Origin of the sequence: Clostridium sardiniense, from assembly GCF_019753795.1 — a bacterium.
GTDB classification, from domain to species: Bacteria; Bacillota; Clostridia; order Clostridiales; family Clostridiaceae; genus Clostridium; species Clostridium sardiniense.
The window spans coordinates 115,343-173,013 of sequence record NZ_JAIKTU010000005.1; the positions used below are offsets into that span (position 1 = coordinate 115,343).

Here is a 57,671-nt window from a genome sequence, read left to right on the forward strand (position 1 = left end):
ATCCTCTGGTCTCATTGCTATAGTAGGCATTACTAATATTTCATGAGAGTTTGTCATACCAGTTTGGTGAGCTTTTGCTCCTCTAACAACAACACCATCAGGTCTTCTTTCAACAACTCTTAAATATAGATCTGGATCAGATTGCTTACTTGGTGATAAACCTCTATCTCCTTTAGGATCTGTCATTGCTCCATCTACTGTTAAATCATTTTCTTGAACATATTTAGCAAATTTCTTAAATCTTTCAAAATAATCTGTTTTATAAGCCTTATCTATTTCGAATGTTGTGCTATATTCTGCATTAAAAGCATCCATACCAACACATCTTTGGAAACATGCAGCTGTCTTTTGACCAAGAAGTCTTTGCATCTTTACTTTTTTGATTAAATCCTCTGTATTTTGATGCATATGTGTGAAACGATTTACTTTTTCACCAGTTAAATTTGAAGTAGCTGTCATTAAATCCTCGTATTCAGACATTTGAGCTAAATCATATGTCATTTTAACTGAGTTAAGAGATGGTCGAAGGATTGGATGATCCACAACATTCTCTATTTTTTCTCCAAACATATAGACATTTAAATTAAGTTTTCTTAGACTCTCTACATACTGTTCTCCTGTCATTAAAGCCATTACTAATCATTCCTCCCGTATTTTTTGAATTATCTAAATATTTTTAATTTTTTGTTATGCCTATATATAGAGCAATCTTTATGCCAATATATATAATTTCTTATAAAAATTTCTTAAAACCCACTATATATGTAGAATAGATTGTTTATTTTTTAACTAATTTGAATTTATAAATTTATATGAAAATTTATTTTTTGTTGCAATATATCAACAATTTTAATATTTTCTCAATATTATTCCTCTATAAGTAAGTGTATTAGCCTATCAGCATACTCTTGTTGCATTATTGCAACAAATTGCAATAATGCAACAGAAATGAAATTGTTTAATAATTAACACTACACCACCTAACAAGCTCATTTAATACAAGTGAACCATCCCATGGAAAATCATAAATATTCATTGTACCTACTCTATTTATTCTATCAACACCTTTCTCAGTGCTCATATTAGAAAATTCCATTAGTTTTTCAATATTTTCAAAAGCAACTCCAACACATTGAATTCTAGGTGTTATGAGAGGTACTATGTCCTTTACATTATTTACTTCTTTTAAAAATATAGTTCTGCATCCTATAGGCTCTTCTAATTTTATATCTCTATCAATTAAAATTGTATAGTCTAAGCCTTTACTACACACTAATGTCTTATCTATACTTAATCCGTATTCACCACGTTTATTTATTATCTTTACAGCTACCCCCTCTAAAATATCAGTTAGAGGAGCTCTTTTATTAATTCTTTCAAAGGCTTCTGCTAATCTTCCCCCTACTTCTTCCAAAGAACACAAGCTCTTTTCAAGGAATACTACCTGTGGTGAAGAGCATGCTCTTTGATCAAAAGCTATTATATCTTTTACAAGTCCTTCAAAATACTCATTATTCTTTGATGATTCAATAGCATCTTTATCAAATACGGCAAATGAGTATTTAGGACCAAATACTAAATCCTTGCAAGTAGTTTTCCTCTGTAGCTTCAGTATTTCTTTAACTGCTCTCTCACCACCCCAAATAACTCTAGCATCTGATATTAAAGACATTTTATTATTTAAATCCATCCTATCACTATCAAAATATACTAGACATATATTTTTTAAAAGGCTCACGCCAGTATATATTCTCCCATCATACTCAACTTCTATATCATCTAATAAACTGAATAATCTGATTGCATCCTTAATAACTTCTTTAGGTATCCTCAAAATATTACTGTTTCTGCACAATAATGAATGAAATGACGAATATATAGATAGTGTAGGAACATTCCCTGCTATCCAATGTGAAGTTATCCCTCTCCCTTGAGCCTTCAGGAGCTTTCCACCTTCAACTTGTAAAAACTTATCTAGATATTCTAAATTTCCTAAACTTGTCTTAATTAATCTAATTAAATTATTCTTTTTTAAATATAATGATAGATATGCAACTCCTTCTATATCTGCTAATTCCCTAGAAATTAATAGCCTTTTACTGTACTTATCTAATAATGAAATCATTACTTGAATAGGCATTCCTTGAAGCTCGGATATATTGTGCTTCATTATTTTCTCAATACATGAAAAGTCCTCATATTCTAATCCATTACAATAAAACTTACCGTCAATTCCATAGCATCTTATCATATGTCACCAGTCCTCTCAGCAAAAGTATCTCCGCACCCTCTGGTTTCAGTTTTTTCAGCTCTCGCTTTAAATTTAAAGTACTTTCCGCCTCTTCCACATTTACAATTGTCTACTCCAACCAATTCTCCTATATCTTCAGTTAGAATACCTTGTGATGGATAGCTAGATCCTAAAATACTTATAACTTCTATTAATCCAGATTTACCTATCTCAACCTCGTCTAAGGTAAGGATATCCCTTATGATAACATCTGCAAAATCAGGAACATGCTTATAACCACATTCACAGTCTATAAACACAACTCCAACCTGCTCTACCATTCCATAGAAATCAATTATATTATTTTCTTTAGTATTTAAGTGCTTTGCTAGGACTTTAGAGAATTCCTCTTTATCAATCTTCTTTTTAATTAGCTTTTTCCACCCACCACTATGTAACAATTTAGACTTTGGTAGATTTAGTGATAATCCTATTTTCTCTAGTTCCTGTATAAACTTTGACCATATTATATATGTAAACCCATAAATTAATACTTCCTCTTCACCATAATTATCTGCGAAGTCTTGGACCCTTTTTAAATTTAGCTTTAAGTCATCATCTGACTTATCCATAGCATATACAATTTTACTAGCAAAACTACTAACTCCTCTTATGGCTGCACCTCTAGCTGTAATTGAGTCTCCTCTTTTGTTAGAGGCCTCACTATCTATAACTAGCATAGGTCTTCTTTTTCCACCAAGAAAATCATTTAGAGTAGAAATTAGACCCTGTGTTTGTCTTATTGAAGTTTTTTTATCTATATATATTTTGCTAGGTATACCGGTAGTAGTGGCACTTGAATTTAGGATTCTGACTACATCATTAAAAGTACAAGTATTAAGATCAAAGGACTTAAACATATTAACAGGTATAAAAGGCACTTCTTCTAAAGAATTTACTTTCTCTATATTTAAGTTTAATTTGTTATATAAACTATTTATATTTTCATTGTTTCTATTATGCTTAAGTTGAGGTTTGATAATTTCTAAAAGTTCTTTTTCCTTATCATTTTGATTTCTACAAAATTGATCCCTAAATATAATATCATCAATACTCTTGTCATTACCCATTGCTCTCACTCTTTTCTTTTAGCTTTTTAAAAAGAATCTTCCCTGAAGAATTCTTTGGTAGTGAATCCATAAATTCTATATATTTAGGCACCTTAAAACTAGAGAGGTTCTCCTTACAAAAGTTAATTACATACTTATGGTCTATGGTCTTGTCATTTACAGCTATAAAAGCTTTAATGCCTTCTCCTAGAAAATCATCCTCTACCCCCACCACAGCACATTCTATAACCTGAGGAATTCTAACTATTACATCCTCTATTTCTCTTGGACTTATTCTATTTCCACCACTTTTTATTATATTTTTTTCTCTAGCTACTATATAAATATATCCATCCTCATCAATTTGAGCTAAATCCCCAGTGTAAAGCCATCCATCTCTTATAACCAGTTTAGTTTCTTCAGGATTATTAAAATATCCCTTCATAACGTTTTCACCCTTTGCAATAAGGTGTCCAACTTCATTAACCTTTACACAATCTCCATTCTCATTAACAATCTTAAGTGCTACTCCAGGTATACCTTTACCTATAGACCCAAGCTTTTCCTTTATCTTTTCAGGCGGAAGATATGAAAGTCTTGCAGTCCCTTCTGTTTGACCATACATTATATATAAGTCTGTGTTTGGCAATGTATCTATAAGCTCTTTGATGAAGGAATTTGCAAGCATTCCTCCTGCTTGAGTTATATATCTAAGGCTGTTAAACTTCATATTTTTCATATCAGTCATCCTTAATAAAATCTGATATGTACTTGGTACTCCTGCAATGCTTGTACAACTATACTTATTTATATCTTCTAGAACATCTTGTGGAAACATAAATTTATTATTTATGACTAAGCTTCCACAAACTCTAAAATGTGTGTGAAGAAGAGATGTTCCATAACAATAATAAAATGGTAACACAACCTCTACCCTATCATTTTTAGTAAGCTTTAAATATTCTATTATAGAGTTTGTATTATGAATTAAGTTCTTATGAGTTAACATTACACCTTTAGGTTTTGATGTAGACCCTGAAGTAAATATCATAACTGCTACATCCTCATCTGAAACTTTTTCTTTTTTTTTATTGCAGTTATCTGATGTATTTATTTGTACATTATCAGAAAAATCTTCAGTTATAATTAATGGACCTTTATCTTCTATGTAATTTATTTTTTTAATATATTTATTTTGTATAAATATAGCCTTAGGCTTTACAGTATCAATAATATAACCTATTTCACTTTCCTTTAAAGTAGGATTTATTGGAACACATACATTTCCATTTTTTATTATTCCAAAATAGGATTCAATAAAAAATCTAGAGTTATCTGAAATTAAAATAACAGTATCACCTTTAACTATATCTATATTTTTTAATAAGGATTGTATCTTTATTACACCATCATATATATCTCTATACCTGATTTTTTCATTGTGAATAACTGCTACCTCATCTAGATTATGTGAATACTCAAAAATATAATCAGTAAAAATCATAGTTCTACTTCATACTTTCCTAATATTTTCTTTATGTCTCCAATAGTATACATTCTTGATACGTCTATTACTTCAAGGGAAATATCAAATCCCTCTTCTAACTTTAATACTAGCTCAATATGTGCCATAGAATCCCATCCCTCTATTTCATCAGGACCTAACTCATCCTTTAAATCTTCTACATCCTTAATTTCAAAAAGCTCACAAAGTATCTTATTTAATTTGTCTAAATTTTTCATATATAATTTCCTCCATTTTGTTTATTAAATTTATACTTATTTTTAAAGCAAGTTTTGTGCCATTATTCTTTTTCTTTCTTATATTTTTTTTCGTATCTTTTTCTTTTTCTTACAAATGTAGATGCATCTATTCCTAAAACTGAAGCTGCACTTCTAACATTTCCGTATTTTTCAAAAGATTTTTTTATAAGCTTGTACTCTAACTGCTCTACCCCTAGCTTTAATGGAATTATCTCTTCATCCTGCGAAATATATTTATCCTTTAAATGTAGCCTATAGTTCTCAGATAAATCATTAATAGATATTTTTTGTTTATCACTCATAATAACTAATCTTTCTACCACATTTTTTAGTTCTCTAACATTCCCAGGCCAACTATATTCATAAAAGCACTTAAGTACCTCTGAGGTAAAATAGCTTTCAAGTCCATATTTTCCATTAAAATGTGATAAAAAATGATTTAATAATGGCATTATATCTTGTTTTCTCTCTCTTAAAGGTGGTATTACTATAGGAACAACATTAAGTCTATAGTATAAGTCTTCTCTAAAAGTCTTATTTGCTACCATTTCTTCTAAGTTTCTATTAGTTGCTGCAACTATCCTAACATCAACTTTTATAGGCTTTATAGCCCCAATTCTTGTAATTTCATTCTTTTGCAATACCCTAAGAAGCTTAACTTGCATATCTAATGGCAATTCACCAATTTCATCTAAAAATAAAGTTCCACCATCTGCCGCTTCAAATAGTCCTATCTTTCCAACTTTATTTGCTCCAGTAAATGAACCTTTTTCATAACCAAATAATTCTGCTTCAATAAGGGATTGAGGTATTGCTCCACAATTTATTTCTAAAAACTGTTCATTTCTTCTATTACTATTTTTATGTACATACTTAGATATCTCTTCTTTTCCAACTCCAGTCTCGCCTAAAACAAGAACAGTGGTATCCACTTTTGCTACTCTATTAGCTAGCTTTAGTGTTTGTAGCATCTTATGGTCTTCAGCAATTATCTCATCAGTATTTAAAACACTTGCCTTCATATGCTCTAGCTTTTGATAATACTTTTCTGTAATCTTCTCACTTCTCTCTAACTTTTCTTTAAGTTCTGCCAGAGCAGTAACATCTCTAACATTAGTAACTACTAATGAAATTCCATCTTCTTTATTGAATATAGGTGTGCTAGATATCATAACCTTTCTTCCGCTTTTATACTCTTGTTCCATTGTCACGCTTTTCTTGCTTTCTAAGACTAATAAAGTAGCTGATTTTGATATAAAACCCTCAATTTCTAAATCTCTCATATTCTTTCCTATCATATCAGCTCTTTTTAATCCTGTAATATCTTGATATGATTTATTTATTCTTAGGGTATTTGCCTCGCCGTCAGTTATGTATATCCCATCATAGGATGACTCTATTATTGAATCTAGTTCATCCCATGTGAACTCATATCTCTTACGATTCATGTTTTCGTTTACATGATTATTCATAATTCCTCGCCCCCGTTAAGTGTATATCTCTCTTTATAATACTCAAAATTTAGGTAATTTAAAAGATATTTCTAATTTTTATAAATATAATTAAATTTATACAAAAAATTTTTTCTTATAGAAATCAACTAATCTAATTAATTTATCCATTTAAATCCACCAAAAATAAAAAAATCATAACAATTATAATAAAATGTATAATTATTATGATTTTTTATTAAAACAACAAAAGGAGCTTTGCTCCTGATTATTTTTAACCAGGAACAATAGCCCCTTTCTTTATTATATTTCATTCTCTTTATTCTTTATTTATAATCCAGACTCTTTAAATTTATGTTCCATAAACATTGTTACTTTGTAGATATTTTTCTTTACAACTCCAAGAATAAAGAATATTACTCCAAATAAACAAAGCATCTTTATATCATGAATTGTATTACTCCATATTGGACCTGCTATGGCTTCTCTAAATCCATCAATTGCATAAGTAAATGGCCATAATGGTTCTAGAACTTCAAATATCTTTGGATTTGTTTGTATTGGATATATTCCTCCTGCCCCTGCTATTTGGAATACCATAATTACTACTGCTATTGCCTTACCTATATTACCAAATAATGAAACAAGGGTGAATATTATCATAGTAAATACTATACATGATAAAAGTCCCATTCCAAAGAATAATAAAGTATTTTCAGGTCTTACACCTAAAATCCCAATATCACCAGCTAATACTATAACAGTTTGAATTATACCTACTGTTAAAAATAATAGTAGCTTCCCAAAATGCTTTTGCATTACTGATATTTTTTCTCCATCTTCAAAATCTTCACATTCAGTTGTTAGAAGAGCTAACATTAGAAGTATTCCAACCCATATACCAAGTACGGTATAAAATGGTGTAAGTGCAACACCAAATATTCCTGTATCATAAACCTCTACAGTTTTAACTTCTATAGGTGATGACATAAATGATGCCATCTCATCTGGGCTTTTTTCCATCATTTTAATTGCTTCATCTAAACTGCTACTTGTAATATCTTTTGTTTCATTTTGAACTGAATTTAATTTACTCCTGAATTCAGTTAATTTAGAACTTACATTAGATATTTGTGATGATGCTACATCCCCACTTGCTATTCCAAAGTTTGCTAAAGCATTTAATTGTGGAATTACAACCTTGCTTCCCTCTAATACATTGTTAGCATTTGTAGCTCCTTGTGATATGTTACTTCCTATTGCATTTAATGCTGGTAATGTACTATTGTAAAAAGTATTACTTGAAGAAGTTAAATTGTTTGAAAAGCTTGTGCTTAAGTTATCTAATGTTTTAAGAAGCTTATCTGCACCGTCTGTAATTTTTCCTGAATCAATAAGTCCCTTTAAACTAGTTAATGTACTCTTATCTTGGGCTATTATTCCTTGAAGAGCACTTAAAATATCTATCTGCTTTTGTATTTTATCATCTTTAGAAGTTTTATTTACATCTTCTAAAGTCTGTTTATTGGATTCTATAGTTTTATTTAATGTATCAAGAGTTGACTGCATTTGATCTATTGTTTTATCTAATGCTATAACATCTACAGGATTATTATTTATATCACCAAGCTTATTTAAAAGCTCATTATATTTATCATTTATCATTTGTATTTGAAGCAGATCATTTTTCATTCCATTACTTAAATTCTGAGTACTTAACTGTGTATTTGTTATTAAATCCTTACTTCCTTGTACCATACCTTGAAGAGAATTTATTGAGTTAGTAACAGTTGGTAATTGATTCTTTGCTTCACCTAAATATTTTTGAATATCACTTATATCTCCTGTTGAAGTATTTAATTGATTTGATATTTTATTTAAGTTATTTTGTGCCTGATCTAAAGAGGTTTTAAGCTCTAATATTTGTGGCTTATTCTTTTTAATTTCGTCTCCAAATTTATTTAAATACTTAAACGCTTCTTTATTTACAGTATCTATAAAATTACTTTTTATCTCTTGTGTTAAGTGGCTTTTAGCTACAGATGTTATCTTAGTTGCTATAGCATTTACTTTTTCATTTGCTTTATATATTATATCTGGTTTTTTAGGGTCTTTAGTTGATAGACTAACTAAATCACTAGAAAAATTTTGAGGTATCTCTATTAACGCATAATAGTTTCCTTCATTTAATCCATAATTTCCTTGCCAATCCCCAACAAACTGCCATCCTATATCTTTATTTTTCTTTAATTGATCAACAATTTTATTCCCTACATTGACACTTTCACCATTTATGGTTGCTCCTGTATCTTCATTTACTACTGCAACAGGTATTGATCCTGTATTTACGTAGGGGTTCCAGCATGCCTTTATATTTACCCATGCATAAAGTGAAGGAATAAAGGATAGACCAGTTATAATAATTATAGCTGCTGGATTTTTAATGATATTTTTTATATCTCTCTTAAAAACCTTGAATATTTTTTTCATGTTTTCCTCCTAAAGAATAATCCTTCTATTCCGCTATTCCTGATTCTTCAAATTTATCTTCAAATTTCTTTACTTGTTTACATACCTTTTCCTTAAATAATATACCTATAATTAATGCTATTGCTGCAAATACAATTAACATTACAATATCAAGTACTACGCTACTTATAAGAGGTCCAGCTATAGCTTCTCTAAAACCTCCAAGTCCATAAGTAAATGGGAAAAATGGTTGTAATACTCTAAAGAATTTTGGATCAACTTCAATTGGATAAGTTCCTCCTGAACCTGCAATTTGAATTACCATAAGTATTATTGCAATTGCTTTACCTATATTTCCAAATAGTGATACTAATGTATAGATAATCGTACAAAATGATAAGGAACAAAGGATACCAAATAATATAAATAACGGTGTATTTACAGTTTGAACTCCTAATAAATACTTATCACCTAATGCAATAATAAATCCTTGTATTGATCCAAGTAATGCAAATGTAATAAATTTCCCTAAATATTTTTGTCTTATAGTAAGATTTTCGCTTCCTTCAAATTCAGTTACAGCTGTTGAAAGAAGTGATGTTAATACAAGTCCTCCAACCCATGTTGCAAGTACAGAGTATATCGGCGCCATACCTGAGCCATAGTTTGCAACCTTATATATTGATTCGTCTTTAATATTAAATGGGTTTGATATATACTCGCCCATAACTTCTGGCTTACTTTGAAGTATTGATACAATAGCAGCTAGATTATCATTGCTAACTTCTCCAAGCTTTTTGCTTAGTTCACCTATTCCACCTTTAAAATACTCTAGTTTTTCTTTTAAATCATTTGCTGTATCTGCTGTCAAGCTTGTACCTTGTAATGCTGATCCTATAAGTTTATCTATATTTGTTACCATTCCCTTTGAGCTACCAAGTAGCTTATTTGCTTCTTCTGTTGCTTTAATATAATTATCACAAATTCCTGTAAGTGCCTTTTTAGTATTTGTATTGTACTCATTTATAACTGAATTTGTTTTGTTATTCATTGAAGAATTTAAAGAATCTAACTGACTTAATATATTACTATTTAACTTTCCTGTTGATTGAAGAGATTTATCTAAATCATTTAGCTTATCATTTTCATTATTTAATGATGCCTTCAAATTGTTCAATGAAGAAATAATATCAGAAATCTTACTATTACTTGCTTTCTTATTTAATTCATTCAAGAATTTTACGATATTATCAATACTGCCATTCATGTAGCTGATTTCTTGCTTCATTATTGATATTGTTGTACTTACTCCTTCAGAAGTTCCAGATGATAATGCTTTATTTAAACTTTCTAATAAAACACTCATTTTATTTCCTGAGGAATGTATTTGATTCAAATTAATATCTAAGCTATTAAAAGAATTATTCATTGTATTTTTTGTATAAGTAGTTAATTCCTTTGACTCTTTAGTGCTATCTTGAATTGTATTAATTCCACTTGTTATTTGTGGAAGAGTATCTTTTATACTGCTTAGATAAGTATTTAAGTTTTTAGCATTATTACTTGTATCTCCTAATGCACCTAATATAAGATCAATATTCTTATTTATATTAATTACAGCATTTTTAAGCTGAATTATTTCATCCTTATTCTTTTCAAGCTTATCTCCAACTTGATTAAGTGAAGAAAATACAGTCTTATTTACAGTTGATACAAAATTAGATTTAATCTCATTAACTAGCTGTCCTTCTGCAACTTCTGTAATCTTACCTGCAACTGGATTTGCCTTTGTATCAACCTTATATGTAATTTCTGGCTTCTTAGGGCTATCTGTTGTAAGACTTGTAAGATCCTTTGAGAAATTCTCTGGAATTTCTATAATAGCATAGTATGTACCATCTATAATACCTATATTAGCTTGCTTAGAATTAACAAATTTCCATCCTATTGATTTATTATTTTTAAGTTCAGAAACTACTTCATCCCCCATGTTCATTTCCTTAGAACCTATGGTTGTCCCTTTATCGTTATTGACCACAGCTATTGGAACTGTACTTGTATTTTCGTAAGGATTCCAACAAGCTTCTATGTTTACCCATGCATAAAGTGAAGGGATAACACATACACCAGCTATTATTAGCATTGCAACTGGATTTTTAATAATTGCTCTCATATCTCTCTTAAATACAGAAAGAATATTTTTCATAATTCACCTCCAAATATTTTCACAATATTAATTTTATCAACTTTAAATGTATTAATATAAAATTTTCTGTTAAGTTTTTATGTCTTATTTTCTATCACATATAGTTATGTCGTATAAAATCTCAATATATATATATAACTATTAATGAAATGTTTATATTTATTTAACTAATTTATAGCTTTAATGTGATAAAGTTAAATATTATATATAAAACAACATTGACATTTAGGAGGAACATAATGAGCGAAAATCATCATAAAAAACTGACACTTATATCACTAATACTAATGATATTTACCTCTGTATTTGGATTTACAAATATAGCTAGAGCCTACTTACTTATGGGTTATGGTGCAATCCCATGGTACATATTATCAGCAATTACATTCTTTATTCCATATTCATTCATGATGGCTGAATACGGTGCTGCTTTTAAAAATGAAAAAGGTGGAATTTATTCATGGATGGACAAATCCGTAGGATCTAAGTATGCCTTTGTTGTAACATTTATGTGGTATACTTCATATATAATTTGGATGGTATCTACATCATCATCAATATGGGTTCCACTTTCTAATATGATATTTGGAGAAGATAAAACTTCTACTTGGTCTTTATTTGGATTAAGTGCCCCACATACTATGGCAGTTCTTGCAATAATATTATTTATTATAATTACAATCACTGCTTCAAAAGGATTAAATGGAATTAAAAAAGTTACATCTATTGGTGGTACATTTATAGCACTTTCAAATATAGTTTTACTAGTTGGTGCAATTATAGTACTTGTAGCAAATGATTTTAAATTAGCACAACCAATTACAGCCTCATCATTTGTTTCTTCACCAAATCCAGCCTATCAATCACCTATTGGTATTTTAGGATTTATGGTTTTTGCAATCTTTGCATATGGTGGACTTGAAGCTATTGGTGGATTAGTTGACCAAACTGAACATCCAGAAAAAACTTTCCCTAAAGGAGTTAAAATAGCTGCTATAGTTATTGCAATTGGATATTCTCTTGGAATACTATGTGTTGGCTTCTTTACAAATTGGACTATTACACTTGATAAAACTACAGTTAATATGGCCAATGCAGGTTACGTTGTTATGCATAACTTAGGTTATACTTTAGGTCTTGCATTAAATCTTGGTTCATCTGGTGCAGCAGCTTTAGGCGCATTCTTCTCAAGATTTATTGGACTATCAATGTTCTTAGCACTAATGGGAGCATTCTTCACATTAACATACTCTCCAATAAAACAACTTATTGAGGGTACACCTAAAGCAATATGGCCAAAATCATGGGTTAAGCTTGATAAAAATAATATGCCAAAGAATGCAATGTGGGTTCAATGCATTGTAGTTGTAGCTATTATTTTAATCTCATCATTTGGTGGAGATACAGCTTCAACATTCTTAAATTATTTAATACTAATGAGTAATGTTGCTATGACAATTCCTTATGCATTTATTGCTTTTGCATTTATTTCATTTAAGAAAAAGGAAAATATACATAAGCCATTTGTTATGTATAAGAGTCATACATCAACAACAATTTGGACAATTATAGTAATAATAACTATTGCCTTTGCAAATATATTTACTATAATAAAACCAATATTAGACTCTGGCGACTATGTTGCAACAATATTCCAAATTGCAGGCCCAGTAGTATTTGGTGCTATTGCATTAATACTTTATGATAGATATGAAAAGAAACTAAAATTTAATAAGTAAGTTTTTAATCTCTTACTAAAATCAAACAAAAGAAGGCATATAATTGCTTAAAATTATATGCCTTCTTTTATATTAACTATATTTCTTCTTATTATTTATATTAACTATATTTCATATTAGTTCTGCTTTATCATTAACTTTAATAGTTCCACCTTTTAGAACTTTACTAAAGACGCCATGTATAGGCATTATACACTTTCCTACTCTATGGAATATTTCACATTCATTATGGCACTTCTTCCCTATTTGAGTTATTTCTAGGATAGCCTCTCCTATTTGAATCTTTTGACCCACTGGAAGTTTATCAACTTCTATTCCATCTATTACGATGTTTTCTCCAAAATCTCCAAACTTAACATTACCACCTTGTGCGTTGAAGTCTTCGATCTTTTTAAGCTCTAATAAGCTTACTTGTCTATGCCACTTTCCTGCATGAGCATCATCTTTTACTCCAAAATCTTCAATTAAAAGCGCCTCTTCTACTTTATATTTCGCAGTTCCTTTTTTAGGACTTGTGCAAATTGCTGCTATCTTTGCCATAGCTATCCTCCTATTTCATTCATAAACTTTTCTTCTTTATTGTTATCCTGAACCTTAAATAAATACTTTTCTGGCTTATTATATATGCCATCTTTAATTGTAGCTTTTAACTCATCATCACTAACTCCATTTTCTAAAAGAGCTTTAAGATTGATTCCACTTTTCCAATTTAGGCATTGCTTAAGCATTCCATCTGTTGTAATTCTTATTCTATTACAATCACTGCAAAAACAATTACTCATAGCACTTATGAACCCAACTCTACCTATTGCATTTTCGAGCTTTATATACTCAGCCGGTCCATCGTGCATATTTCTCTTTTCTTCTTTGAATTTAAGCTCTTTATCCTTTAAAAATTTAATTAATTCTTCGTTTGATAATCCAGTATACTTTTTGCCTTCACCTATTGGCATAAGTTCTATAAATCTAACATCTATATTCTTATTTAATGTTAAGTTTACTAAATCAATTATTTCATCATCATTAATGCCCTTAATTATAACTACATTTAGCTTAACCTTAATTCCTCTCTCTAAACATTTATCAATAGCTGATAAAACCTTATCTAAGCTTCCGCCTCTTGTTATTTTAGAGTATTTAACTTTATCTAATGTATCTAAACTTATATTTACCTTCTTTAGTCCATTATCAATTAGCTCATTTGCTTTATCATCTAATAATATTCCGTTTGTTGTAATTGCAATTTCTTCTATTCCATCTATAGAATTTATCCTTTTTATTAAGTCAACTATCCCAGGACATACAAGAGGTTCTCCCCCTGTAAGTCTTATCTTTCTAATACCAAGCTTTGATGCTTCCCTTGCAATTCTATAAATTTCTTCATTAGAAAGTCTCTTCTCTTCTTTGCAGAATACACTTCCTTTCTCTGGCATGCAATATACACATCTTAAATTACATTTATCAGTAATAGAAATTCTAAGATAGTCTACATTTCTTCCATATCTATCTTGTATTGTCCTCACCTCAAAACACTAATAATTAAATTCTCCACTCTTTCCACCAGTCTTTTTAACTAAGTGTATTCCGTCTATTTCCATTCTCTTATCTACAGCTTTACACATATCATAAATAGTTAATGCTGCAACAGAAACTCCTGTTAAAGCTTCCATTTCAACACCTGTCTTTTCAAAGATTTTCACTTTAGAATTAATTATAATCTCTGAATTATCTTCATCTATTTCAAAATCTATACTACATCCATTTATCATAAGTGGGTGACACATTGGAATTAAATCTGATGCTTTTTTAATAGCCATAATACCAGCTACTCTTGCTACTCCAAGAACATCACCTTTTCCTATCTCTCCATTTTTTATAAGTGCAATAGTCTCTTTACTAGTTTTAACTTTTCCTGTTGCAATTGCAACTCTCTCAGTTTTATTCTTTTCAGTTACATCTACCATAACTGCATTTCCTTCATTATCAAAATGCGTAAATCTATCTTTCATAAAATTATTCTCCTTTTCCGAAGGAACAGTGTGGAAAGGTGCAAACTTCACAGCTTAAGCATAATCCTCCATGTCCATATAACGCAATATCTCTAAAACTTAATCTTTCATCACTTAATATTCTAGGTAACACTAAATCAAAGACAGTTCTCTTAGAATACATTACACATCCTGGTAGACCTAATATCGGAATATCTCCACTATATGCTAATAATAGCATTGCTCCTGGAAGTACTGGTGCACCATATGTTATAACTTCTGCTCCGCAATCTTTTATTGCAGTTGGAGTTACATCATCAGGGTCTACAGACATACCACCTGTACATACTATCATTTCTGCACCTGAATCTATAGCCTTCTTAATTTCTAAAGCTATTCCTTCTTTATCATCTGGAAGTATAACCTGATTTTCTAAAGTACATCCGAAATACTCTATCTTTTTCTTTACAGCAGGTCCAAATGCGTCCTTTATTCTTCCATGATATACTTCACTTCCTGTAGTTATCATGTGTACCTTTTTAGGTTTAATATCTATAACTTTAATTATCTTTTCTTTTATTAATTTCTCTGCTTCTATTATCTTTTCTTCATCAATTACTAAAGGAATTACTCTTGTTGCACCAACAAGCTCACCTTTCTTTACAGGAGTATTATTTTGTATAGTTGAAACTATTATATCTCCTAGCATATTTATTTCTAGTAACTTTTCTTTATCTATTTTTAAAAGACCATCTTTTGAAGCTATAAAGTTAATCTTACCTTCTTTTATTTCTCCAAACTCTAATCCTTCTCCACAAACTAAATCTTTTAATCTTATAGCTGCATCATTTTCATGAAGAACACCCTCTTTATTTTCCCAGACATAAATATGTTCTTTTCCTATTGATAATAATTCATTTATATCTTCTTCTTTTATTATATGACCTTTTTTAAAGGCTCTTCCTTTAAACTCTCCCGGTACTATCTTTGTAATATCATGACATAATACCATTCCTACAGCATCTTGTACTCTAACACTCTTCATATTTGTTCTCTCCTTAAGATATTCTTTTAAGTATTCTGTTGTATGACATTGTTAAAATCACAGAAATAATAACAATTATAATAAGTATTGTCTTTGCAGTTGTTTCATCATTATTTTCTATAGCATAATACATAGCCATCGGAACTGTCTGAGTTTCTCCTGGAATATTTCCTGCAACTAATATAGTAGCACCAAATTCTCCAAAAACTCTTGCAATACTTAATATTAGCCCTGTAAGAATACCCTTTTTACATAATGGTAAACTAATCTTTTTAAATACTTGAATATTACTTGCTCCCATTTCTCTTGCTGCATTTTTTATATCCTCATTCACTCCTAAAAGTGGTGCTTTAATACTCTGATACATTACAGGAAGAGAAACAATAACACCTGCAACTACTGCTGCAAACCATGTAAATATTATTGTTAAATCAAAATTGTTAGAAAGAAATTCTCCAATAAATCCTCTTTTTCCTAAAATTATTAATATTAAATATCCTACAGCTGAAGGTGGAAGAAACATTGGGAAAATCATTATAGTCTCTATAAAACTCTTCCCCTTGATTCCTCTTTCAACTAAGAAATATGATCCAATTATTGATAATACTAAGGTTATAACTACTGAAACTATTACTACCTTAAATGATATGACAAATGCACTTAACATCATTTTTATTCTACTCCGAATCCGTATTCCTTAAATATCTCCTTGCTCTTATCACCCTTTAAAAAGTCAATAAACTTTTTACTTTCATTCATATTCTTACCATCTTTTAAGAGACATAAAGAATATTCTATCATCTTATGATAATCATTTGGTACTTCATAAACTATCTTACTATCCTTTAGATTCATAGCATCTGTTTTATAAACAAATCCATAATCTACATCTCCACTTTCAACATAGTTTACTACATTTGTAACGCTCTTTGCATAAATAAATTTATCTTTTAAAGAATCCCAAATCTTTAGGTTATCTAAAGTTTGTTTAGTATATTGTCCTGCTGGAACTGTTGATACTTCTCCAACTCCAATTTTACCTTTTACCTTCTTTAATTCATCTAAATTATCTATTTCCTTCTCATTATCTTTATTTCCTATAAGCACTAAAGAATTTCTTAGGAAATTATAAGTCTCATCTTTTTTTACTAATCCTTCATCTACTAATTCATTAGCATACTTAGTGTTTGCTGAAAAGAATATGTCAACATTTGCACCTTCAGCAATTTGCTTTTTAAGTGTTCCAGATCCACCGCTATTATAATTAACCTTTATTCCAGATTCCTTTTGGAATTCATCTTTAATTTTATCCATTGGTTTTTGTAGACTTGCTGCTATACTTACAGTGATCTCTTTATTTCCACTTTCTTTTTTACTTCCACATCCAGCTAATATTAACGAAAACGTCATAGCTCCAACTAACAGCCCTGCTATTACTTTCTTGCGCATTCTGAAGCACTTCCTTTCATTATATCTAATCCATGTTTTAAATCATTTAATATGTAATCTAATATTTCTTCACATGCCTTTGGGCTTCCTGGCATATTTACAATTAGTGTTTTGTTTCTAATACCAGCAGTCCCTCTAGATAACATTGCTCTTTTTGTTATTGTAAAGCTATAATTTCTAATAGCTTCTGCTATTCCAAGAGCTTCCTTATGTATTATATCTTTAGTTGCCTCTGGAGTTATGTCTCTATCACTAAAACCTGTCCCTCCTGTTGTAAGCACTAAATCCACACCTATCTCATCACTCATATATTTCATTTCATTTGCAAGTTCTTCTCTTTCATCTGGAAGAACTACATACCTTTTTGTTATAAACCCACACTTTTCAGTTATATTTTTTATAACTTCTCCACTCTTATCTTCACGTTCTCCTTTTGACCCTTTGTCACTACTGGTTATTATCCCTAGAGTATACATATTTAACATCTCCTCTCTTTTCCATTATATTTCAAACTTTCTAAACAGTCTATCAACATTTCGTAATCATTAATATAGACTTCTTTTACTCCTTGTATATTTAATTTTGTATCTGTTGCTAAACATATTAATTTATTCCTTGGAGTAATTATCTTCTTACTAACTTCTCCCCTAAATATTTCAATCTTTTGAAGAGAACTTTTTTTATATCCTTCTACTATTACAAAATCTTTATCAGATACCATATTAATTAATTCTTCAAGAGGCACTTCATTTTCTACTTCTTTTATCATTGCCATTCTATTTTTAGATGATATTATTACAGTTTCAGAACCTGCCTCTCTATGTCTATAAGTATCTTTTCCTTTTTTATCTATATCAAATCCATGAGCATCGTGTTTTATTGTTCCTACTGAATATCCTCTACTTTTAAGCTCTTTTATCATACCTTCAATAACTGTTGTTTTTCCAACATTCGATACTTCACTAACAACATTTACTACAAATGCCATGTTACTCACTCTCTTTTCTAATTAGTTTATTATACTCTTCTACAGTATTAATGTTTGAAAAGTTATCTTCTTCATTTATATCTATATATCTAGTATTTATATTTTCTAATAAGCTTTTAAGTCTGTAGTTATCTTTTTCAATCATTTCCTCTATAACACCTAAAATACTTTTCTTATAAATGCCACAAAGAGGTTGTATACGCCCATTAACTACTGGAATTAAAGCATCTTCTACAAAGTCATATTCCCCTAAATACTTTAAAATATCTCTACTTAAAAAAGGCATATCTCCTGCAACTATTAATATAGAAGAGAAGCTAGCCTTCTTTAATGAAGAATAGATACCACCAATCGGTCCTATGCCTTTAAAATCATCTAAAACTAATATAGCTCTATCTTTAAACTCTCTATATTTTTCTATATCATTGCAAGATATTATCTTTTCTTCATAATCTGAAATTGCATTTAATGCTCTTTCTATAAATCTACTTCCCTCAAACTCTAAAAAAGCTTTTATTTTATAGTTCATTCTTGTATTTTTTCCACCTGACAGTATTACTGCACTTTTTCTAATCATAATTATATTAATACCTTAACTTTGTCACCTTTCTTTAAAGATGTATTGGGTCTTACTTCAAGTATTGCATTGCTATTTATCATAGTGTGTACTTGACCTGGTGTTTGATATACATTATTTATATGAACTTCATTTTTAGAATTTATATTAACTCTTAAAAATCTTCTCTTGTTTGATACCTTATTAAAATCATCCATTAATATAGCTTCTCTCTCTTTAAGTGCTATTTCATCTGAAGATAGCATCTTACCTATGACTTCTCTACAAGTAAGTTCAAAGCTTGTAGCCGCTGCAACTGGCGTTCCTGATAACCCTATATATAATCTTCCATCTTTATGAGCTCCAAACATCGGAGAACCAGGCTTCATGTCTATCTTCCAAAATAAAATTTCATAACCTGCTTTCTCAGCACTTATTCTAACTCTATCTTTTTCTCCAACAGAAACTCCTCCTGTAGAAATTATAATATCGCAATTTTCCTCAAGCTCCTCTATAGCCTTAATTATTTCTAAGTCATCATCACATATAAGACTATAAACTATACTCTCGCAACCAAGCTCTTGTAATCTACTCTTTAGGAAATATCCATTACTATTATAAATTTTTCCATACTTTAATTTTGTTCCTGGATTTTGAATCTCATCTCCAGTATTTAATATTCCAACAACTGGTCTTTTATAAACCTTAATTTTATCAAGCCCAAGTGATGCTATACACATTATTTCTGATGATGTTATAAGTACATCTTTCTTTAAAAGCTTCGTTCCTATCTTAAAGTCTTCTCCTTTATAACAATAATTATCATAAGAATTATGTTCTTTATATATTTTAACTATAGAATCTTTATCTTCTAAGGTATCTTCCTGTCTTATAACACAATCAGCTCCATTTGGTATTGGTGCTCCTGTCATTATTCTTATTGCTTCACCTTTTCCGAGTTCTTTTTCCGATGCATAACCTGCATATATCTTATCTATAATTTTAAGTTCTATAGGATTTTCTTTAGATGCACCTTTAGTATCCTCTCCTCGTACTGCATATCCATCTAGAGGTGAACGTGGAAAAGGTGGATTATCAATTTTAGAATATATATCTTCATAAAGTACTCTACCTAATGAATCTTCAATACTAACTTCTTCATAATCCATTTTTTTCAATTTACTAAATAATAGCTCTCTAGCTTCCTCTAGACTTATCATAATACACTCTCTCCTTAAAATTAATAATAATGCTCACTCCTTATGCAGAATGAGCATTAAATTTAATTATTTTATTTCTTTATATTAATCGTTACATATTTGTATGATGGTTCTCTTGAGTAAGTATCAAAAGCCCCTTTTGTTAAAGTATTAATTTCAATATAATGCATTGGACCATATGCTTGATCTTTCTTAAGTCCAGCATTTATCTTAGCTTTTACTTTAACTACTTCTCCATTTGATGATGATACTTCAATCATATCTCCATCTTCTATACCATGAGCTTTAGCTATCTCTTCACTTATTTCTATATAAGCTTCAGCTGATGTAGTCTTTGTAACTATTGGTATTTCTCTTGTTCTAGTTTGAGTATGCCATTGTCCTACAGTACCTCTTCCTGTATTTAATATGTAAGGATACTCTTTACTTTGCTTTTCTCTATTCTCCTTTACATCTTCATACATAAACTTCATCTTACCATTTGGTCTGTAGTACTTTCCATCTTCAAAAAGTCTTCTTTCATCTTGCTCTAATTTATCACCCTTTTTAAATGGCCACTGAACTCCTCTACTCTCTCTAATCATATCATATTCTACACCTGTTATATCACAAGGCATTCCCTCTGATGATTTTTTAAGAAGTTCAAATACATCTCTTGGAGTTTTCCACATTTCCAATTCTTTTTCTTTACCTATAGCCTTACCTATTCCAGTTAGTATTTCAAAATCAGTAAGTTCATTTTCACCTTTTTCAATTAAAGGTACTAATGCAGACATTCTACGTTCTGTATTTATATATGTACCATTTTTCTTTATTCCAGGTATTGCTGGTAAGAATAAATCACAAAGTTTTGCAGTATCTGTATCACTATATAAATCTTGTACTACTAAGAAATCAATTTTTTCTGCTGCTTCTTTAAACTTATTATTATCAATCCATGAGTCAGCTGGGTTTGTTGAAACTATCCAAAGTGCTTTCATAGTTCCATCTAATGCACCTTGTATTATCTCTGGATACGCCATTGTTGGCTTAGTTGGGATATATTCATCCTTTATTCCCATAACCTTAGTTATAAACTTTCTATCCTCTTCACTTGCGTAATCTCTTCCAGCATAAAGACATGCAGTATTACTGTATAGTCTTGATCCCATAGCATTACATTGACCTGTAATTGAATTTGGACCTGTTCCTTCTCTTCCTATATTTCCAGTCATTACAGCAATATTTATTATTGCTTGTGCTGTTCTAACTGCCTCATATCCTTGATTAACTCCCATAGTCCACCAGAATGAAACTTTTTCTCCATTATGTATAGTTTCAGCCAATCTTTCTGTTTCTTCTATTGTTATTCCTGTATTTTCAAGAACATTCTCTAACTTATATTTACTAACATGTTCTTTGAAGCCTTCAAAGTCCTCTGTATACTTTTCAATATATTCTTCATCAATATACCCTTTTTGTATAAGAACATTAGCTAATGTATAAAGAAATTCTAAGTCAGCCTTTGGCTTTATTCCATACCATTCATCTGCAAATTTTGCAGTTTCTGATTTTCTAGGATCTATAACTATCTTTTTAGCACCCTTATTTTTTCTTATTCTTCCCCATAATACTGGATGTGCTACAGCTGGATTTGCTCCTATAAATATCATTGTATCAGAAAGTTCTAAATCATTTAAAGTATATGGTGGAGCATCAAATCCAAAGCTTTGTTTATATGCTACAACAGATGTTGCCATACAAAGTCTTGTATTACCATCTCCATGCATTCCCATAAATCCTCTTCCAACTAATCCAAGTAGAGCCATCTCCTCCATTGGTAATTGTCCTGTACTTATAAATGCTGCACTTTCTTTACCATACTTTTCTTGTATTTCTGTCATTCTCTCTGCAAAGACCTTAAACGCTTCATCCCATGATATTTCATGCATTTTTCCATCTTCACCTCTAAGTAGAGGTAGTCTTTGAGCACCATATTCAGTACATTGTTTATCTAAATTTAAACCCTTAATACAAGCAGTACCTGCATTTACTGGGTAATCTTTATCACCTAATATTTTTACTATTTTTCCGTTTTCTACACTAAACTCTAGATTACATCCTGTAGAACAGTAATTACACACAGATTGTTTAACTTCCATTAACAATTCATCTCCTTAATTTAAACGCCATATTTAGTTATAATTTTAACAGTATCTTTATTCAATAAATGTGATAATCATCACAAATTATATTTTGTTCACAGTTTGTTTACATTTTTTCGTGATAAATATCACATTTTTCTTTTTGCTAATTCTTTATTATCATAGTATATTATTAATAATATTTACTATGGAAAGAGAGGGATTTCTTTGAAAAAAAAGAATTCACAAGAGTTAAAAGCTACTCCATTAGTTAAAGTTCTTGCTTTACTTGGTTTTTGCTTTTCTTTGTTAATAATTTATCTAATTCAAATTTTATAATACATTAATACTAAATGTATATTAAGAAATAATTTCGAGGTGATTTTTTGAACAATAATAGTATTTCCAAAATAGAGCTAAAGGAATACCCTATAGCATTTATCGGTACATGTCTTGGTGCAGTTACCCTTACTAATTTATATGATAATTTTGAATTTACAGCAGTCAGATCAATCTTTATATTTATAGGATGTTTAGCCCTAATATTCGCTGCTTATAAAGTATTAAGACATCCTGATGTTGTATGGAATGAAATGAATAATACAATTTTAATGGCATTATATCCAACTTCAACAATGCTTCTAATGAACATAGGTGTATATTTCCTTAAATTTAATTATGCACTTGGAAAAGGATTATGGTTTTTTGGACTAATATTAAATGTTATATTTGTTTTATTCTTCTTAGTAAGACACGTTATAATTGGATTTAATATGAAATTTGTGCTTCCTTGTTGGTACGCACTTTTAGTTGGTGTTTCTGTTTCTTGCACTACTAGTCCTCAGATGCATGAAACAGCATTAGTTAAGCCAATATTTTATTTTGTAGTTATAGCATTTTTAACATTCTTACCTGTAGTTATATATAGACTTTGTACTTTAGAAGTGCCGGATGAACATTATCCATTAATCGCAATTTTTGCAGCGCCTGCAAGTCTTTGTACTATAAGCTATATAACATTATTTAAGGATGCTAATATATACATAGTAATGTTCTTCTTTGCATTAACACTACTTACAACTTTATTTGTTTATATTAATTTCCCTAAATTCTTTTCATTAAGATTTAATCCAACATTTGCAGCCCTTACATTCCCACTTGCTGTTTCATTTGCAGCATCATTTAAAGTAAAGGGATACTTAGCAAGTCTTGGATATACTACAGCATCAAGAATTGTAACTGAAATAGCTGGTATTGAATTCTTTATTTCAACTGCAGTTATAGGATTTGTATTCTATAAGTTTGTATTTACTTTCCTATTTAACATACCAGCAAGGAAATTTACTAAATAATTTTTATTATTTCCTAAAACATTAATAAAAATTACTCTAAAAAAGCTACCACAAATCTCGTGGTAGCTTTTTACTTATTATAAATTAATCATTACTTGAGAATATCTTCGCTAATAATTGTAATATCTCCATGTATAACCAGATTAATGTTACCATTAATCCAAATGCTCCATACCATTCCATATATTTTGGCGCTCCATATTGAACTCCTCTTAATATGAAGTCATAGTCTTGCATTAAGCTCATTGTAGCAATAATTACAACAGCTAAACTAAATATAATACCTATTGGACCATTACTGTATATTGGTAATGTTATTCCAAACCACATAAGTACGCTTCCAATTAATGATGTAACTACTATTGTTATTAATGCTATCATTACACCTTTTCTAGTTCTTTCTGCTATGTTAGGTCTCTTGCCATATATTGTAACAGTTACTACAACTGCAACAATTGTAAGCATAATTGCTGGTAATACTATCCCTGGAAATCTTGCATTAAATAATTGTGATATACTTCCTAAAAGTAATCCTTCAAATGCTGCATAAATTACTGCTGTAAACTGTGATGCCTTTGGTGAAAGGCTTGTTATCATAGCCACTATAAATGTTCCTATAGCAACTATTCCCATTATTCCAGCACTATAAGGTATATAAAACCAACTATATACAAATGATGCTGCAACTATCGCAAGTAAAATTAATATCTTTACTATTGTTCCTCCAATAGTCATTGTAGTTCCATCTGCAACTGCACTCTTAAATCCCTTTTCTAATGCTGGATTAGTTTCTCCTATATTCATATAAACATCTCCCTTCAAATTTAATTCTATCACTTTATAAAGTTATTATACATTGTAATTGTGTCAATTTATTGTATGTTTTCATTTTTCATAAAAATTTTTATAATTTATTATATAAAAATAAGTATTAGGCTCCTGCACGAGCCTAATACTTATCTTATGGCAAAATATACTGTATTTATATATGAAGGCTTTTTTATTATTATTTAGAGTAGAATTCGACTATTAATTGTTCATCTATTTCTATTGGTAACTCATTTCTCTCTGGTTCTCTTACATAAGTTCCAATAAAGTTATCCACATCTTTTTCTATGTATGGTAAGCTATTTAATTCATTTTCTTTAAATGTATTAGTGAAAAGTTCTACTTTACGTGATTTTTCTCTAAGCATAACTTTATCGCCTGGTTGAAGCCTATATGAAGGAATATTTACCTTCTCACCATTGACTAGAAAATGTCCATGATTAACCATTTGTCTACTAGCTCTAATTGAGCTTGCAAATCCCATTCTGTAAACCATATTATCAAGTCTTGATTCAAGCCTTAATAATAGAGCTTCACCTGGTTGTCTTTTGGATTTAAAGGCTTCTTTTACGTATCTTGAAAATTGCTTTTCTAATACTCCATAGTAAGCTCTTAATCTTTGTTTTTCTAATAGTCTTACACCATAGTCAGATAATTTTTTATCTGCTCTACTTGTACCTCTAGCGGCACGCTTCATTGCATTAGGATGACCTATAACATTAAGTCCTAATCTTCTACACATCTTAAAGCGTGGTCCTCTCATTTTAGCCATCTATTTACCTCCTATAAAAATACTTTATGAAGACATAATAACATATTTATCGCTGAATTGAAAATGATTATCATTATTAAATTATCTTATTTTTTGTATTTATCTTCATTTTTCGATATTTTTCTCACTTTTATATAACTTTACATATTATATAAAAGTATTTAACTTATATCTTAAGATTACTCTTTATAAATTTAATAGAATTTGTATCAAGACTTATCATCAATAATATATTAATAAGTGTTAAGATAAAGATTTATTTCTACTAATTATTAATTTTATTCACTTATTATTAAATGTTTTTGTAACTGTAATCACATTTTTATTTTTCCATATGTGGTAACATTATTTTATACAAAAGATTTGAGTTTTATGAGGAGGGCAAAATTAATGATAAAGACTGAACAATTAAATGAAAATTCTTATTGTGTTGGAAAAATAGATGATAGGGATGTTCCATTTCATAGACTTATTTTAAAGAAAGGAACTACTTACAATAGCTATCTATTAAAAACTAATAAACCAACAGTTATTGATACCGTTGATATGATGTTTGGTAAAGCTTATATAGATAATCTTTCAGAACTAATAAATTTAGAAGATATTAAATATATCGTTATTAATCATACAGAGCCAGATCACTCTGGTGCATTAGGCTCACTTGCAATGAGAGCAAAGGATGCTACTATCGTATGTACAGAACCTGCTGTATATGAACTTAAAGAAATGTATAGATTACAAAATAGAAATTTCTTAGTTGTGAAAGATGGAGATAAATTAGATATTGGTGGTAAAACCTTATTATTTAAAATAACTCCTTATCTTCATACTAAAGAAACAATGATTACTTACTGCATAGAAGATAAAACATTATTCTCATGTGATATATTTAGTACACATGTTGCAGTTAAAGATTATTTTAATGATACATGCGGATTTGATATAACAGAGGATTTCATTTCATACTATAATGCAATTATGAAACCTCATAGATCTTATGTCAGAATAATGCTAGATTCTATAAAAGATTTAGATATAAAAATGATTTGTCCATCTCACGGATTTATAATCAGAAAAGATGTAGATAAATTTATTAAAATATATGATGATTTAAGTCAAACTAAAAATAATAATAAAAAGGTAGTTATTGTATATACTACTATTAGACAGAATACTAAAAAGATAGCTGAAATGTTTAAAGACTTAATCTCAAACAATAATATAGAAGTTCTATTATTTAATGCCGATAAAGATTCATCAGATGAAATAATAAAAGCTATTGAAAATTCTGATTGTACTTTATTTGGTACTTCAACAAGATATGGAGACATGGTCGGAAACATGGAAGTATTACTTAAATTACTTCAAAATAAAGATTTAAAAGGAATTCTTGCTGGAGCCTTTGGTTCATTTGGTTGGAGTGGCGAAGGTATTGAATTAATACAAGAGTATTTAAATAAGACTAATATGACTGTATTAAATACTTCAAGTATAATCAAATCTACTGGTATGAATGATGTTGAGTTCCCTGTTAGAATAAGATTCTCAATAGGTGATGAAGAAGCAGATAAAATTAGAAGAGCTGCTTACTACATTGTAGATTTATTACTAAGCTAAATAAAAAATTTATTATATAAAATAAACAATATTAGGAGGAATTTATTATGCAAAAATATATTTGTGATGTATGTGGTTATATTTATGATCCAGCTGTAGGAGATCCAGACAATGGAGTAAATCCTGGAACTAGCTTCCAAGATGTACCTGAAGATTGGGTTTGCCCACTATGTGGAGTTGGTAAAGATCAATTCTCAGAAACAGAATAATATAATTAGACATTTCTTAAATTTCTTGTATATAAGACAAATAAAAGGAAGTATTCATTATATGAATGCTTCCTTTTATTGTTTAAATTATATTATTCTAATTATATTACTTTTATTTTATTATTTTGCATATGCTACTTTAATTTGCTGTTGTCTTTTAAATACTACTTTTAAAAGTATAGGTGTTATTATGGTCGTAATTACGACTACTATTATTATGGGTGCTAAAAATGCTGGATTCATAAGCCCAACTGCTATACCTTTATTTGCAACTATTAAAGCAACCTCCCCCCGAGATATCATACCTACTCCCACTTGAAGAGATTCTTCCTTATCATATCCACATATTCTTGCTCCTAATCCACAACCAACAATCTTGCTTATTAAAGCTACTAACAATAATACTAAAGTAAATAATAATATTACAGCAGACATCCCTGAAAGTTCAACTTTTATACCAATACTTGCAAAGAATATTGGTGATAATAACATATATGATAATGTCTCAAATCTAGTATTTATATATTTTGTTCTCTCTGTGTTTGATATTATAAGTCCAGCTATGAATGCACCTGTAATATCTGCTACCCCAAATATTTCTTCTGCTGCAAATGATAGTAATAAACAAAAAACAAAAGATACAATTACAAATCTTCTCATATCCTTATGGTATCTTTCCATCCATTTGCTAAATAATATATAAAATAAATACCCAATAGCTCCAGAGAAAATAAAGAATAATACTATTTTAAATAATACGATTCCTATTTGCACTGATGAATCTGCCATACTAGTTATAATTGTTAGTGCAACAACTCCTAATATATCATCAATAAGAGCTGCTCCAAGTATAGTATTTCCCGCTCTTGTATTTAGCTTTCCAAGTTCCTTTAAAGTCTCAACTGTTATACTAACTGATGTGGCTGTAATTATTACACCTATGAATATATTTTGTAATAAAGAACTTGTACTAGCATGAGAAATTTCTCCTCTATTAAAAATATATGCTACTACAAATCCTCCAACTAATGGAATTAAAACACCCAATATAGCAACTAAACCTGATGCCTTTCCTGTTTTTTTCAATTCATTTATATCAGTTTCAAGTCCAGCTGTAAACATCAACACGATTACACCTAATGCTGCCATTTGTTGAATAAATTCAGTTTCATGAAGCACGTCCAACATAGCTGGTCCAAGTACTATACCTGCCATTAATGCTCCTACTACCTGTGGCATTTTAAACTTCTTTGTTATTAATCCTAATAACTTTGTACTTAGCAGAATGACTGCTATATCAAATAAAAACCTATATGATAACATCCCCTATACCTTTATCCCTTTCTCTTCTTTTCTAATGAAATTATAGGTTTAATTACCACATATTACAAAGTCTTAATTCTTCACTATTTGTTCAAATTTGTGTAAATATTATTATTTTATGTAAATATTAGTTATTTGCGTTCTTTTGCATGATTTTACTTCCTATTCTTAACTTTTATTAATATTTCAAAATACTAAGTTTTATTTAACAATATACATATAATTTAAGCTAATACATAATAATTTAATTACATATTAGCCTAAATTAACTTTAAGTTTTTTATTAGAATCTTCCTTCAATTATATCTGTAACATTTACTAATATCTGATCTAATCCGTAATGAGTAGTATTTATTTTTGAATTTCTACCTAGTAGATTGCTTATTACTTCTTGTTGCTCTTCTATAAATGCTCCTGAGTTTTGTATAGCTTCAAAAACATCATCTAAATAATATACTTTAGGATCTCCTTCTTCAGCCCCTATTATTGTTGATATTCTATGTCTTGCATCTTCTTTTGTTAAATCATAATTTTCATAAATTTCTTCCATGGCATGTAATCTTACTCTTTCTTCATAATATCTATTTATATAAGCATCACAACCTTCAATATCCTTGAAAGTAACACCTCTTCCATCTGGAAATACTACTAGATAATTGTCTTCTGGAGTTAAGTATTCCATTAAAATCCCTCCTAAAAATTATAAGATTTATAAAAAAGGTAGGTTTAAAAGAAAATATCTTCTTTTATCCTACCTATTTTATTTGTACTTATTTTTTGTAGTTTTATGGGTTTGTATACTTTTAATTAGTAGGGTTAATTGTTAAGTTATCCCCTTCACCATCAATTTTTACATTTGAACCATATCCGATAGTTCCTTTAATTATCATTCTTGCTAATTTATTTTCTAAAGTATTTTGGATATATCTCTTAAGTGGTCTTGCACCATATACTGGATCATATCCTTCTCTTGCTAATATATTTTTAGCACCGTCTGTTATTTCTAATGTTATATTCTTTTCAACTAATCTCTTTTCAACATCTTTTAAGAATATATCAATAATCTTCTTAATACCTTTTTCTGATAATGGTCTAAACATTATGATATCATCAACTCTGTTTAAGAATTCTGGTTTAAATCTTGACTTCATTTCTCCCATTACAAAATCTCTAGCTTCATTTGAAATTTCGCCATCTTTAGATCCTTCTAATAAGAAATGAGATCCTATATTTGATGTCATAATTATTATAGTATTCTTAAAGTCTACTGTCTTACCTTTATTGTCTGTAAGTCTACCATCATCTAGTATTTGTAAGAATACATTAAATACATCTGGATGAGCTTTTTCAATTTCATCAAATAATACTACTGAATATGGATGTCTTCTAACAGCTTCTGTTAATTGACCTCCTTCTTCATATCCAACATATCCTGGAGGTGGTCCAACTAATCTAGATACTGATTGTTTTTCCATATATTCAGACATATCAATTCTAATCATGCTATCTTCGCTATCAAATAATGTTCTAGCTAAAGTTTTTGCAAGTTCTGTCTTACCAACACCAGTTGGTCCTAAGAATATAAATGATCCTATTGGTTTATTTTCATCCTTAAGTCCAGCTCTTGCTCTTAATATAGCATTTGATACTGATTCTACTGCTTCATCTTGATCTATTACTCTTGTTTGTAATTCCTCATCTAATCTTAGAAGTTTTTCACGTTCTCCTTCTAATAATCTTGATACTGGAATTCCAGTCCATTTTGAAAGAACCTCTGAAACTTCTTCTTCTGTTACTTCTTCTTTTAATAAAGCACCCTCTGAATTTTCTTTAACTTCTTCTTCTTTTGCTTTTATCTTTTCTTCTAAAGCTGGAATTACGCTATATCTAATTTCAGCAACTTTATTATAATCATAATTTCTTTCATATCTTTCAAGTTCGCCCTTAGCTTCATCCATTTGTTCTTTTAATTCTCTAAGTTCTACAATGTGTTCTTTTTCTTTTTCATACTTAGCAGTCATTTCATCGTTTTGTTCTCTAAGTTCTGCAAGTTCTTTTTCTATTATATCTAATCTCTTTTTAGAGTTTTCATCCTTTTCTCTAGATAGAGCTTCCTTTTCAGTTTCTAATTGGAATATTTTTCTTCTAACTGCATCAAGTTCAGTTGGAAGTGAATCTACTTCTGATCTTATCATAGCACCAGCTTCATCAATTAAGTCTATAGCTTTATCTGGTAGATACCTATCTTGTATATATCTATCTGAAAGCTTAGCTGCTGCAACTATAGCTGAGTCATGGATTCTTACTCCATGGTGAATTTCAAATCTTTCTTTTAATCCTCTTAGAATTGATATAGCATCTTCAACTGAAGGTTCATTTACAACCACAGGTTGGAATCTTCTTTCTAATGCTTTATCTTTTTCAATGTATTGTCTATATTCATCAAAAGTTGTAGCACCAATACAGTGTAATTCACCTCTTGCAAGTAATGGCTTGATTAAGTTACCTGCATCCATTGCACCATCTGTTTTACCTGCACCAACTATTGTATGAATTTCATCTATAAATAAGATTAATCTTCCTTCACTATTTTGAACTTCTTTAAGTACAGCTTTTAATCTTTCTTCAAATTCACCTCTATACTTAGCACCAGCTATTAATGAACCCATATCTAATGAGAATATTATTTTGTCCTTTAATCCTTCTGGTACATCCCCATTAACTATTCTTTGTGCAAGACCTTCAACTATTGCAGTCTTACCAACACCAGGTTCACCAATTAAAACTGGGTTATTTTTAGTTCTTCTTGAAAGGATTCTAACAGTTCTTCTTATTTCTTCATCTCTTCCGATGACAGGGTCTAATTTATGGCTCTTAACTAAATCATTTAAATTTGTTCCGTACTTAGCTAATGCATCATAAGTTCCTTCTGGGTCTTGAGAATTAACTCTTTGACTTCCACGAACTTCTTTTAATACTTCCATAAATCTATCTTCTGTTATATCGTATGTTCTAAGGATCTTTCCTACAGCTCCGTCTTTGTCCACTTCCATTATTGCAAGCATTAAATGTTCAACACTTATATATGAGTCTTCAAACTTCTTTGATATTTCATCTGCCTTTATTAATACTTGTTGTATCTTCTTAGTTATATATACGCTTGATTCTGCGTCTGATGTTGAAGTTACTTTAGGCAAAAGACCTATTGACTGATTTATTGTATTTTCAAGTGCTTTTACTGGCACTCCCATTTTAGTAAATATATTTGGTATTAATCCATCTTGTTGTTCAACTAAACTTAAAAAAAGATGAATTACATCCATTTGTTGATTATTATTTTTAACAGCTATCAAATTAGCTTCATTTAGAGCATTTTGCACTCTTAAAGTCATTCTTTCTACATCCATCTCTTATTTCACCTCTCGTTTTTTCATTTCTTAACATCATAATATTATATTAGTCAAAGAAAGTCAAAGATTATTTTTTTGTTAAATACTCTGATTTTCATTTATTTTTATACCTTTACTAAAGATAACCTTACTAAAGCTCTATTTTTCTCTGAATTTCTATTATTATCTATTAAAGTTATTTTCTCTAAGCCTATATTTATTAACGATAGTTCATCACCTCTTTGAAGATATGTTATATCAGAAGCTGTAATTACATCATTATTATCACATTTTAATTCTGTAATCTCACATATCTCTTCAGCGCTATTTATTGAAACAGCTAGGTTTAATGAGTTTAAATTAAAATTTTTTATAAACCTTTTTTTTATTTTCCATGTGATAACATACATACCTTCCATCTCTACTATCAATTTATTTTGTTCATTATTTACTAGAATATTCTTTAATCTCTTATTATTAAATTTTAATTTTTCATTTTTATTTAACATCAACGGATAATTATGACCAATATGTAAGTATTCTAATACTCCGTAAATATTTCTTGGGCAATTTAAATCATCACATCTCATATCATTGCAATAATTACAGCCATAAATCTCAAGACTTGGTTTAAACTTACCAAAAGCTGAATCTATAACTATATAACTACTATGTTCAGTTTTAGAAGTGCTTATGGTTATATCTTTATTCTTTATATTCTTTCTATTTAAATATTTAACTACTTGAGTTAAGTCTAAGTAAATATACTTATCTTGCATATTTTTAGTTACTATAGTATTAGAAATTGGTTTATTATAAACTTTCTTCCCTTTCACCTGCTCATTATTTCCTATAAATTCATCATTATTTATATAGATATTAATGTTATTTCCATATTTTCTTCTCTCATAATAGGTTTTATTTATATATAGTTTTAATATTGCTTTATTAATATTTCTAAACTCATTTAATTTATTACCTAAATTAAATTTTATTGATGTATTACAATGTTCTATTCTAAATCCCTTTCTGATAGTTCCAACTGTAAGTGTTTTTGTATTACTAATAGATTTATTTTTATATAAATCAGATTTCATACTACTCGCTACAGCTTCTATTACAATCTTATTCATAATTATCTAACCTCTATTTAATAATTCTTATTATTAATATGTTTATTCCTATATAAAAATTAAATATGCATTTCAACTTTTCAACCTTCATTTTATTTAAATCTTGCAAATGACTTTTGAATTATTTACGTTGATGGGTTTCTTTTTAATATTTTTAAAGATTCTTTCATTATACTGTTATGCCAAAAAAGGAGGATTCCAGTTCGAATCCTCCTTTTCTTATCAGTTAGTATCAAAATTTATTTTGATACAGCCCCTTATTTCTTGTTCTTTCAAAATTTTATTTTCTTATGATAAAAGCCCCTCCAACAAGTGTTACTAATCCTAAAAATATGGTTCCTAAACCTTCTTGTCCTGTTTTTGGTATATCTTTATCATTTTCACCTGACTCATTTTTATCTAAGCTTGGTTTATCACCTTGGTTATTACTTGGTTTATTTTCTGGCTTACTTTCAGGTTTACTCTCAGGCTTATTTTCTGGCTTATTCTCAGGTTTAGTATTATCTTCTGGTTTATCCTCTGGTGTTGATGTGTTATCATCATCTGGTTCACTTTTCCAAGACATTAAGTTTGTAACTTCTGGAGCTTTATTTGGAATGTTGTCTCCGTTCATAAATGGAGACATCCATACATTAATATTTCCTTCTTTTCCTTTGGATTTAACTATTAATTTTTTTATTCCTTTGTTAGGATTTTGTCCTTCTGGATTTGGAGATCCATCATATGGCTTAGCATCAACTATTTCAAACTTTTCATTTCCATCATTAAGAAGTTTTACATATAGTCTTTTATCTCCATCTTTTAAAATAACTGCTTTTCCATCTTCAGTTAATTCTGCTTCTTTATCAGTATGCATTTGCCATGCAACTTCACCTGATTTCTTTAGCATATATTCATCCCTTACAAGAATTTCTTTTCTATTTATGAATTTAATTCCTCTCTTCATACTTAAAGCTTCTCTATCATAAGCATTTGTCATATCTATTATTCCATAACCGTTATTGCCTTGATTTAATTTCATATCTATTATAGGTGAATATACATTAACTTCTTGGTCATATCCTGAACCTGGATTTATTATTAGAGTGTTATGTCCTTCTGCTCTCTTCCTATAATAATTCCATCTTCTTCCGCCTTCTTCTTTTTCCCAATATCCTGGAAGATTATAATTTTCTTTTCCAAGGTCTAATGCCCATCTTTCACCTAATGCATCAAATACAAATGAACCAATATCTAAATCTCCATGTGGTGCACCATTTAATCCACCCTTAAATCCTACAAAACTTGATAGCGGATCTTCCCAATCTTTCCTCATAGTTATTACAGATTGTCTTTCTTTATAAGCTTTGTCTAATTCTTTTGGACTTTCTCCAGTATATAATTCTGGCTTATACCATAATAAATCATATACATTTACTACAGCTTCATCTTGTGACATATAATACTTATGGTACCATGTAAGGTCTGGTCTATTTAATTCATTTGCAAACCAAAGACTTAAGTAACCAGCTGGTAAATTTCTATCATTATCTGAATAATTATATGCCCCATCCTTTCCAGTCATAAACATTGGATAATCTGGAGTTTCTTTAATTCCTGGTGCATTAATAAATAGATTTTCTCCTTTAACTGCTGAACTTACAGATGATAAGAAATAAACTAAATATCTTGTACCATAATCCCAATATGATATTCCTTCTATTGAATCTCCTTCAGGGTAATATTGAGTTAACCCATTCTGAATTGATTTAAATGCTTCTTGAATTATTTCACCAGCCATTTTGTCATTGTTTTCTCCCATTATAGCTAGTGCCCCTGCTGTTAATCCTGTATTACAAACAAAGTTCCAATTATATTTATCTTCAACAAAGAAGTGTGAATTATTTTTATAGTATCCAAGACCTATACTTAATGAATTCTTAACTAAAGCTTTCTCTATGATAGCTCTTTGTTCTACACTTAAATATGAGTATAACCAATCAAATCCTATTGCAACTCCAAAAGATGTCATTGTGGCATCTAAATAGTGCTGATGGCTCCAATCTGGATATTTAACAGAAACATTTTCAAGTTCAAGCCAAGCTCTATCTGCATATTTCTTTTCACCTGTTATTTGATACATAAATGATAAATCAACAATATTTTTTGATGCAGTTGTATCCAATCTTAATCCATCTGGTTTATTATATTCTACAACTGGTGATGTTAATATTTTATCTATTTTAACCTTTAATTTTTCAAACCACATTTTAGCGTTTTCATCAGTCTTAACTAATTTTCTTAATGAATCAAACTCATCTTGTGATGCTAAAAGTCTTGGATGTTCTTTCTTTACAAGATTATTTATATTTTCTATTGAAGGTGCCACAAATATGTTGCCTTCTGCTATAACTTCATTACCAAAAGTATCTGTAACTTTAATTTTTACAGAGTCATATCCATTAAAATCTTTGTTTGGCTTATAATTATATTTATTATCACTTATAGTAAATTCACCATTTTGTACTTTATCAATAATTTGGAATTTTAAATCTTCGCCTTCTGGGTCTTTTGCATTGAATTTTTTATCTTTTACTTCTTGATTTTCATTTAAAGTAATATTGAAATTTTCAAATATTGGAGCCTTATTATTTTTTTCAACTTGAACTTTTACATTCGTAACAGCAAAATTGTTGTTTGTATCATTAACCTTTACTGTAAATATATCATCTCCATAATAATTTTTATTTGGATAATATTCAAAGTTTCCATCTTCTTTTAAATTTAAAGTTCCATTGTTTGGGTCAGTTAAAGAGCTATAATTTAAGTGTAAACCGGTTTGGGATTTAGCTTCTATTTTACCTTTTATAACTGAATTTTCCTTTCCCTTTATTGTTCCTATATCTTTTATATTTATTTGATCTGACTCTCCAACTATAACTGGTATCTCTAACTTAATGTTACTATCTTTATTTTTAACAATGATATTACATGTTCCATTGTTTACTCCAGTTACTATCCCCTCACTATTAACAGTTGCTACTTTTTCATCTGAACTTTCAAAAGTAACATCTTTATTTGTAGCATTATTTGGAGTGAAAATTAAATCTATTTTTTCACTTTTACCTTTTTCTAACTTAATTACATTTGATTTAGCTTCTATACTAGATAATTTTGTATATGAATTTACTTCTACATTATCTACCCAAACTTTACCTTTAGCATCATCATATAAATATTCAAACACTATGCTCCCCAAAGTTTCTTTTGGAAGATCTAATTTAAATTCAAAGTTTGTCCAATTCATATTTTCTTTAATATTTAAATCAACCATTCCCATTGGTTCAATTTTTTGACCATCTGGTGATTTATATTGAAGTCTTAATATAAGACCTTTTCCTTTAAAGTTTTCTGTTTTAATCCATTGGCTTATTTTAAGTGATTTACCTTGTGCATCTTTTGGTATATCTCTTATTGTTTGATTTAATGTACCTCTTGCAGTTTTATCTGCTTCTCCATTTTCTAATCTAATTGAGTTCTTTCCTTCAAAAAATACTTTATTATCAATTTCTGTATTAAATTTATTACTTCCACTTTGCCATCTTCCCCATTTATCTGCTGTTCCATCAGTTTTAACTTTTTCAAAGTATCCATTTAATACTAGGCTATCTTTGTATTCAGGAACCTCTGGGTTAGGTGTTTCTTCCTTATCTGCATCTCCAATGCATACAAGCTTTGGTTCATTGAAGTAAACTTTACCTGTACTATTATTTGAAATATAGTTTTCAATTTTTAAACCGCCAACTTCTACTCCTCCAATTGAATCTGGTATATCAAGCTCATAACTTAACTCTGTCCAATCTTTATTACCTGTAACCTTAGGAGCTAATTCAAATATATCAAGCTTTTGATTACTCTTATTTACTATTTGTAGTCTAATATGAGAACCTGCTCCAACAAAATTTTCTGTTTTTATCCATTGAGTAAATTTATATTTTTTATTTAGTTGATCTTTAGTTAAATTAACTGTCTGATGAACTATTATTGCATTGCTATCTTTTGTTTTAACATCAATTACTAGTGAATTAGGCTCTTTTTTATATTCACTATCTGAAATATGTGAATCATAGTTGTTACCCTTTGCGTAAAAACTCCAGTAATCCGGTTTACTGTCTAAATTGTCATCAGAATACTTATAATTTTTTATTAAGTTATTATTTGTGTCTGCATTAACAAATTTAATTGGTAAAATTAAATTCATAATGAATACAACTACTAATAACTTAGATATATCCCTCCAATATGTATTTAATAGATATCCTTTTCTCATAATATTCCCCCTTATATTGATAATATAAAATTCAATTTAATTTTATATTATTTTTTAAACGTTTTCAATATTTATTTGTAAATTCATTTAATAAAACTTAAAAAAATTAATAAAATATATTTTTATTAATATAAATTTGTCTTACTTAAGAAACCTATTTGTTTCATAAGTAGCCATTTTAAAAATATTTGTTTATACTATTATATTCAAAAAGGAGGATTCAAATTCGAATCCTCCTTTTATTATGGGTAAGTATCAATATAAAATTTAATACTTCCCTTTAAAATTCATATTATATTTTTCTTTTTATGTTCATTGCTAATGTAAAATATTTTATTGAGTCTTGAACAGATTTAGTTTTATGGTACATATTAGCCATATCTATATATCTACTATATAAATCTTTTTTAGTACCAAACTTTACAAGGGAATCTAATGATAGATTCATATAAAGCTCTGCTTCTCTATATCTCTCTTGCATTTGAAGAAGCATTCCTTTTAAGTAATAAGCCTCTTCAATTAGCTCTATATGATTTGTCTCTATTGCAATATTTAAAGCTTTATCTGCAAATTCATCTGCTAAATCTAGCTTATTATTTTTCTTAAGGAGTCTTGCCCCTTTTACATAGAGACTTCCAACATCATAAAGTTGTTCTTGTGGTAATAAGTCAACAACTTCATTTATCTCATTTAAAGCTTTTTCATCTTCATTAACCCTAAAATAAGCGTCAGCATAATCAATTTTCGATTCTGCAATTCTTATATTATTGTTATTTAAAAACTCATAGGATTTTGATAAATAATCAGCCTTTCCTTCTCTATTATTAAGAATACTTATAAGAGAAGTAGCATAGTATATCTTACCTTTAAGGTCATCTGATTCTATATTATCTGAATTCTCTTTTGCTATAGTTAAATATTTTTCTGCTTCATCATATTCCTCACATCTTAAAAGACACATTCCCTCTCTGTAGCTCATGTAAGGGTATAATTCATTTTTTGTATCATTTTTATCAATTAATATTTCTAAAACTCTATTATAGTAATTTCTAGCCTCACTATATTCTTTACTTGAATATAAATAGTCTGCCATATCTTTGAAGTATATTATAGTATTTTCATCTGTATTATTTCTTCTATATAAATCATAATACTTTGGAACAAGTTCTAATATCTCATCTAACTTCTTTCCTCTTAAATAGTAATTAAACAGTCTATGTATTAAATTAAATGCTAATTCATAGTATTCATAATCAATAGCATATTCTAAATTTAACTGTATATCATTCTCTATATTACTATCTGTCTTAGCTTCCTCATCAAAACTCTTTATATTTTCAATTATTTGCTCATAAATATCTTTTGCTAAATAACTGTAATCTAGCTGTATAATATCTGCTATATATCTTAATATTTCTTCATCTGGCTTTACTTTTCCATTCTCTATACAACTCATCTTGGATATAGAAATTTCTTTCCCACACAACTCTTTTAGCGTAATTCCTTTATATATCCTAGCTCTTTTTATCTTTTCTCCTGTTGAAAGTATCTCCATTTTTAACCCCCCATTTAGCTAGTTGTTTAGTATTCCAATTTCCCTAAATATACTAACTCCCTCATCTAAATATCTCGCTGCATTCTCATCATTTTTCTCATCAATATAGAATTTTCCAAGCATAATAGCAAGTTCCCCTGCCTTTTGGACCAATTCTTTATTTTTTGCATACCTATAGCTATCTAACAAAATATTTTCTGCCTCTACTTTTCTATCATCAATAATACACATTCTATATTTTATTAAATTGCATTCTATTTTTTCTTCTGCATCCTCATCAGTAAGTTTATCAGATATTTGCTCTAATACTTCTTGACACTTATTTAAGTCTTTTATCTTTAAATAGTTTCTGCATATATTTATTAAAGTTTCAATTAACTTTTTATCATTATTTTGTACTCTCATATCCCTTGCAAGTTCATAATGCTTAAATGATTCCTCTATATTTTCAAAGTTGTAGAAAAGTCTTCCTAAGTCATTTTCTATATTTGATATATTTGAAAAATCATTTAATTCTCTATAAATCTTTAAAGTTTTCTTTGAATACTTTATAGCATTTTCTAAATCTCCATTTTTATTATATTCTTCTGATAAGAATAATAATGTCTTCGCATATTTTTCTTTATTATTTATCTTTTCAAACTTCTCTTTAGCCAAGAATGAATAATCTATAGCTCGTCCTATATTGTCCATTTCAAAATAAGTTTTAGCTAAATAGAAGTAGATTTCTCCTAAAAGATAATCTTCTCCAACTTCATTATCCATAAATACTTTTTCTGCTTGTTTTAAATAACTATTTGCAGAATAGTATGCTTTTAGTTCTAAAGTTATCTTTGCAAGATTTAAGAATGTCTGAATTATTTCTTTATGTCTGCTATTTTTTATAAAAATAACATTTGCTGATAAGAAATATTGTTGTGCTAATGTAAGTTCACCTTTTCCAACATGTATATTCGCTCTTAAATAAAGTATCTTTGCTTTCTTATATTCTAAATTATAAAGTTCTGCATAATATAATGCATTCTCTATATATTTTTCAGCTGCTGTAAATCCTTCATCTAATATATATGCCTCAGCTATTTGCTCATAATAAGTGCATACTTTTTCAGCTTGACTTTCTTCTGATTCCATTAAATACTCGACTGTTGTCTGTAAATTTGTTGCTAAATACTCTAATAAATCCATTGATGGATTTGATCTTCCTGATTCAACTAAACTAATCTGACCAGGAGTTATTCTGTCTTTAGCTAAGTCTTTTAATGTCATATTTAGTTCTTTTCTTTTTCTCTTTATCTTTTCTCCTAAAGATAGAATTTCCATACTCTTTCGTCCTTTTCTATTTCTTATTTTATTCAATGTTTGTTAATTTTATTTACATTTTGTATAAATTTAAACCTATTATAACACGCTTCTTTGAATATATACAACATTCTTGTTAAAGTTTGTTAATTTTTTTAACAGTAAAGTTTAATTAAAATTAAATTCCTCACATATTTTTCAAAAGACTCGACATATTTAAGGTAATAAATTTATAAAAAAACACTTACTATATTATAGTAAGTGTTTTTTTAGACTATCTTATCATTGACATCATATTGTCTACTCTAGCTGCATGCATCATTCTTCTACCGGCTCTTCTCATTGTTCTTCTAGTTCTTCTATCAATTTGTGGCATAATCATCATACTTACTGCTGTACCTATAACAGCACCTGCAGCCATTCCTCTAATTAATCTACCCATAAATAACACCTCTTTAATAAAATTTTATTTGTTTCTGATGCTATTTTTATGTTATGTAGTTTATTTATTTTTAAACTAAGAAATTTATGGCTAGGTGCACTATATTATGCCTAATGCTGATTTTGCTAAAAGATCTGCCTTGTCATTAAATCTATCTCCTGAATGACCTTTTACTTTTTTAAATCTTATATTTATCTCATTCATTTTTTCTTGCATAAATTTATGATATTCTGCTGTTATTTCATTATTTCTTTTCCATGTTCCAAGAGCCCAAGATTCTATTCCTTGGTAATCAAAAACTATGGATACAGAATTATATCCATTTTCTATTGCATATTCAACTGCCTTTTTAGCACCCAGAACCTCACCTGAAACATTTCTAAGTGGAATTGCCTTCTCATCAAAGCCAACACCATTGTCCTCATAAATAATTTCTCCATTATTTATTGCTAAAAGACCATATGAAAAGTTTCCTTTTTGTACAGAAAAGCTTCCATCAACATAAATAGTTAAACCCTCTTCTGCTACAAAGCTCTCAGAAGAAACATCTTCATTCTCACACTTACTTATATTATTTGATTTTATTTTTTTTGTACTTTTATTACTTCCGCCTTCTATATTTAAAAGAATAAACTCCTTCGCTTCATCCATTGTTTTAAAACTTTTATATATAGCACCTTTGCATCCTATAACTTCGGCTTTGCATTCATCCCAAGTTGTAAAAATTTTAGGTACACCTGATTTTCCTTTAAATACTGAATAATACTTTGCCATACTTTGCTCCTTTTTAATTTACAATACACTTAATTGTTCTACAACATTATAAACCTTCTCCACATTTCTTGCACCTGTGAATCCTGATACATAATCAAGTCCACTCTTTAAAACTAATATTAATTCATTTTTACCTGACCAATTTTCAACTATTACCTTTAAAGGAACATCATTAGCTATTCTATTTAATGCAAAGAAAAGGATAGCTAAATCATCAATCTTACCTATAAAAGGTATATTACTTGGTATCATATCTGTTGGACAAACTATATATGCTATAGATCCAGATACTGCAAGTTTTGTTTTAAGTGGTACTCTATCATCCTTTAATAGTCTAAATATTAATGCTGCTAGATCTGGTATTAAGAATAAATAATCTGAATATTGTTTTGCATTATCAGGTAATTTATTTTCTACTTTTTCTTTAGTAGCGTTTCTTCCTACTGAATAATAATCATCTTTTTTATCAGTATCTTGAAGTACTTCTTTTATTTCTAGAATTTCTTTTTCTTCAATTAATTCTTCTATTTCTTCATCTATATATTCTTTATTATATCTAGTAACACTATCTTTTAATCCTAAAGCTTCTGTAGATACTATATCATTACTATTAATCTTTTCTATCGCTTCTTCTTTTTCTGAAACTTCATCTTTTTCAAATTTATTAATTATCTCACCTATGTTTACAGTTATATCATTAACATTAGCTACAATAACATTTCCTTTTATGTATGCTTCTTCAACACTTACTTTAACAAAAGGTACTTTTTCTAAAATTTGATCTATATCAACTGTTAATCTATCTTTAGTTGCATCTATTCCAATATCACCTGCAGCTTTTAATCCAATTTTTAAAGCTAAACTTCTAAAAACTTTAAGGATTCCAAGCTTGTACACTTTCAGCTTAGAAAATCTTCCAATTATTTTTCCATTTTCTACTCCAAGTTCATCTATAGTTGCTTCAAAATTTATTTTTAATCCCTTAGTAAAACTACCTTTAATTAAAACATTATTATTTATAATTACTTCATCTAAAATTAATCCTTTTACGTGAACAAAGTCGTTTACAATACTTAAAATATCTTTTCCTGTAAGGTTTACGCATACCTTTGATATATTCATAAAATTTTCCTCCCCCAAATATTCTGTTATTCATTTAATTTTACCCTTTTATAGTTAGAATGTAAATTATATATAACCTAAGTAATAACTTTCTATAATATTTAAAATAATAATTTTTATAAGATGATATGCTTTAATATAGTACTGAAATATAGCAAAAAAATTATAGATAGAAGCGTCCACCTATAATGCTCAATATATTAAATATGTTATACTTTGTAAGTTAAGTTATAATAAGTTTTATGCAATACTATAATATAATAGATAATAGTATTACATTGTTAGTTAATTGTTTATTAAACTAACCTATAAATAGGATTTTTTGAGGTGAATTGATGTTTTTAATTCGTAAAGCTATTCCTGATGATGCATTGGGAATAACTATAGTAAACGTGTATACATGGAAAATAACCTATACAGGGTTGATACCTGATGAACTGATTGATAAAAGAATTGATAACCTGAAATATTTAGCTAAAGAAATAAGAGAAGATATAGAAAAGAATAATAATTTCATTGTAGCGTCTATTGAAAATACAATTATCGGATTCTGTAGTTACGGAAACTCAAGAAATGAATCATTTATGGATTCAGGAGAAATTAATGCACTTTATGTACTTCATGGTTTCCAGGGTGAGGGTTTAGGTAAAAAACTATTTTTAGCTGCTACTAAGGAATTAAAACATATAGGATATTCTTCAGTAATAATAAATTGTCTACAAGGAAATCCATCTATAGAGTTTTACAAACATATGGGTGGAAATATTGTATCAAAAAGAAAAGATGAAATCAAAGGTACAGTTATTACTGAAGATATTATATATATTAAAATATAAGGATAGCATATATAGAATTTTATAAAGACAATATTAATACTATACAAAGCTAACAGAAAACGGACAAGTTTACACTTGTCCGTTTAATTGTTGCTATTTATAAACAACGATTTAAAGTATAGACCAGTTTTAAAATGCCGGAATAACCGCTCCATCATATTTCTCATTTATAAAGTTTTTAACATTCTCTGATGTTAAAGTTTCTGTTAAGTCTTTAATCTTTTGGCTATCTTTATCAGCTTCTTTAACAGCTATAATATTTGCATATTGTTCTGCTGCTTTTGAGTCCTTATCTTCTACAATAAGCGCATCATTTTTAACTGAGAATCCAGCATCTATTGCATAGTTTCCATTTATAACAGCTGCATCAACGTCATCTAATGCTCTTGGAATTGCAGCTGCTTCTAATTCTTTAAATTCAAAATTTTTCTTATTTTCTGTTATATCTTTTGGAGTTACAAGCTCTCCCTCTTTAACCTTTATAAGTCCATGAGATTCTAAAAGTTTAAGTGCTCTTGCTTCATTTGATGGATCATTTGGAATTGCTATAGTTGCTCCATCTTTTAAATCCTTAATATCTTTTATATTTTTTGAATATAATCCTAAAGGCTCTAAATGAACTTTTGCTGTATAAGTTAATCCCAAATTCTCTGCTTCATTTTGTTTATTCAAATATGGTATATGTTGAAAGAAGTTTGCATCTAAACTTCCCTCTGATAATGCCTTATTAGGTGTAACATAATCTGTAAATTCTTTTATATTTACTTTATATCCCTTTTCCTCTAACTTAGGTTTTATATGTTCTACAATCTCCTTATGTGGAACTGGTGTAACTCCAATTGTTATTGTTTTATCGTCTTTAGAACTGCCCCCGCATCCTACTAACGCTAATGATAAAACTCCTACTAGAACTGTTGATATTAATCCTCTTTTTTTCATATTGAAAATCCCCCTTATTATTTATTGCTTTTTGCTAAATTTAATTTTTATTTTGAAAGTTTCTTATAAAAATAATTTCCTAAAGTCTGTAAAACTTGAACTATGATTATTAAAAGTATTACTGTTACTATCATATAATCTGTTTCATATCTATGGTATCCATATCTTATAGCAACATCTCCAAGTCCTCCTCCAGCTACTGCCCCCGCCATAGCTGAATATCCAATTACGCTTATTATTGTTAATGTTAATCCGGAAATCATAGCTGGTATTGCTTCTTTAAACATTACCTTAAATATTATTTGACTATCTGTTGCCCCAAATGATTTTGCAGCTTCAATTACCCCTTTGTCCACTTCTCTTAATGCACTTTCTATTATTCTTGCAATAAAAGGTGCTGTTGCAATAGCAAGCGGAACTATCATAGCCTCTTTTCCAACAGTTGTCCCAACTATCAATTTACTAAGTGGGAATAATGCTACCATAAGTATTACAAATGGAAAACTTCTTAAAATATTTACTATAAAATCTAATACTCTATATACACTTTTATTTGGCTTTAATCCATCTGGTGCAGTTAATGTAAGAACTATGGCTATTATAATTCCAGCTATTAATGCACAAATTGTAGATAATATTACCATATAGGCCGTTTCACCTGTAGCTTTTAATATTTCTTCAAACATCTATAATACCTCCCACTGAACATTCTTTCTTCTTAAATAATCTAATATATAGACCTCATCTTCCCTATTGATACTTATAACTAAACTTCCAAGTACATCCCCTCTAAATCTTTCAAGTTTGCCCCAAACTATTGAAAAATCTTTATTTGTATCCTTTGCCATCTTAGTTATAAGCGCATTCTCTGAGAAGTCTTTTGGGAAGAATATTTTTATATTGACTCCATCATCAGGTAATATATCTATATCGTCATCCCCTAAGAATTTTTTAAGCGAAAGTCCTGGTTTTAAGAATAAATCTGCTGACTTACCTTGTGCTTTAACTACTCCATCTTCTAAAAGTGTTATCTCTTCGCATACCTCCTTAACAACTTCCATTTGGTGGGTTACTATAACTATGGTTATTCCAAGTTCTTTATTTATTCTTGATAATAGTGATAGTATATCTTTAGTTGTCTTTGGATCTAGTGCTGATGTTGCTTCATCACATAATAAAATCTTTGGTTCTAAAGCTAATGCTCTTGCAATTGCCACCCTTTGCTTTTGTCCCCCACTAAGCTCAGCTGGCTTACTACTTGCTTTATCTTCTAGAGATACTAATCTTAATAATTCTAATACTCTCTCATTTATCTTTTCTTTGCTAAATCCCCAAACCTCTAAAGGTAATGCAATATTTTCATAAACATTCTTACGGCTTAAGAGGTTAAAACTTTGAAAAATCATTCCAAGGTCTTTTCTAAGTTCCCTTATCTCTTTTTTATTTAGTGTTTTAATCTCCTTTCCCATTACTTTTATTGAACCTGAATCATAACTCTCAAGCCCATTTAAACATCTTAGCAATGTTGATTTACCTGCCCCACTATGTCCAATTATTCCATATATCGCTCCTTTCTTTATCTCTAATGATATATCTTTTAAAACCTCTGATTTTCCAAAATTCTTTTTTATGCTCTCTATCTTTATCATAAATTTTGCCCCCTTTTATGAAAATAAATAAGAGTAGAAAAATACCTTTTAATGATTCTTTAACTCTTGGTTAAAAAATAGGTTTCTTCTACTCTTTGCATCTTAAACTTAATAAAATAAAAAATGCACTAGAGAATAAATCCCTAGTGCATGATATAATCACCCTATTAATTTATTCTCTCATCTATCAGCAATTATCTTGCTGCAGGATTTAGCACCACACGTAACAATAAAGTATAAATACTCATAACAAATAAACTCCTCACTCCTGAAGAATCTATAATCGAACATTTAGTATTGTCCGTAGGTTGCCGGGTTTCATAGGGCCAGTCCCTCCACCACTCTTGATAAGAAACCTAATATTTAGTTTTAATATTCTAATTTTAAAATTTTTTCAAACTTCTTGTATATTAATATAATATTTAAAAAAAGTTTTGTCAATAATAAATTTCCAGTAATTTATCAATGTTTTTATAATATTTTTTCTAGACAGATAAAATCCCCGTCTTTTCCTTGAAGATTTATCACTCCAACCTCTTCATATCCACTTCCTATATATAGCTTCTTAGCTCTTATATTTTCAGTGTTTGTATCTAGTCTTATATGTGATAATTCACGTCGTATGCATTCCTCTTCAATAAACTTTAAAAGTCTTTTTCCATTACCACTTCTTGAAAACTTGGGACTTACCATTAATCTATGTATAACTAAAGCTTTTTGTGAATTACTCCATTTTAGTTTTTTATAATTTATATCTTCAGAGCTATTTAAAACTACAGCTCCAACAATATTATTTTTTATATTATATTCTGAATCCTCAGATTCCATTACAAATAAATCTCCATTTTTAAGATCCATTTCAAAATCTTTAATAGTTGGATATTCCTTTGTCCAATTAAGCCCTGTCCCTACACCGCTTTCTAATACCTCATCTATCATTAGTTTTATTTGATTTAAATCCCCATACTTAGCTACCCTAAACTTCATTATATCCTCCATACTAATTAAAATATTTCTGTTTCTTCCTCAATATCTATAATTTTCCCTTCAATGTTTTCTTCTAAGAAATCTAATATCTTTTCCTTTGTAGAATGTGCTATTTTTACATTGCCACATACAGCTGCTATACCAATAACCATAAACTTATGCTCATCTTGCCTATCAACTTCTCCAACTGATATGTTAAATTTATTTTTTAATCTTTGAGTAACACTTCTAACTATCATTCTTTTTTCTTTTAAGGAACCTACCCAAGAATTTCTTATTGTTATTTTCATAAGTAAAATATCCATGTTTAAACTTCCCTTCATCTCATTAATTGATTCTGCATTAATTCCGTAATTTGTATATATTTATAATAATATAAATTTATAATATTATAAATTATAATATTATAAATTTCACAAAAAATAATCAAGTTATTCATTAATTATATTATTTATGAATAACTTGATACTTATTATAAAATTTCATAACATTTATACCTTAAATAAAAAATTAATAACCTACTATATTTTATCATTATGTACTTTTTGTAAAATATTCAATTCAATTAAATATCTCTTCAAAAAAAATGTTATAATTCAAGTGTAATTTTTTGAATTTAAGTAGATTTATTCAAATAATTTAGAATTTAATATGTAATTTGTAATTAAACTTTTTCTACTGATTTTTAATATAATATACGAAATTTATTTTTAGGAGATGAGACTATGAACATAGATTATTTTATTAAACTGGCTCTAGATATTTTCTGTATTTTTATATTTACTTGTTGGGTTAGATATTCTTTTAAAAATGAAAAAGGATTAAGTTATAAAGCTTTAACAATTTTATTATTAACTAATGAAGTTGCTTCTACTATAGAAAACTTTTCTGAAAATATATATAATCACATATATTTTATTTTCTATATAATTCAAGGTATAGCTCTAATAATAATTTTATATAGTGGTCTAAAATCATTATTTACTTTAATTAAAAAATTTAATAACGAAAAAATTAAAATAGAATATTAAAGAATAATAGAAGAAAACTATATTTGACTGTATAAACTATTTATATTAATAAAAAAGGCTAAGAATCTTAAAAGATTTTTAGCCTTTTTTTATTTTTAAACTTAAATACTATTCTACTATAGCAATTACTTCAATTTCAACAGGTGCATCTAGTGGTAATTTAGCAACTTCCACACAGCTTCTTGCAGGTGGTTCACCTTGGAAGAATGTTGCATAAACTTCATTAACAGCAGCAAAATCATTTAAATCTTTAACAAAAACTGTTGTCTTTATAACATTCTCCATACTTGTTCCAGCTTCTTCAAGAATACCCTTAACATTTGTTAAACTTTGTCTTGTAGCAGCCTTTATTTCTGTTACTAATTCCTTTGTTTCTGGATTTAGTGGAATTTGACCTGATGTGTATACCATATTACCTATTCTAACACCTTGTGAGTATGGTCCTATTGCAGCAGGTGCGTTATTTGTTTTGATTATTGTTTTATTCATAAAATTCCCTCCTCTTATCTTTTGTAATTCCATTATAAAGAAAAAATCTCAAAAAGTCTAAAATTTTGATAAAAAGTCTAAATATTTTAATTATTTTGTATTTAACCTCTATAATCTTTTATTGTAAATGTTATAATAAGTGTGAGAATTCACAAAAGAGAGGTGTTATTTATGCATTTAGATAGTATTAAAGTCGCAAGAGAAAATATTAAAGATGTAGTAGTTAAAACTCCATTATTGCATAGTAAGTTTTTCTCTGACTTATCAAAAAACAATGTGTTTATGAAGTGTGAAAACCTTCAATTAACTGGTGCATACAAAATAAGAGGTGCCCTTAACAAAATGATGAGCTTAACTAATGAAGAAAAAGCTAAGGGTGTTGTTTGTTCATCTGCTGGTAATCATGCACAAGGTGTTGCATATGCTGCTAATTTAATGGGTATTAAAGCAACAATTGTAATGCCAACTACTACGCCATATCTAAAGGTTCAATCTACTAAAGATTTTGGTGGAAATGTAATTTTACATGGTAAATGTTATGATGATGCTTATAGTTTTGCAAAGAAAATTGAAGAAGAACAAGGAGCTACATTCCTTCATCCCTTCAATGATATTGATGTAATTCATGGTCAAGGAACTATAGCACTTGAAATATTTGAAGATCTTAAAAATGTAGATGCAATAGTATGTCCAATCGGTGGTGGTGGATTAATTAGTGGTATTTCATTAGCTGCTAAAGAAATTAATCCAGATATACAAGTTATAGGAGTTCAAGCTGAAGGTGCAAGTGCTATGCACGATAGCTTCCATGCAAAAAGATTGACTCCAATTCCTTATGTAAGCACAATAGCTGATGGAATTGCAGTAAAATGTCCTGGTGATCTTACTTTTTCACTAATCCAAAAGAATGTTGATACTATTGTAACAGTTAGTGACAATGAAATAGTTGATGCCTTCTTAGCACTTAATGAGAAACAAAAGCTTGTTGCTGAAGCATCTGGTGCCGCATCACTTGCTGCATTATCAAAATTAGATTTTGAGGATAAAAATGTTGTTTCTATAATAAGTGGTGGAAATATAGATATGCTTACTATAATGTCTCTTATTAATAGTGGCTTAGTTTCTAGAGGAAGATTATTCTGCTTTACAGTAGAACTTCCAAATATTCCAGGAGAACTTAGTAGAATTACAGACCTTCTTAGAGAAACTAACGCTAATGTTGTTAAGCTTGAGCATAATCAATTTAAGGCAGTTAACAAGCTAAGAAATACATTACTTGAAGTCACCGTTGAAACAAATGGATATGAACATATAGCAAGTATTAAAGATCTTTTTAAGACTCAAGGATATATAATAGAGCAATTATATTAATACTAATAATTGTTCATTTTAGTATTAAATAAAGGGTGGATAATCCACCCTTTATTTACTTGCTTCTTTATTTAATTTACTGTCATGCAGTACAAATTTTAAATATAATATAATAACTATAACAAAAATAATCATTGAAATTATCTCTATAATATTAATAGTAGGAATTATATAATTCTTAAAAACATCTCTAAATTCATAAAAATCTCCAATTGAATTATCAACTGTCCTTTTTAAAAAGCTTATTTCTATAAAAAGAATAGAATTTAATATAAGTATTAAACAAAAGCCTATTAATTTAATTATCTTTGCTTTAAATATCTTTTTCATAAATCCTCTTCTCTTCTATAATCCTTATATTATTAATTCTTACTTTAATCAATAACTAATTTTAAAAATTAATTAGATTATATAATAATTATACAATACATTACATAATTTTAAAATATTTCTTTATTAAAACATTGTCATTCATTATTTTTTACCGCTACATTTTAATCCACATGTTTCAAGTTTTTCATCAAGAGTCCTTGTATCAAACGGATTGTGAAGCATTGCCTTTATAAATAATTGAGGATATTCCTCCTTTAAATGTCTCATATATTTAACCCAGATTCCGCTTAATTGCTCGTAGCAAATAGTTATATCTTTTTCTATATGATTATCATCACAACAACCACATATCATGTTATAATATCTATCATCAAACTCCTCTAGTAAGTGGAATAATGACATAATTAACTCTGAAAATACCTCATGTTCCATTAAAGTTGGATTACTTATAAATGATATTATCATATCTTTCTTACTTTTAAGAATTTCTTTAACTCTATCTAAATCTATTTTGCTAGCATCAACAGAAAACTCATGATTTTCAATAACCCTTTCAAGCTCCTTAAAATCGTTCTTTTCCCACTCTTTATTTACAATGGCCACTTTAGTTATACTTTCAATCTCTCTATCACCTTTAGAAAATTCTTCTAGAAGATCTGCTCCAAACTCTGAGAAGAATACTCCTTTAATCATAATTAATTTTTCTCTCTTATGATTCTTTTCACGCTTTTCAAGTAGCTTTTCTATTACAAAGGCTGTAAAGAATACATCCATTGGAATAAATGCAATATCTGCAAATAAAAATATTAAAGTATGGTGTAAATCATTAAAAGTTAAATAGTGTAAATAATGCAGAAATAAAGACAATACTATAAGTCCAATACCTATAAGTATAGTTTCCATTCTATGTCTATTCATAAATTTACTCATAAAAAATCGCTCCTCTCTGTCCAATCATCATGTCTATTAATTATAAGTGTATTTTTACTTATTATACAAACATTTATTTATAAAATCAAAATTGAAAATGCTACTGTAACTTTCTCAATTGAACCTTCACACTTTGGTTCAATTATCTCTCATTTAGCTAGTGAAACTTAATTTATTTTACCTATCTATTACAATATTGATTTATTATATACATAATATAATCTTCTTTATCAAATAATCTATTACTTTTAGGATTTCCACATTCTTTAACCATTTTGCTAATGGGTATTGTTAATCTATTATGTTGTGCTAAAGAATTGTTATTTATATAATTATTTAATACTATTTCAATTCCATCTTTCTTTATGTTTCCTAATTTCCACCATGGTAATATTGATGTATAATTTGGGTATACATCAAATTCTGAAGTAACATAGAAAATAGGAGATTGCGAAACAAGGTTAACAGTAGAATTATCTATAATAAGTTTCTTATAGATTCTTTCTTCAGTATCACCTAAATGCTTATGAAATTCTTTTGGTATATTCACTAAATCATCTGACGTTATTCTTATATCATATAACTTTTCATTTTCACCATCACAACTTCCTTGATGCACAAATAACTCAAATTCTTCTCCTATGATTTCACATCTTTCACTTAATTTCATTTTTTTACTTAAATCAATAAGTGGTTGTATCTTATTAATATTATCTTTATTAATAAACATTTGCCACCTTGGAGCAATTTTATTATTAAGTAATATCTCAGTAGCACTTATTAATTCCTTAAATGCACCTTTTCTTCCAATGTAGTAATCAGTTTCTTCTTCAAGTCCAAAAAAAGTTAATTGGCATCTTCTAACACCAATATCATATGCCCATTTAACATACTCTTTATCTCTATTTATTCTCCAAAAACTTAGTAACTCAAATCTTTCTGGAGTTGTATTTATACTTAATTCATTATCTAATTCCCATAGTTGCTTATAATTACTCTTATAATCTGGCTCCCTAAACCAACTATATACTTCAAGTGAAGCAGTATATTCACTAAAAGTATTTGATACATATTTCAATTCTTCTATAGACATATTTCCGTTATTAAAATGTCCTATCCAGCAATGTTTACATCTATTCGGACACCCCGCCATATCTACTGCAACTGTAATCTTATCAAACCTCATATCAATATCCCCCTAATTAAAACATAATTATTCATAATCAATAAAATATGTCTTATTACTTAATGCATTTGCTATTATAAATTTTATCACATTGTCCATATGTATACATAATCCATAAACAATTCTGCTTAATTTATGTTTAATATATAAAAAAAAGATATTCGCAATTAACAAATATCTTTTTGGCTTTTTCTCTATATTCTATTAATATTCTTCTTATGATACTTTCCACTAAATAATATTTAAAAGATAATTTATTTACTGTCATTACCATTATTAAAGCCTTCTTTTCTACATAAATTAAATTCATTATTTAGGTTCTTTGAGATTTTATATTTCCTGTCCATACTTTTAATTATAGAAACTAAATCTGTAATGGTCATATTGTAATTATTACATCTCTCCGCAAATAGAAAAGCATAGATTTTCCCATATACAATACTAAGCTATATTTACTTTTTTATCTTTACGCTTAGTTATATAAGCTGCCGCTAAGAAAAATACTGCTGAGTATAATACAATTATTACAATATTTTTATATAAAGATGCCATAGGTATTCCATCTTGAAGGGATGATACCATATCCATTGCCCATCTTGTTGGAAGTAATTTTGATAGCTTATCTAATGCATTTGGGAATACTTGTACTGGAACAAAACACCCTCCAAGCATTAAAAGTGTCATAATTAAGATATTACTAATTATACTAGCCTCTTGTGAACTTCTAGTTATTGCTATACAGAATGTTCCTACAGCTACTGCCAATATACTAACTAGGAAAAGTATAAAAAATATTTGTATATAACTCATACCAATATCTATATCCATTAAATATCTTATTGCAACTAAAGATAGTATTGCTTGTATATTTATAGCTAATATGCTAGCCAAAATATTGCCTAGGTAATACTGGTAAACCTTTATGGGCGCTGCAAATATTCTAGTATATACTTTAGTTTTCTTATCTTCTAATATACGTCCTGCCCCAAGTACTGATCTAAAGAACATAAACATTATTAAAAATCCTACAAATAATGATGTATTAGTCTCATAGTCTTTGCTACTAGTTCTTAAAGATCCTCTCTCTATAGTAACTTTATTGCTTTCATACTTATTTAAAAGATTATTATAAATACTACTATCCCCATTACTTATCTTTCCTAAGTCCTCTAAATTTTTCAAATTAATTGATATCATAGATTCTATAGATTTATATATTGAATCTCCGTCTTTACCTATAATCTCAATCTGATTTTTAGAGTCTCCATTAACTATTTTATCTTGAAATCCTTTTTGTATTATTATTCCACATTCTATACTTTTATCTTTTATCTTATCCTCTATATCCTCTTTACTCATAGATAATGTAGTAAAATTACTTTGATCTTCTATATTTTTTAGTATCAATTCTGAATACTTACTCTTATCTAAATTAGCTACACCAATTGATATATTTGATGATCCACTTGTTATTAAAGAACCTACTATTAAAATTATTACAACTGGAGCCAGTATACTTGCTATAAAATAGAGTGGTTTTTTTAATATCATCATTCTTAAATTATTTTTTAGCATTACTAGGATATTTCTCATATTCTCCACTCCTTCCTTCTTCCGCTTACAACCATAATAGCTGCCATTATAGCTGTAACTAGTAATGCAACAGCACAAGATGATATGAGAAGTTTATTGCTATTATTAAATATGCTTTGCATTATTCCTCTATTAAGCCATCTAATTGGAGAAATATTAGTTATTATTTGGAATATTCCACCTACATTATCAGGAAGAGCTAAATATGCACCCCCAAGGAATGAGAATACTGGAAATACTACTCCCTGTAATACCCCCTCTACCTTTTCTTCATCATTAAAGAAACTAGCTACAACTGTACCAATACTTATACTTGCAAGTGCAAATACCTGTATTCCTGCATAACAAAGAAGTGGATTGCTTCCCCAATTCGTCTTTAAAACTAGACTTGAGAATAGGAAACTTGGAAGTGTTGTTCCAAAGGAAATTATAAAATATCCAATTGTTGACCCAAAATAATAATTAAAATCTGATATTCCAAGCATCTTCATCCTCTCTCTAATACCAGTTCTCTTATCTTCAAAGTATCTACCCATAGGGAATAACATTAAATAAAGTAACATCATTGTAAGTTCTGCAATTGCATAATAATCAAAAGAAGTAGGTGCTTGTTCGCTATCAAATAATTTTACATCTATACTTGAATCTTTAGAATTATCTCCATTATCCGCCTTAAGTATATTACCTGTCTCTATTGGATTTATACTATACATAAGCTTTATAGCTTCACCTCTGCTAGTTATTCCACTAATCAAAGAGTTTATATATGAATAATAAAAGTCATTTCCACTTTGTATAAATACATTAATCTTATCTTTATTCAACTCTATAAAAATATCTTCCTCTTTACGCACTTTCTCTTTACCTTCATCTGATGATGATATTGTATCGAATGTAAGCTTCGGACCTCCACTCTCTGAAGCCTTAGTTAAATTATCTATAATTTCTTTTCCTGTATCACCAATATTATTTATATAATATACATTCTTTTCTACCATAGTACTACTTACATTAAAATACTTCCCAAGAACTCCTCCAATTAAAACTGTTAGAAATATTGGAAAAAGCATTGAAAATATAAAATACTTTGGACTTCTAAGAACTAAAAGTATTGTACCTTTAATACATGCTTTCATAATTAAATTAATCCTCCTTAATTTATTATAATATTTCTTTATCTAATCTCTTAGACTTCTTCCTGTAAGAGTTAAGAATACAGTTTCTAGAGTTATCTCTTTATATCCAATATCAAATATATTTACTCCAAGTTCATTAACTTTATCAATTATATTACTTAAATTATTAACTTCCTTACTTGATGCAATCTTTATTTCATTTTCGTTTATTAATACCTCCTGAACTCCTTTAACCTTTTTAAGTTCATTTATTTCTATAATTGCTCCGTTGTCAACTAATAGATGTAAGTTTCTCGTGTCACTTACTATATTCTTAAGTTCTTCTTTTGTACCTTGTACAATAACTTTCCCATGGTCTATTATTGCTATCTCTTCACATAGTGTTTCAACTTCTTCCATATAGTGAGTTGTGTAAATTATAGTTACACCTTTTTCATTAAGCTTTTTTACAGATTGTAATATATGATTTCTTGATTGTGGATCTATTCCAACAGTTGGCTCATCCATTATAATTATCTCCGGTCTATGGACAAGAGCACAGGCTATATTAAGTCTTCTAAGCATTCCCCCTGAAAACTCTTTTGCAAGTTTTTTTCTTACATCCATAAGTCCTGTAAATTCTAATGCTTCCTCTACTCTTTCTTTAAGGACTGATCCTTTAAGCCCATATATCTCTCCAAAGAACTTTAAATTCTCTTCTGCTGTAAAGTCCCAGTAAAGTGCAACTTCTTGTGGAACTAGTCCTATCTTTTTGTTCTGACCCTTCATGCTCTTTGTAATATCAACGCCATTCATAATGATATTCCCTGATGTTCCTCTTATAAGACCACATATAATGTTTATAGCTGTGCTCTTTCCAGCACCATTTGGTCCAAGTAATCCATATATTCTTCCCTTTTCAATTTTAAGTGATATATTATCTACTGCTAAAAAGTCCCCATACTTCTTTACTAGATCCTTAATTTCTATAGCATACATTTAAAATCTCTCCTCTAAAATAATCATTTAAATCTTTATAATCTAATTATATAAAAAAGACCTCCTCTTTGAATCTAGAGAAGGTCATATCTTTCATATGACTTTTGTCATATTGATTTTAAATATTTAATTGCTATTTGAGTTCTATGAGAAAGGCCTGTCTTTTGAAGTATTGATGTTATATAGTTTTTAACAGTACCTTCTGATATAAATAGACTGCTACTAATCTCTTTATTACTAGCACCCTTTGATATTTCTTTTATAATCTCAATCTCTCTTTCAGTAAACTGTGTCATATCAAATTCTTCTTTTTCTTTATAGTCTAAATTAGATGATAGCTTAGATAATACTTCTTCCTGAATAACTGAGTTACCAGCATAAACCATCTCTATAGCACTTATTATCTTATCTGGTGGAGTATTTTTAAGTAAGTATCCCTTTGCACCATAAGATATTGCACTTCTTATATAATCATCTTCATCAAAAGTAGTTAGTATAATGACTTTAGTATTGCTTTTTTCATTTATCTCTTTAGTTGCTAAAACTCCATTCATAATTGGCATTCTAACATCTAAAAGTGCTATATCAACATCATTTCTAACTACATATTCAAGAGCTTCACGTCCATTTGGAAAAGCATCTAAAACTTCTATATTTTGATTTGTTCCAAGTATTATCTTTAAACTTTCTCTTATTAAGTCATCATCTTCTCCAATGACTAGCCTTATAGTCAAAATCTTTTTCCCCCTTTATTTATAAAATATCATAATAGCTGTGAATCCATCACTTCCATCTATTATTAAATTCCCTCTTTGCTTTAAAACTTCCTCTTCCAGTTTTGTTAAACCATAACCTTTTATTACCTTTTCTTTTCCTACTCCATTATCTTTAAATGTTATCTTTAGTAATTTATCTAATATCTCTATGTTTATCGTTATCTTATCACAGCCACTATACTTAATACTATTAGTTGATAACTCCTTTATACCTTCATATATAACAGCCCATTCTACTATAGTCACTTTATCTATATTACCACTGTGCATTACTGAATATTTAATCTTAGATCCTTTAAGCTTTTCTTCTAATAAAAGCTTTATCTTGTTAATTCCAATCTCTTCACTTCTTGGAGTTATTTCATGAATAGTCTCTCTTATATCATCCATTCCTTTTCTTAGGTTTTCCGTAGTTTCTTTTATCATCTCTAGCCCTTTATCTATATCTGTATCTAATATTATCTGAGCTGCTTCAAGTCTCATAAGAGATGCTGCAATTACATGTCCCACATTATCGTGCATTCTTCTTGATATCTCATTTCTCTCTTCTAATTTTACTGAGTAAATGCTTTGTTTGTGGAACTCATTTTCATTCTTAATTTTTTGTTTTAATTCATGACCTTCTTTTATCTTTTTATCCATATCATATTCTAATTTTGAAACCTTTTTATCATATACGCTAAATATTCTCATAAAGAAAATTCCTAGCACTGTAGTATAAATATAAAATGGTATAAAATCTTTTTTATGAAATGCTGAAACAAACGTTGCAGAAATTATAATAATAGGAATTAATAATTCAAGTTTTGAAGCACAAACTTCAATTAATAGTAAAGTTATTAAAGTGCTTGTTATCTCCATACCTAGATAATAAAAAATCAAGTTCCATATGATTAATAATATAAAAAATATATATTTATATTTTTTTCTAATTAATCCTTGCATAAGAGATAGTATAAGAAATCCAACAATATAT

The 57,671-nt window shown here is 28.7% G+C and carries 52 protein-coding genes and 1 riboswitch (2 of these 53 running past the window's edge); of the genes, 7 read left to right on the plus strand and 45 right to left on the minus strand.

The window, feature by feature from the left end; translation table 11 throughout:
* The 8 genes from K5V21_RS07275 to K5V21_RS07310 form a co-directional block, all read right to left on the minus strand.
* A protein-coding gene (locus K5V21_RS07275) for a 4-hydroxyphenylacetate 3-hydroxylase family protein (RefSeq protein ID WP_221860386.1) crosses the window boundary here: on the minus strand, positions 1 to 633 show its beginning. It extends 822 nt beyond the left edge of the window; only the first 633 of its 1,455 coding nucleotides appear in the window; its start codon is at positions 631 to 633; its stop codon lies off the left edge, out of view.
* A 325-nt stretch (positions 634 to 958) separates the two neighbouring features.
* Positions 959 to 2,251 carry an acyl-CoA reductase gene (locus K5V21_RS07280; protein ID WP_221860389.1) on the minus strand — a complete coding sequence of 431 codons (1,293 nt, stop codon included), beginning with the start codon at positions 2,249 to 2,251 and terminating at the stop codon, positions 959 to 961.
* Entirely contained in the window at positions 2,248 to 3,360 is a 1,113-nt protein-coding gene (locus K5V21_RS07285; RefSeq protein WP_221860392.1) for a LuxE/PaaK family acyltransferase, read from the minus strand. The genes K5V21_RS07280 and K5V21_RS07285 overlap by 4 nt, the downstream gene beginning before the upstream one ends.
* The gene (locus K5V21_RS07290; protein WP_221860393.1) at positions 3,353 to 4,843 is read right to left on the minus strand and encodes an AMP-binding protein; all 1,491 of its coding nucleotides are present in this window, start codon (positions 4,841 to 4,843) and stop codon (positions 3,353 to 3,355) included. The genes K5V21_RS07285 and K5V21_RS07290 overlap by 8 nt, the downstream gene beginning before the upstream one ends.
* Positions 4,840 to 5,082, minus strand: coding sequence for an acyl carrier protein (locus K5V21_RS07295; protein WP_204594743.1), 243 nt, complete (start codon positions 5,080 to 5,082; stop codon positions 4,840 to 4,842). The genes K5V21_RS07290 and K5V21_RS07295 overlap by 4 nt, the downstream gene beginning before the upstream one ends.
* Positions 5,083 to 5,144: 62 nt before the next feature.
* Complete coding sequence (locus K5V21_RS07300; RefSeq protein ID WP_221860395.1) at positions 5,145 to 6,575, minus strand: sigma-54 interaction domain-containing protein; 1,431 nt, start codon at positions 6,573 to 6,575, stop codon at positions 5,145 to 5,147.
* A 309-nt stretch (positions 6,576 to 6,884) separates the two neighbouring features.
* On the minus strand, positions 6,885 to 9,044 hold the full coding sequence (locus K5V21_RS07305) for a YhgE/Pip domain-containing protein (RefSeq protein WP_221860397.1): 2,160 nt from the start codon (positions 9,042 to 9,044) through the stop codon (positions 6,885 to 6,887).
* Positions 9,045 to 9,069: 25 nt separating this feature from the next.
* A complete protein-coding gene (locus K5V21_RS07310; RefSeq protein ID WP_221860399.1) occupies positions 9,070 to 11,229 on the minus strand; it encodes a YhgE/Pip domain-containing protein in 2,160 nt (719 codons plus the stop codon).
* 239 nt (positions 11,230 to 11,468) lie between these two features.
* On the opposite strand from K5V21_RS07310, the gene yjeM reads away from it, so the two are divergent.
* A complete protein-coding gene (gene yjeM, locus K5V21_RS07315) occupies positions 11,469 to 12,968 on the plus strand; it encodes a glutamate/gamma-aminobutyrate family transporter YjeM (protein ID WP_221860402.1) in 1,500 nt (499 codons plus the stop codon).
* Between the two features lie 111 nt (positions 12,969 to 13,079).
* On the opposite strand, the gene K5V21_RS07320 is transcribed toward yjeM, so the two are convergent.
* The 11 genes from K5V21_RS07320 to K5V21_RS07370 form a co-directional block, all read right to left on the minus strand.
* Positions 13,080 to 13,508, minus strand: coding sequence for an MOSC domain-containing protein (locus tag K5V21_RS07320; protein WP_221860404.1), 429 nt, complete (start codon positions 13,506 to 13,508; stop codon positions 13,080 to 13,082).
* 2 nt (positions 13,509 to 13,510) lie between these two features.
* Entirely contained in the window at positions 13,511 to 14,491 is a 981-nt protein-coding gene (gene moaA / locus K5V21_RS07325) for a GTP 3',8-cyclase MoaA (RefSeq protein WP_430833734.1), read from the minus strand.
* Between the two features lie 9 nt (positions 14,492 to 14,500).
* Complete coding sequence (gene moaC / locus K5V21_RS07330) at positions 14,501 to 14,977, minus strand: cyclic pyranopterin monophosphate synthase MoaC (protein ID WP_221860406.1); 477 nt, start codon at positions 14,975 to 14,977, stop codon at positions 14,501 to 14,503.
* Between the two features lie 4 nt (positions 14,978 to 14,981).
* The gene (locus tag K5V21_RS07335) at positions 14,982 to 16,001 is read right to left on the minus strand and encodes a molybdopterin-binding protein (RefSeq protein WP_221860408.1); all 1,020 of its coding nucleotides are present in this window, start codon (positions 15,999 to 16,001) and stop codon (positions 14,982 to 14,984) included.
* 13 nt (positions 16,002 to 16,014) lie between these two features.
* Complete coding sequence (gene modB / locus K5V21_RS07340; protein WP_204594751.1) at positions 16,015 to 16,671, minus strand: molybdate ABC transporter permease subunit; 657 nt, start codon at positions 16,669 to 16,671, stop codon at positions 16,015 to 16,017.
* Between the two features lie 2 nt (positions 16,672 to 16,673).
* A complete protein-coding gene (gene modA / locus K5V21_RS07345) occupies positions 16,674 to 17,450 on the minus strand; it encodes a molybdate ABC transporter substrate-binding protein (protein ID WP_221860410.1) in 777 nt (258 codons plus the stop codon).
* Positions 17,435 to 17,926, minus strand: coding sequence for a MogA/MoaB family molybdenum cofactor biosynthesis protein (locus K5V21_RS07350; protein WP_204594753.1), 492 nt, complete (start codon positions 17,924 to 17,926; stop codon positions 17,435 to 17,437). Before K5V21_RS07350 ends, modA begins: the two co-directional genes overlap by 16 nt.
* A 2-nt stretch (positions 17,927 to 17,928) precedes the next feature.
* On the minus strand, positions 17,929 to 18,438 hold the full coding sequence (mobB, locus tag K5V21_RS07355; protein ID WP_221860412.1) for a molybdopterin-guanine dinucleotide biosynthesis protein B: 510 nt from the start codon (positions 18,436 to 18,438) through the stop codon (positions 17,929 to 17,931).
* 1 nt (position 18,439) lies between these two features.
* Positions 18,440 to 19,015 (minus strand): molybdenum cofactor guanylyltransferase, encoded by a 576-nt coding sequence (locus K5V21_RS07360; protein WP_221860414.1) that lies wholly within the window; start codon positions 19,013 to 19,015, stop codon positions 18,440 to 18,442.
* Between the two features lie 2 nt (positions 19,016 to 19,017).
* Positions 19,018 to 20,214, minus strand: coding sequence for a molybdopterin molybdotransferase MoeA (locus tag K5V21_RS07365; RefSeq protein ID WP_221860416.1), 1,197 nt, complete (start codon positions 20,212 to 20,214; stop codon positions 19,018 to 19,020).
* Between the two features lie 71 nt (positions 20,215 to 20,285).
* On the minus strand, positions 20,286 to 22,355 hold the full coding sequence (locus K5V21_RS07370) for a molybdopterin oxidoreductase family protein (RefSeq protein ID WP_221860419.1): 2,070 nt from the start codon (positions 22,353 to 22,355) through the stop codon (positions 20,286 to 20,288).
* A 368-nt stretch (positions 22,356 to 22,723) separates the two neighbouring features.
* On the opposite strand from K5V21_RS07370, the gene K5V21_RS07375 reads away from it, so the two are divergent.
* Positions 22,724 to 23,689, plus strand: coding sequence for a TDT family transporter (locus tag K5V21_RS07375; RefSeq protein ID WP_221860421.1), 966 nt, complete (start codon positions 22,724 to 22,726; stop codon positions 23,687 to 23,689).
* Between the two features lie 84 nt (positions 23,690 to 23,773).
* Here K5V21_RS07375 and K5V21_RS07380 read toward each other — a convergent pair whose 3' ends face one another.
* Complete coding sequence (locus tag K5V21_RS07380; protein WP_221860423.1) at positions 23,774 to 24,493, minus strand: Bax inhibitor-1/YccA family protein; 720 nt, start codon at positions 24,491 to 24,493, stop codon at positions 23,774 to 23,776.
* A 202-nt stretch (positions 24,494 to 24,695) separates the two neighbouring features.
* Positions 24,696 to 25,289: a 30S ribosomal protein S4 gene (gene rpsD, locus K5V21_RS07385; RefSeq protein WP_221860425.1), complete on the minus strand. Its 594-nt coding sequence runs from the start codon at positions 25,287 to 25,289 to the stop codon at positions 24,696 to 24,698.
* A 390-nt stretch (positions 25,290 to 25,679) separates the two neighbouring features.
* Between rpsD and K5V21_RS07390 the strand changes: the two genes are divergently transcribed.
* Both K5V21_RS07390 and rd read left to right on the plus strand, forming a co-directional pair.
* Positions 25,680 to 26,906, plus strand: coding sequence for an FprA family A-type flavoprotein (locus tag K5V21_RS07390; protein ID WP_221860427.1), 1,227 nt, complete (start codon positions 25,680 to 25,682; stop codon positions 26,904 to 26,906).
* 47 nt (positions 26,907 to 26,953) lie between these two features.
* On the plus strand, positions 26,954 to 27,115 hold the full coding sequence (rd, locus tag K5V21_RS07395) for a rubredoxin (RefSeq protein ID WP_204594762.1): 162 nt from the start codon (positions 26,954 to 26,956) through the stop codon (positions 27,113 to 27,115).
* 120 nt (positions 27,116 to 27,235) lie between these two features.
* On the opposite strand, the gene K5V21_RS07400 is transcribed toward rd, so the two are convergent.
* From K5V21_RS07400 to K5V21_RS07445, 10 genes are all read right to left on the minus strand, one after another.
* Positions 27,236 to 28,438, minus strand: a complete 1,203-nt coding sequence (locus tag K5V21_RS07400) for a cation:proton antiporter (protein ID WP_221860428.1) — start codon at positions 28,436 to 28,438, stop codon at positions 27,236 to 27,238.
* A gap of 283 nt (positions 28,439 to 28,721) precedes the next feature.
* Entirely contained in the window at positions 28,722 to 29,120 is a 399-nt protein-coding gene (locus K5V21_RS07405) for a hypothetical protein (RefSeq protein WP_221860430.1), read from the minus strand.
* A 121-nt stretch (positions 29,121 to 29,241) separates the two neighbouring features.
* Complete coding sequence (gene clpB, locus K5V21_RS07410) at positions 29,242 to 31,845, minus strand: ATP-dependent chaperone ClpB (RefSeq protein ID WP_221860432.1); 2,604 nt, start codon at positions 31,843 to 31,845, stop codon at positions 29,242 to 29,244.
* Between the two features lie 107 nt (positions 31,846 to 31,952).
* Entirely contained in the window at positions 31,953 to 32,960 is a 1,008-nt protein-coding gene (locus tag K5V21_RS07415; RefSeq protein ID WP_221860434.1) for a DNRLRE domain-containing protein, read from the minus strand.
* Between the two features lie 280 nt (positions 32,961 to 33,240).
* Positions 33,241 to 37,269, minus strand: coding sequence for an Ig-like domain-containing protein (locus K5V21_RS07420; protein WP_221860436.1), 4,029 nt, complete (start codon positions 37,267 to 37,269; stop codon positions 33,241 to 33,243).
* A gap of 292 nt (positions 37,270 to 37,561) precedes the next feature.
* Positions 37,562 to 38,824 carry a helix-turn-helix domain-containing protein gene (locus K5V21_RS07425; protein ID WP_221860438.1) on the minus strand — a complete coding sequence of 421 codons (1,263 nt, stop codon included), beginning with the start codon at positions 38,822 to 38,824 and terminating at the stop codon, positions 37,562 to 37,564.
* 18 nt (positions 38,825 to 38,842) lie between these two features.
* Positions 38,843 to 40,144 (minus strand): helix-turn-helix domain-containing protein, encoded by a 1,302-nt coding sequence (locus tag K5V21_RS07430; protein WP_221860440.1) that lies wholly within the window; start codon positions 40,142 to 40,144, stop codon positions 38,843 to 38,845.
* Positions 40,145 to 40,397: 253 nt separating this feature from the next.
* Positions 40,398 to 40,565, minus strand: a complete 168-nt coding sequence (locus K5V21_RS07435; RefSeq protein WP_204594770.1) for a YtxH domain-containing protein — start codon at positions 40,563 to 40,565, stop codon at positions 40,398 to 40,400.
* Positions 40,566 to 40,664: 99 nt separating this feature from the next.
* Entirely contained in the window at positions 40,665 to 41,339 is a 675-nt protein-coding gene (locus tag K5V21_RS07440) for a ribonuclease H1 domain-containing protein (protein WP_221860442.1), read from the minus strand.
* Positions 41,340 to 41,357: 18 nt separating this feature from the next.
* Positions 41,358 to 42,461, minus strand: coding sequence for a YkvA family protein (locus K5V21_RS07445; protein WP_221860444.1), 1,104 nt, complete (start codon positions 42,459 to 42,461; stop codon positions 41,358 to 41,360).
* Positions 42,462 to 42,796: 335 nt separating this feature from the next.
* Here K5V21_RS07445 and K5V21_RS07450 point away from each other — a divergent pair, with 335 nt between their 5' ends.
* Positions 42,797 to 43,297, plus strand: a complete 501-nt coding sequence (locus K5V21_RS07450) for a GNAT family N-acetyltransferase (RefSeq protein ID WP_221860446.1) — start codon at positions 42,797 to 42,799, stop codon at positions 43,295 to 43,297.
* Between the two features lie 129 nt (positions 43,298 to 43,426).
* Here the strand turns inward: K5V21_RS07450 and K5V21_RS07455 are convergent, their stop codons facing one another.
* The 5 genes from K5V21_RS07455 to K5V21_RS07475 all read right to left on the minus strand — a co-directional run bounded on the left by K5V21_RS07455 (position 43,427) and on the right by K5V21_RS07475 (position 47,177).
* The gene (locus K5V21_RS07455; RefSeq protein ID WP_221860448.1) at positions 43,427 to 44,236 is read right to left on the minus strand and encodes a MetQ/NlpA family ABC transporter substrate-binding protein; all 810 of its coding nucleotides are present in this window, start codon (positions 44,234 to 44,236) and stop codon (positions 43,427 to 43,429) included.
* Positions 44,237 to 44,283: 47 nt separating this feature from the next.
* Entirely contained in the window at positions 44,284 to 44,922 is a 639-nt protein-coding gene (locus tag K5V21_RS07460) for a methionine ABC transporter permease (RefSeq protein ID WP_221860450.1), read from the minus strand.
* A complete protein-coding gene (locus K5V21_RS07465; RefSeq protein WP_221860452.1) occupies positions 44,923 to 45,885 on the minus strand; it encodes a methionine ABC transporter ATP-binding protein in 963 nt (320 codons plus the stop codon). It lies immediately after the preceding gene.
* A 177-nt stretch (positions 45,886 to 46,062) separates the two neighbouring features.
* Positions 46,063 to 46,239: riboswitch (SAM riboswitch) on the minus strand.
* Between the two features lie 117 nt (positions 46,240 to 46,356).
* Entirely contained in the window at positions 46,357 to 46,872 is a 516-nt protein-coding gene (locus tag K5V21_RS07470; protein ID WP_221860454.1) for a GNAT family N-acetyltransferase, read from the minus strand.
* 17 nt (positions 46,873 to 46,889) lie between these two features.
* Positions 46,890 to 47,177, minus strand: a complete 288-nt coding sequence (locus K5V21_RS07475; protein WP_221860456.1) for a DUF503 domain-containing protein — start codon at positions 47,175 to 47,177, stop codon at positions 46,890 to 46,892.
* Between the two features lie 420 nt (positions 47,178 to 47,597).
* Here K5V21_RS07475 and K5V21_RS07480 point away from each other — a divergent pair, with 420 nt between their 5' ends.
* A complete protein-coding gene (locus K5V21_RS07480) occupies positions 47,598 to 47,903 on the plus strand; it encodes a hypothetical protein (protein ID WP_221860458.1) in 306 nt (101 codons plus the stop codon).
* A 108-nt stretch (positions 47,904 to 48,011) separates the two neighbouring features.
* Here K5V21_RS07480 and K5V21_RS07485 read toward each other — a convergent pair whose 3' ends face one another.
* The gene (locus K5V21_RS07485) at positions 48,012 to 48,392 is read right to left on the minus strand and encodes a RidA family protein (protein ID WP_204595076.1); all 381 of its coding nucleotides are present in this window, start codon (positions 48,390 to 48,392) and stop codon (positions 48,012 to 48,014) included.
* Positions 48,393 to 48,563: 171 nt separating this feature from the next.
* Here K5V21_RS07485 and ilvA point away from each other — a divergent pair, with 171 nt between their 5' ends.
* On the plus strand, positions 48,564 to 49,763 hold the full coding sequence (gene ilvA / locus K5V21_RS07490; RefSeq protein ID WP_221860460.1) for a threonine ammonia-lyase: 1,200 nt from the start codon (positions 48,564 to 48,566) through the stop codon (positions 49,761 to 49,763).
* A gap of 51 nt (positions 49,764 to 49,814) precedes the next feature.
* Here the strand turns inward: ilvA and K5V21_RS07495 are convergent, their stop codons facing one another.
* The 8 genes from K5V21_RS07495 to K5V21_RS07530 form a co-directional block, all read right to left on the minus strand.
* A complete protein-coding gene (locus K5V21_RS07495) occupies positions 49,815 to 50,093 on the minus strand; it encodes a hypothetical protein (protein ID WP_221860462.1) in 279 nt (92 codons plus the stop codon).
* Positions 50,094 to 50,237: 144 nt separating this feature from the next.
* Positions 50,238 to 51,026: a hypothetical protein gene (locus K5V21_RS07500; RefSeq protein ID WP_243425044.1), complete on the minus strand. Its 789-nt coding sequence runs from the start codon at positions 51,024 to 51,026 to the stop codon at positions 50,238 to 50,240.
* A 181-nt stretch (positions 51,027 to 51,207) separates the two neighbouring features.
* Positions 51,208 to 52,212 (minus strand): radical SAM protein, encoded by a 1,005-nt coding sequence (locus K5V21_RS07505; RefSeq protein ID WP_221860464.1) that lies wholly within the window; start codon positions 52,210 to 52,212, stop codon positions 51,208 to 51,210.
* 441 nt (positions 52,213 to 52,653) lie between these two features.
* Positions 52,654 to 53,805 (minus strand): ABC transporter permease, encoded by a 1,152-nt coding sequence (locus K5V21_RS07510; protein WP_221860466.1) that lies wholly within the window; start codon positions 53,803 to 53,805, stop codon positions 52,654 to 52,656.
* Positions 53,802 to 54,941 carry an ABC transporter permease gene (locus K5V21_RS07515; protein ID WP_221860468.1) on the minus strand — a complete coding sequence of 380 codons (1,140 nt, stop codon included), beginning with the start codon at positions 54,939 to 54,941 and terminating at the stop codon, positions 53,802 to 53,804. Before K5V21_RS07515 ends, K5V21_RS07510 begins: the two co-directional genes overlap by 4 nt.
* Positions 54,942 to 54,983: 42 nt before the next feature.
* Positions 54,984 to 55,919 carry an ABC transporter ATP-binding protein gene (locus tag K5V21_RS07520; RefSeq protein WP_221860470.1) on the minus strand — a complete coding sequence of 312 codons (936 nt, stop codon included), beginning with the start codon at positions 55,917 to 55,919 and terminating at the stop codon, positions 54,984 to 54,986.
* A gap of 107 nt (positions 55,920 to 56,026) precedes the next feature.
* Positions 56,027 to 56,653, minus strand: coding sequence for a response regulator transcription factor (locus K5V21_RS07525; protein WP_221860473.1), 627 nt, complete (start codon positions 56,651 to 56,653; stop codon positions 56,027 to 56,029).
* Positions 56,654 to 56,668: 15 nt separating this feature from the next.
* On the minus strand, positions 56,669 to 57,671 hold the 3' portion of the coding sequence (locus tag K5V21_RS07530) for a sensor histidine kinase (RefSeq protein ID WP_221860475.1). It continues 110 nt past the right edge of the window; the window shows 1,003 of its 1,113 coding nt (coding positions 111–1,113); the start codon falls outside the window, past its right edge — the gene reads right to left on this strand; it ends in the stop codon at positions 56,669 to 56,671.

Excerpts from the sequence above, each read along its gene's own strand:
- K5V21_RS07335 (WP_221860408.1), bottom strand. The coding sequence starts at position 16,001 with ATGAAGAGTGTTAGAGTACAAGATGCTGTAGGAATGGTATTATGTCAT.
- K5V21_RS07310 (WP_221860399.1), bottom strand. The coding sequence starts at position 11,229 with ATGAAAAATATTCTTTCTGTATTTAAGAGAGATATGAGAGCAATTATT.
- K5V21_RS07450 (WP_221860446.1), top strand. The coding sequence starts at position 42,797 with ATGTTTTTAATTCGTAAAGCTATTCCTGATGATGCATTGGGAATAACT.
- K5V21_RS07470 (WP_221860454.1), bottom strand. The coding sequence starts at position 46,872 with ATGAAGTTTAGGGTAGCTAAGTATGGGGATTTAAATCAAATAAAACTA.
- yjeM (WP_221860402.1), top strand. The coding sequence starts at position 11,469 with ATGAGCGAAAATCATCATAAAAAACTGACACTTATATCACTAATACTA.
- K5V21_RS07300 (WP_221860395.1), bottom strand. The coding sequence starts at position 6,575 with ATGAATAATCATGTAAACGAAAACATGAATCGTAAGAGATATGAGTTC.
- K5V21_RS07400 (WP_221860428.1), bottom strand. The coding sequence starts at position 28,438 with ATGTTATCATATAGGTTTTTATTTGATATAGCAGTCATTCTGCTAAGT.
- K5V21_RS07390 (WP_221860427.1), top strand. The coding sequence starts at position 25,680 with ATGATAAAGACTGAACAATTAAATGAAAATTCTTATTGTGTTGGAAAA.
- K5V21_RS07520 (WP_221860470.1), bottom strand. The coding sequence starts at position 55,919 with ATGTATGCTATAGAAATTAAGGATCTAGTAAAGAAGTATGGGGACTTT.
- K5V21_RS07280 (WP_221860389.1), bottom strand. The coding sequence starts at position 2,251 with ATGATAAGATGCTATGGAATTGACGGTAAGTTTTATTGTAATGGATTA.
- K5V21_RS07465 (WP_221860452.1), bottom strand. The coding sequence starts at position 45,885 with ATGATAAAGATAGAGAGCATAAAAAAGAATTTTGGAAAATCAGAGGTT.
- K5V21_RS07405 (WP_221860430.1), bottom strand. The coding sequence starts at position 29,120 with ATGGAATACTTAACTCCAGAAGACAATTATCTAGTAGTATTTCCAGAT.
- K5V21_RS07420 (WP_221860436.1), bottom strand. The coding sequence starts at position 37,269 with ATGAGAAAAGGATATCTATTAAATACATATTGGAGGGATATATCTAAG.
- modA (WP_221860410.1), bottom strand. The coding sequence starts at position 17,450 with ATGCGCAAGAAAGTAATAGCAGGGCTGTTAGTTGGAGCTATGACGTTT.
- modB (WP_204594751.1), bottom strand. The coding sequence starts at position 16,671 with ATGATGTTAAGTGCATTTGTCATATCATTTAAGGTAGTAATAGTTTCA.
- K5V21_RS07370 (WP_221860419.1), bottom strand. The coding sequence starts at position 22,355 with ATGGAAGTTAAACAATCTGTGTGTAATTACTGTTCTACAGGATGTAAT.
- K5V21_RS07440 (WP_221860442.1), bottom strand. The coding sequence starts at position 41,339 with ATGGCAAAGTATTATTCAGTATTTAAAGGAAAATCAGGTGTACCTAAA.
- K5V21_RS07290 (WP_221860393.1), bottom strand. The coding sequence starts at position 4,843 with ATGATTTTTACTGATTATATTTTTGAGTATTCACATAATCTAGATGAG.
- K5V21_RS07285 (WP_221860392.1), bottom strand. The coding sequence starts at position 3,360 with ATGGGTAATGACAAGAGTATTGATGATATTATATTTAGGGATCAATTT.
- K5V21_RS07460 (WP_221860450.1), bottom strand. The coding sequence starts at position 44,922 with ATGTTTGAAGAAATATTAAAAGCTACAGGTGAAACGGCCTATATGGTA.
- K5V21_RS07485 (WP_204595076.1), bottom strand. The coding sequence starts at position 48,392 with ATGAATAAAACAATAATCAAAACAAATAACGCACCTGCTGCAATAGGA.
- K5V21_RS07445 (WP_221860444.1), bottom strand. The coding sequence starts at position 42,461 with ATGAATATATCAAAGGTATGCGTAAACCTTACAGGAAAAGATATTTTA.
- moaC (WP_221860406.1), bottom strand. The coding sequence starts at position 14,977 with ATGAAAGATAGATTTACGCATTTTGATAATGAAGGAAATGCAGTTATG.
- K5V21_RS07455 (WP_221860448.1), bottom strand. The coding sequence starts at position 44,236 with ATGAAAAAAAGAGGATTAATATCAACAGTTCTAGTAGGAGTTTTATCA.
- K5V21_RS07430 (WP_221860440.1), bottom strand. The coding sequence starts at position 40,144 with ATGGAAATTCTATCTTTAGGAGAAAAGATAAAGAGAAAAAGAAAAGAA.
- K5V21_RS07495 (WP_221860462.1), bottom strand. The coding sequence starts at position 50,093 with ATGAAAAAGATATTTAAAGCAAAGATAATTAAATTAATAGGCTTTTGT.
- K5V21_RS07425 (WP_221860438.1), bottom strand. The coding sequence starts at position 38,824 with ATGGAGATACTTTCAACAGGAGAAAAGATAAAAAGAGCTAGGATATAT.
- ilvA (WP_221860460.1), top strand. The coding sequence starts at position 48,564 with ATGCATTTAGATAGTATTAAAGTCGCAAGAGAAAATATTAAAGATGTA.
- K5V21_RS07320 (WP_221860404.1), bottom strand. The coding sequence starts at position 13,508 with ATGGCAAAGATAGCAGCAATTTGCACAAGTCCTAAAAAAGGAACTGCG.
- K5V21_RS07295 (WP_204594743.1), bottom strand. The coding sequence starts at position 5,082 with ATGAAAAATTTAGACAAATTAAATAAGATACTTTGTGAGCTTTTTGAA.
- K5V21_RS07360 (WP_221860414.1), bottom strand. The coding sequence starts at position 19,015 with ATGATTAGAAAAAGTGCAGTAATACTGTCAGGTGGAAAAAATACAAGA.
- mobB (WP_221860412.1), bottom strand. The coding sequence starts at position 18,438 with ATGGCATTTGTAGTAAATGTTGTTAGTGAAGTATCGAATGTTGGAAAA.
- K5V21_RS07500 (WP_243425044.1), bottom strand. The coding sequence starts at position 51,026 with ATGAGTAAATTTATGAATAGACATAGAATGGAAACTATACTTATAGGT.
- K5V21_RS07415 (WP_221860434.1), bottom strand. The coding sequence starts at position 32,960 with ATGAATAAGATTGTAATAGAAGCTGTAGCGAGTAGTATGAAATCTGAT.
- K5V21_RS07435 (WP_204594770.1), bottom strand. The coding sequence starts at position 40,565 with ATGGGTAGATTAATTAGAGGAATGGCTGCAGGTGCTGTTATAGGTACA.
- K5V21_RS07350 (WP_204594753.1), bottom strand. The coding sequence starts at position 17,926 with ATGTATACTCTAGGGATAATAACCAGTAGTGACAAAGGGTCAAAAGGA.
- K5V21_RS07505 (WP_221860464.1), bottom strand. The coding sequence starts at position 52,212 with ATGAGGTTTGATAAGATTACAGTTGCAGTAGATATGGCGGGGTGTCCG.
- K5V21_RS07305 (WP_221860397.1), bottom strand. The coding sequence starts at position 9,044 with ATGAAAAAAATATTCAAGGTTTTTAAGAGAGATATAAAAAATATCATT.
- K5V21_RS07475 (WP_221860456.1), bottom strand. The coding sequence starts at position 47,177 with ATGGATATTTTACTTATGAAAATAACAATAAGAAATTCTTGGGTAGGT.
- K5V21_RS07515 (WP_221860468.1), bottom strand. The coding sequence starts at position 54,941 with ATGAAAGCATGTATTAAAGGTACAATACTTTTAGTTCTTAGAAGTCCA.
- K5V21_RS07380 (WP_221860423.1), bottom strand. The coding sequence starts at position 24,493 with ATGAATATAGGAGAAACTAATCCAGCATTAGAAAAGGGATTTAAGAGT.
- rd (WP_204594762.1), top strand. The coding sequence starts at position 26,954 with ATGCAAAAATATATTTGTGATGTATGTGGTTATATTTATGATCCAGCT.
- K5V21_RS07510 (WP_221860466.1), bottom strand. The coding sequence starts at position 53,805 with ATGAGAAATATCCTAGTAATGCTAAAAAATAATTTAAGAATGATGATA.
- K5V21_RS07480 (WP_221860458.1), top strand. The coding sequence starts at position 47,598 with ATGAACATAGATTATTTTATTAAACTGGCTCTAGATATTTTCTGTATT.
- K5V21_RS07365 (WP_221860416.1), bottom strand. The coding sequence starts at position 20,214 with ATGATAAGTCTAGAGGAAGCTAGAGAGCTATTATTTAGTAAATTGAAA.
- clpB (WP_221860432.1), bottom strand. The coding sequence starts at position 31,845 with ATGGATGTAGAAAGAATGACTTTAAGAGTGCAAAATGCTCTAAATGAA.
- rpsD (WP_221860425.1), bottom strand. The coding sequence starts at position 25,289 with ATGGCTAAAATGAGAGGACCACGCTTTAAGATGTGTAGAAGATTAGGA.